The 56,261-nt window shown below is 69.5% G+C and carries 49 protein-coding genes (1 of these 49 running past the window's edge); 25 read left to right on the top strand and 24 right to left on the bottom strand.

The features are described 5' to 3' along the window. Positions 1 to 1,453: the 3' portion of a sigma-54 dependent transcriptional regulator gene (locus FMP39_RS22380; RefSeq protein ID WP_141592306.1), read on the top strand. 44 nt of this gene lie to the left of the window's left edge; 1,453 of the gene's 1,497 nt are visible here — the last part of the coding sequence; its start codon lies off the left edge, out of view; the stop codon is at positions 1,451 to 1,453. Positions 1,454 to 1,599: 146 nt separating this feature from the next. Here FMP39_RS22380 and FMP39_RS22375 read toward each other — a convergent pair whose 3' ends face one another. From FMP39_RS22375 to FMP39_RS22365, 3 genes are all read right to left on the bottom strand, one after another. After that, the gene (locus FMP39_RS22375) at positions 1,600 to 2,442 is read right to left on the bottom strand and encodes a pesticin C-terminus-like muramidase (protein WP_090491697.1); all 843 of its coding nucleotides are present in this window, start codon (positions 2,440 to 2,442) and stop codon (positions 1,600 to 1,602) included. 99 nt (positions 2,443 to 2,541) lie between these two features. Next, complete coding sequence (locus FMP39_RS22370) at positions 2,542 to 2,850, bottom strand: AzlD domain-containing protein (protein WP_141592305.1); 309 nt, start codon at positions 2,848 to 2,850, stop codon at positions 2,542 to 2,544. After that, positions 2,847 to 3,587: an AzlC family ABC transporter permease gene (locus FMP39_RS22365; RefSeq protein WP_228558222.1), complete on the bottom strand. Its 741-nt coding sequence runs from the start codon at positions 3,585 to 3,587 to the stop codon at positions 2,847 to 2,849. The genes FMP39_RS22370 and FMP39_RS22365 overlap by 4 nt, the downstream gene beginning before the upstream one ends. Positions 3,588 to 3,847: 260 nt before the next feature. Here FMP39_RS22365 and FMP39_RS22360 point away from each other — a divergent pair, with 260 nt between their 5' ends. Together FMP39_RS22360 and FMP39_RS22355 are read left to right on the top strand one after the other, a co-directional pair. Beyond that, positions 3,848 to 5,362 (top strand): Hsp70 family protein, encoded by a 1,515-nt coding sequence (locus FMP39_RS22360; protein WP_141592303.1) that lies wholly within the window; start codon positions 3,848 to 3,850, stop codon positions 5,360 to 5,362. Positions 5,363 to 5,420: 58 nt separating this feature from the next. Next, on the top strand, positions 5,421 to 5,810 hold the full coding sequence (locus FMP39_RS22355; protein ID WP_140876523.1) for a DoxX family protein: 390 nt from the start codon (positions 5,421 to 5,423) through the stop codon (positions 5,808 to 5,810). Between the two features lie 10 nt (positions 5,811 to 5,820). Here the strand turns inward: FMP39_RS22355 and FMP39_RS22350 are convergent, their stop codons facing one another. Further along, positions 5,821 to 6,495: an SOS response-associated peptidase gene (locus FMP39_RS22350; protein ID WP_090491701.1), complete on the bottom strand. Its 675-nt coding sequence runs from the start codon at positions 6,493 to 6,495 to the stop codon at positions 5,821 to 5,823. A gap of 96 nt (positions 6,496 to 6,591) precedes the next feature. Here FMP39_RS22350 and FMP39_RS22345 point away from each other — a divergent pair, with 96 nt between their 5' ends. Then, positions 6,592 to 6,774 carry a hypothetical protein gene (locus FMP39_RS22345; RefSeq protein ID WP_090491820.1) on the top strand — a complete coding sequence of 61 codons (183 nt, stop codon included), beginning with the start codon at positions 6,592 to 6,594 and terminating at the stop codon, positions 6,772 to 6,774. 52 nt (positions 6,775 to 6,826) lie between these two features. Beyond that, positions 6,827 to 7,564: a hypothetical protein gene (locus FMP39_RS38100; protein ID WP_228558221.1), complete on the top strand. Its 738-nt coding sequence runs from the start codon at positions 6,827 to 6,829 to the stop codon at positions 7,562 to 7,564. A gap of 15 nt (positions 7,565 to 7,579) precedes the next feature. On the opposite strand, the gene dgt is transcribed toward FMP39_RS38100, so the two are convergent. Next, complete coding sequence (gene dgt, locus FMP39_RS22335; protein ID WP_141592312.1) at positions 7,580 to 8,998, bottom strand: dGTP triphosphohydrolase; 1,419 nt, start codon at positions 8,996 to 8,998, stop codon at positions 7,580 to 7,582. Positions 8,999 to 9,244: 246 nt separating this feature from the next. On the opposite strand from dgt, the gene FMP39_RS22330 reads away from it, so the two are divergent. Then, positions 9,245 to 9,760: an OmpA family protein gene (locus tag FMP39_RS22330; protein ID WP_090491704.1), complete on the top strand. Its 516-nt coding sequence runs from the start codon at positions 9,245 to 9,247 to the stop codon at positions 9,758 to 9,760. Between the two features lie 2 nt (positions 9,761 to 9,762). On the opposite strand, the gene FMP39_RS22325 is transcribed toward FMP39_RS22330, so the two are convergent. Further along, the gene (locus FMP39_RS22325) at positions 9,763 to 11,379 is read right to left on the bottom strand and encodes a GMC family oxidoreductase (RefSeq protein WP_194858520.1); all 1,617 of its coding nucleotides are present in this window, start codon (positions 11,377 to 11,379) and stop codon (positions 9,763 to 9,765) included. A gap of 286 nt (positions 11,380 to 11,665) precedes the next feature. On the opposite strand from FMP39_RS22325, the gene FMP39_RS22320 reads away from it, so the two are divergent. Together FMP39_RS22320 and FMP39_RS22315 are read left to right on the top strand one after the other, a co-directional pair. Next, the gene (locus FMP39_RS22320) at positions 11,666 to 12,886 is read left to right on the top strand and encodes a M20/M25/M40 family metallo-hydrolase (protein WP_141592301.1); all 1,221 of its coding nucleotides are present in this window, start codon (positions 11,666 to 11,668) and stop codon (positions 12,884 to 12,886) included. A 103-nt stretch (positions 12,887 to 12,989) separates the two neighbouring features. Continuing rightward, the gene (locus tag FMP39_RS22315) at positions 12,990 to 14,747 is read left to right on the top strand and encodes an ABC transporter ATP-binding protein (RefSeq protein WP_141592300.1); all 1,758 of its coding nucleotides are present in this window, start codon (positions 12,990 to 12,992) and stop codon (positions 14,745 to 14,747) included. A 4-nt stretch (positions 14,748 to 14,751) separates the two neighbouring features. On the opposite strand, the gene FMP39_RS22310 is transcribed toward FMP39_RS22315, so the two are convergent. After that, positions 14,752 to 17,175 (bottom strand): ABC transporter permease, encoded by a 2,424-nt coding sequence (locus FMP39_RS22310; protein ID WP_141592299.1) that lies wholly within the window; start codon positions 17,173 to 17,175, stop codon positions 14,752 to 14,754. A gap of 275 nt (positions 17,176 to 17,450) precedes the next feature. Between FMP39_RS22310 and FMP39_RS22305 the strand changes: the two genes are divergently transcribed. The 4 genes from FMP39_RS22305 (at position 17,451) to FMP39_RS22290 (ending at position 19,669) form a co-directional block, all read left to right on the top strand. Further along, complete coding sequence (locus FMP39_RS22305) at positions 17,451 to 17,651, top strand: hypothetical protein (protein ID WP_216619703.1); 201 nt, start codon at positions 17,451 to 17,453, stop codon at positions 17,649 to 17,651. Positions 17,652 to 18,026: 375 nt separating this feature from the next. Further along, a complete protein-coding gene (locus FMP39_RS22300) occupies positions 18,027 to 18,218 on the top strand; it encodes a hypothetical protein (protein ID WP_216612286.1) in 192 nt (63 codons plus the stop codon). A gap of 123 nt (positions 18,219 to 18,341) precedes the next feature. Further along, positions 18,342 to 18,617 (top strand): hypothetical protein, encoded by a 276-nt coding sequence (locus FMP39_RS22295; RefSeq protein ID WP_228558219.1) that lies wholly within the window; start codon positions 18,342 to 18,344, stop codon positions 18,615 to 18,617. A 251-nt stretch (positions 18,618 to 18,868) separates the two neighbouring features. Beyond that, the gene (locus FMP39_RS22290) at positions 18,869 to 19,669 is read left to right on the top strand and encodes a glycosyltransferase family 9 protein (RefSeq protein ID WP_228558218.1); all 801 of its coding nucleotides are present in this window, start codon (positions 18,869 to 18,871) and stop codon (positions 19,667 to 19,669) included. Positions 19,670 to 19,700: 31 nt separating this feature from the next. Here FMP39_RS22290 and FMP39_RS22285 read toward each other — a convergent pair whose 3' ends face one another. The 7 genes from FMP39_RS22285 to xth all read right to left on the bottom strand — a co-directional run bounded on the left by FMP39_RS22285 (position 19,701) and on the right by xth (position 30,577). Next, positions 19,701 to 21,206 (bottom strand): radical SAM protein, encoded by a 1,506-nt coding sequence (locus tag FMP39_RS22285; protein ID WP_141592296.1) that lies wholly within the window; start codon positions 21,204 to 21,206, stop codon positions 19,701 to 19,703. Beyond that, positions 21,203 to 22,624, bottom strand: coding sequence for an HEXXH motif-containing putative peptide modification protein (locus FMP39_RS22280; protein WP_141592295.1), 1,422 nt, complete (start codon positions 22,622 to 22,624; stop codon positions 21,203 to 21,205). The genes FMP39_RS22285 and FMP39_RS22280 overlap by 4 nt, the downstream gene beginning before the upstream one ends. After that, positions 22,624 to 24,321 (bottom strand): MBL fold metallo-hydrolase, encoded by a 1,698-nt coding sequence (locus FMP39_RS22275; RefSeq protein WP_141592294.1) that lies wholly within the window; start codon positions 24,319 to 24,321, stop codon positions 22,624 to 22,626. The genes FMP39_RS22280 and FMP39_RS22275 overlap by 1 nt, the downstream gene beginning before the upstream one ends. An 81-nt stretch (positions 24,322 to 24,402) precedes the next feature. Then, positions 24,403 to 26,478 (bottom strand): hypothetical protein, encoded by a 2,076-nt coding sequence (locus FMP39_RS22270; protein WP_228558217.1) that lies wholly within the window; start codon positions 26,476 to 26,478, stop codon positions 24,403 to 24,405. A 403-nt stretch (positions 26,479 to 26,881) separates the two neighbouring features. Beyond that, positions 26,882 to 29,422, bottom strand: coding sequence for a serine/threonine-protein kinase (locus FMP39_RS22265; protein ID WP_141592292.1), 2,541 nt, complete (start codon positions 29,420 to 29,422; stop codon positions 26,882 to 26,884). Positions 29,423 to 29,503: 81 nt separating this feature from the next. Continuing rightward, the gene (locus FMP39_RS22260) at positions 29,504 to 29,704 is read right to left on the bottom strand and encodes a hypothetical protein (protein WP_011555148.1); all 201 of its coding nucleotides are present in this window, start codon (positions 29,702 to 29,704) and stop codon (positions 29,504 to 29,506) included. A gap of 102 nt (positions 29,705 to 29,806) precedes the next feature. Beyond that, on the bottom strand, positions 29,807 to 30,577 hold the full coding sequence (gene xth / locus FMP39_RS22255) for an exodeoxyribonuclease III (RefSeq protein WP_011555149.1): 771 nt from the start codon (positions 30,575 to 30,577) through the stop codon (positions 29,807 to 29,809). 197 nt (positions 30,578 to 30,774) lie between these two features. Between xth and FMP39_RS22250 the strand changes: the two genes are divergently transcribed. The 5 genes from FMP39_RS22250 to FMP39_RS22225 all read left to right on the top strand — a co-directional run bounded on the left by FMP39_RS22250 (position 30,775) and on the right by FMP39_RS22225 (position 38,981). After that, positions 30,775 to 31,875 carry a tetratricopeptide repeat protein gene (locus FMP39_RS22250; protein WP_141592291.1) on the top strand — a complete coding sequence of 367 codons (1,101 nt, stop codon included), beginning with the start codon at positions 30,775 to 30,777 and terminating at the stop codon, positions 31,873 to 31,875. 96 nt (positions 31,876 to 31,971) lie between these two features. Then, the gene (locus tag FMP39_RS22240; protein WP_228558216.1) at positions 31,972 to 34,599 is read left to right on the top strand and encodes a penicillin-binding protein 1A; all 2,628 of its coding nucleotides are present in this window, start codon (positions 31,972 to 31,974) and stop codon (positions 34,597 to 34,599) included. Continuing rightward, positions 34,596 to 35,954 (top strand): VCBS repeat-containing protein, encoded by a 1,359-nt coding sequence (locus FMP39_RS22235; RefSeq protein ID WP_141592289.1) that lies wholly within the window; start codon positions 34,596 to 34,598, stop codon positions 35,952 to 35,954. Before FMP39_RS22240 ends, FMP39_RS22235 begins: the two co-directional genes overlap by 4 nt. Beyond that, a complete protein-coding gene (locus tag FMP39_RS22230; RefSeq protein ID WP_141592288.1) occupies positions 35,951 to 37,321 on the top strand; it encodes a peptide ABC transporter substrate-binding protein in 1,371 nt (456 codons plus the stop codon). Before FMP39_RS22235 ends, FMP39_RS22230 begins: the two co-directional genes overlap by 4 nt. A 10-nt stretch (positions 37,322 to 37,331) precedes the next feature. Further along, positions 37,332 to 38,981: an ATP-binding protein gene (locus FMP39_RS22225; protein ID WP_141592287.1), complete on the top strand. Its 1,650-nt coding sequence runs from the start codon at positions 37,332 to 37,334 to the stop codon at positions 38,979 to 38,981. A 1-nt stretch (position 38,982) separates the two neighbouring features. On the opposite strand, the gene FMP39_RS22220 is transcribed toward FMP39_RS22225, so the two are convergent. The 4 genes from FMP39_RS22220 to raiA all read right to left on the bottom strand — a co-directional run bounded on the left by FMP39_RS22220 (position 38,983) and on the right by raiA (position 42,918). After that, entirely contained in the window at positions 38,983 to 39,807 is an 825-nt protein-coding gene (locus tag FMP39_RS22220; protein WP_141592286.1) for a class I SAM-dependent methyltransferase, read from the bottom strand. 52 nt (positions 39,808 to 39,859) lie between these two features. Beyond that, on the bottom strand, positions 39,860 to 40,192 hold the full coding sequence (locus tag FMP39_RS22215) for an SMR family transporter (protein WP_141592285.1): 333 nt from the start codon (positions 40,190 to 40,192) through the stop codon (positions 39,860 to 39,862). Positions 40,193 to 40,329: 137 nt separating this feature from the next. Then, entirely contained in the window at positions 40,330 to 42,414 is a 2,085-nt protein-coding gene (locus FMP39_RS22210; protein WP_141592284.1) for an MXAN_5187 family protein, read from the bottom strand. 144 nt (positions 42,415 to 42,558) lie between these two features. Beyond that, positions 42,559 to 42,918, bottom strand: coding sequence for a ribosome-associated translation inhibitor RaiA (raiA, locus tag FMP39_RS22205; protein ID WP_090491726.1), 360 nt, complete (start codon positions 42,916 to 42,918; stop codon positions 42,559 to 42,561). 169 nt (positions 42,919 to 43,087) lie between these two features. Here raiA and FMP39_RS22200 point away from each other — a divergent pair, with 169 nt between their 5' ends. Then, positions 43,088 to 43,450 (top strand): response regulator, encoded by a 363-nt coding sequence (locus FMP39_RS22200; protein ID WP_026114334.1) that lies wholly within the window; start codon positions 43,088 to 43,090, stop codon positions 43,448 to 43,450. Positions 43,451 to 43,534: 84 nt separating this feature from the next. Next, on the top strand, positions 43,535 to 44,017 hold the full coding sequence (locus tag FMP39_RS22195) for a DUF2007 domain-containing protein (protein WP_141592283.1): 483 nt from the start codon (positions 43,535 to 43,537) through the stop codon (positions 44,015 to 44,017). Between the two features lie 6 nt (positions 44,018 to 44,023). Here FMP39_RS22195 and FMP39_RS22190 read toward each other — a convergent pair whose 3' ends face one another. Both FMP39_RS22190 and FMP39_RS22185 read right to left on the bottom strand, forming a co-directional pair. Then, positions 44,024 to 44,989 (bottom strand): N-acetylmuramoyl-L-alanine amidase-like domain-containing protein, encoded by a 966-nt coding sequence (locus FMP39_RS22190; RefSeq protein WP_141592282.1) that lies wholly within the window; start codon positions 44,987 to 44,989, stop codon positions 44,024 to 44,026. Beyond that, a complete protein-coding gene (locus FMP39_RS22185; RefSeq protein WP_141592281.1) occupies positions 44,986 to 46,041 on the bottom strand; it encodes a HEAT repeat domain-containing protein in 1,056 nt (351 codons plus the stop codon). Before FMP39_RS22185 ends, FMP39_RS22190 begins: the two co-directional genes overlap by 4 nt. Before the next feature lie 77 nt (positions 46,042 to 46,118). Between FMP39_RS22185 and FMP39_RS22180 the strand changes: the two genes are divergently transcribed. Next, on the top strand, positions 46,119 to 46,436 hold the full coding sequence (locus FMP39_RS22180) for a DUF4398 domain-containing protein (protein WP_141592280.1): 318 nt from the start codon (positions 46,119 to 46,121) through the stop codon (positions 46,434 to 46,436). Continuing rightward, positions 46,433 to 47,863 (top strand): OmpA family protein, encoded by a 1,431-nt coding sequence (locus FMP39_RS22175; RefSeq protein ID WP_141592279.1) that lies wholly within the window; start codon positions 46,433 to 46,435, stop codon positions 47,861 to 47,863. Before FMP39_RS22180 ends, FMP39_RS22175 begins: the two co-directional genes overlap by 4 nt. 92 nt (positions 47,864 to 47,955) lie before the next feature. Here the strand turns inward: FMP39_RS22175 and truD are convergent, their stop codons facing one another. The 3 genes from truD to FMP39_RS22160 are packed head-to-tail and all read right to left on the bottom strand — an operon-like array spanning position 47,956 to position 51,318. Next, positions 47,956 to 48,990 (bottom strand): tRNA pseudouridine(13) synthase TruD, encoded by a 1,035-nt coding sequence (gene truD / locus FMP39_RS22170; protein ID WP_141592278.1) that lies wholly within the window; start codon positions 48,988 to 48,990, stop codon positions 47,956 to 47,958. Next, entirely contained in the window at positions 48,987 to 50,324 is a 1,338-nt protein-coding gene (locus FMP39_RS22165; RefSeq protein ID WP_194858518.1) for a DUF4388 domain-containing protein, read from the bottom strand. Before FMP39_RS22165 ends, truD begins: the two co-directional genes overlap by 4 nt. Positions 50,325 to 50,331: 7 nt before the next feature. Continuing rightward, entirely contained in the window at positions 50,332 to 51,318 is a 987-nt protein-coding gene (locus tag FMP39_RS22160; RefSeq protein WP_141592276.1) for a thioredoxin domain-containing protein, read from the bottom strand. 72 nt (positions 51,319 to 51,390) lie between these two features. On the opposite strand from FMP39_RS22160, the gene FMP39_RS22155 reads away from it, so the two are divergent. Both FMP39_RS22155 and FMP39_RS22150 read left to right on the top strand, forming a co-directional pair. Continuing rightward, a complete protein-coding gene (locus FMP39_RS22155) occupies positions 51,391 to 52,452 on the top strand; it encodes an asparaginase (protein WP_141592275.1) in 1,062 nt (353 codons plus the stop codon). Positions 52,453 to 52,512: 60 nt separating this feature from the next. Next, on the top strand, positions 52,513 to 53,424 hold the full coding sequence (locus FMP39_RS22150; protein WP_026114337.1) for a GGDEF domain-containing protein: 912 nt from the start codon (positions 52,513 to 52,515) through the stop codon (positions 53,422 to 53,424). Between the two features lie 22 nt (positions 53,425 to 53,446). Here FMP39_RS22150 and FMP39_RS22145 read toward each other — a convergent pair whose 3' ends face one another. Further along, positions 53,447 to 55,060, bottom strand: a complete 1,614-nt coding sequence (locus FMP39_RS22145) for a HEAT repeat domain-containing protein (protein WP_141592274.1) — start codon at positions 55,058 to 55,060, stop codon at positions 53,447 to 53,449. A gap of 111 nt (positions 55,061 to 55,171) precedes the next feature. Between FMP39_RS22145 and rpsU the strand changes: the two genes are divergently transcribed. Then, positions 55,172 to 55,366 (top strand): 30S ribosomal protein S21, encoded by a 195-nt coding sequence (gene rpsU / locus FMP39_RS22140; protein ID WP_002614080.1) that lies wholly within the window; start codon positions 55,172 to 55,174, stop codon positions 55,364 to 55,366. A 104-nt stretch (positions 55,367 to 55,470) separates the two neighbouring features. Next, positions 55,471 to 55,929, top strand: a complete 459-nt coding sequence (locus tag FMP39_RS22135) for a GatB/YqeY domain-containing protein (protein WP_194858517.1) — start codon at positions 55,471 to 55,473, stop codon at positions 55,927 to 55,929. Positions 55,930 to 56,261 lie beyond the last annotated feature (332 nt).

The following is a 56,261-nucleotide window of genomic DNA, read 5'->3' as shown; positions in this document are numbered from 1 at the left end:
CCTCACCCTGAGCCAGTCGCTCCAACTGGCGGGGTATCAGACGCACCTGGCCAACAGCGGGCAGGTGGCCCTGGATGTCGTCAGCGCCCGTCCCGTGGACGCGGTGTTGATGGACGTGAAGATGCCGGACATGGACGGCCTCACGGCCCTGGCGAAGCTGACCGAGCTGAAGCCGGAGCTGCCCGTCATCATGATGTCCGGGCACGGCACCATCGACACCGCGGTGAAGGCCACCCAGCTAGGGGCCAGGGATTTCCTGGAAAAGCCAATCGCCCGGGAGCGGCTGCTGGTGGCGCTGCGCAACGTGCTCAAGCACCAGGCCGCCATGGCGGAGCTCCAGGAGCTGCGGGCACAGCTGGGCCGCTACGACATGGTCGGCAGTGGACCGGCCATGCAGCGCATCTTCTCGCTCATCCAGCGCACGGCGCCTTCCGAGGGCCGGGTGCTGATTACAGGTGAGAACGGCACGGGCAAGGAGCTCATCGCGCGGGCGCTGCACCAGCACTCGAAGCGCAAGGGGCAGCCCTTCGTGAAGCTCAACTGCGCCGCGGTGCCGCATGAGCTCATCGAGAGCGAGCTGTTCGGCCACGAGAAGGGCGCCTTCACCGGCGCGGTGAGCGTGCGGCGGGGCAAGTTCGAGCTGGCCCACGAGGGCACGCTCTTCCTGGACGAGATTGGCGACATGCCGCAGGCGATGCAGGCCAAGCTGCTGCGCGTGTTGCAGGAAGGCGAGCTGGAGCGCGTGGGCGGCGCGGAGACGCACAAGGTGGACGTGCGCGTCGTCGCGGCGACGAACAAGAACCTGGAGGCGGAGATTGCCGCCGGGCGCTTCCGCGAGGACCTCTACTACCGCATCAACGTGGTGCAGATTCATTCGCCCCCGCTGCGTGAGCGGCGCGAAGACTTGCCGGACCTCATCAAGACGTTCCTCGACGAGGCCTGCGCCAAGAATGGACGCCGGCCGCTGACGCTGTCCCCCGACGCGCTGGCGGTGATGAGCGCCTACGACTATCCCGGCAACGTGCGCGAGCTGCGCAACCTGGTGGAGCGGCTGGCCATCCTGTGTGAAGGCCCCATCGTCACCCGGACGGATGCGCTGGAGCTGTTGCCCCGGGGCAAGAACGTGCCGCCGCCCGCACCGGTGGAGACACCCGCGAGCCCCCTGCCCCCTCCTTCTCCTGAGGCGGCCGTGGTCCTGGCGTCCAGTACGCCCGCGCCCGCCATCGCCGCCCCGGTGGCGACCGAGCCTCCCGCGCCCGTGGGCTTCCGGCCTCGCGCGGACCGGACGTTCCGCGAGCAGGTGGAAGACGCCGAGCGGGAAATCATCCAGCACGTGCTTTCCCATACACACGACAACGTGACGGAAGCCGCGCGGTTGCTCGACCTGGAACGCGGTCACTTCTACAAGAAGATGAAGGCCTTGGGCTTGCGGCGCGGACAGAGCGAATCCTGACTGCCTGACAGCCATTACCGCCAGGCAATTCCAGACGCGCGAAAGCAATCACGGGCCGCTACAGCCCGGCGGCTCCGGCACTGCGGGCGCAGGCCCGGAGCCTCGGCGTCTCCGCCGCGCTCCGGGCTGTGTTGGCCGCAGCGAGTTCAGCTCAGAGTCGCGATGCCCTCGCCCAGCAGATCCGCCTCGCGGCCACGGCGCGACGGATAGCGGTCACCGAAGTCCTCCAGGTTGGCCTTCGCGTCGTCCCACCGCTGCTCCGTCACCTGCGCGAAGAAGTTGGGCGTGGCCGTCTTCAGCGAGCCGTACTGGAAGCCCACGGAGGCAATCACCGTCTGCATCTCCCGCGGCAGCTCCGCGAACTTCGGCCGGCTGCCACCGTCCGCGGCGTTCAGGCGCTCGACCTCGGTGTTGTACTCATTGACGACGTTGTCCAGCGCCTCGCCCTTCACGGCCCGGTCCAGCTCCTTGACCTCTTCCGCCGTCAGGTTCAGCGGGTTCTCCGCCAGGAAGTCCGCGGCGTCCTGGCCCTTCTTGCCCAGGTAGGGCTCCAGCTTCGTCTTCAGCGCGTCCGACAGCCCCAGCCGGTCCAAATCGTTCATGTCCCGGGCGCCCAGGTCCACGCCCGTGCCCACCGTGACACCGCTCTTGCTCCCCGTGGCGTCCGGGACATAGCCATCCTGTACCGCCCGGCCCTCCTGCTCGGCGATGAAGTCCCAGTCGACGTCCGGCTCCGTCGCGGCGGCAACTCCGCCCTCCGGAGCCACGGCCTGGGCCTCGACCGCCGGTTGCGACTGCTTCGCCGCGTGGGCGGGCCGCGAATCCCAGCCGTCCTTCACCGAATAGCCCTTGGCCTTGTTCTGCTCGGGCTGCCGCGCGTCCTCGCGCCGGTTCGTCTCATTCCGGAGGCCGCGGGCGGAGTCCCCTCCCGACACCCGCGACTCCCGCTGGGAGCTTCTTGAAGACGAAGAGCGATCGATTCCAGTCATGGCAAGTCCTCACTGAGTCCGGGAAGATTCGACTAACAGTGTGGAGCCTGCCACCCACATCACCCTTCATCAAGCCGCAGTGCGCGATTTAGCCAAAATTCAACTCACTCCCGATACTCGTAACAAAGCTGTAACACCCGCCGCCCCCACCACCACGACGACGAAGGGCAGCTTCCGCCACGCCAGCACGGCGCCAGCGAGCACCCCCGCCGGACGTGCCCAGCCCGAGAAGCCCCCGTTCGACGACAGCGTGGCCGTGGCCACCAGCGCGGTGAGCAGCGCAATCGCGGAGAGGGACAGCAGGCCCTGGACCCGTGCGGACACCTGCATGCGCTGGCTCAGCAGCGGGCCCGCGAGCCGGAAGGCATAGGTGCCCGCCGCCAGAACCAGGATGGGGAGCAGCGTCATCGCAGCACCAGCCCGAGCGCCAGCAGCGAGAGCAGCACGGGAACCCCCGTGGGAAGAATCGGCGTGGTGGCGAGCGCGATGAGCGCCGCGCCCCCCGCCACCCAGCGCGCCTGGGCAGCCGCCGCGCGGGCCTCGTGGGCGCGTGCAGTCTCGACCTCACTCTCCGCGGTACCGGGCTCGGCGTTCGGAGGCTTGGCGGGGGCGGTCAGCGACGGCAGCAGCAGCGCCAGCAACCCGGCGGGGAACGCGGCATCGAGCCCCATCGCCTCCGGGCTGCCCAGCGCCGTTCCCGCCAGGGCGCCGACGAGGACGCCCGCGTTCCAGGCCATGAACAGCGCCCCACCGCACAGCCAGTACGCCGCCTTCCGGCGCTCTGGCGTGGGCTGCGCGAGCGCGAACGCCACGGACTCGTCCACCATCAAGTGCGTGCCAATCAGCCGCACGAGCCAGTGCTTTCCCAGCACGTCCGAAATCACCAGACCGAATGGCAGGTGCCTCGCGTTGAGCAGCAGCCCCGCGATGACCGCGGCCACGGGACTGCCACCGCCCGCCACCACCCCCACGGCCATGAACTGCGAACCGCCCGCGAAGACGAGCACGGACATGGCCGACGCGACCCACACCGACAATCCCGACGCCACCGCGATGGCGCCGAACGAAGCCCCGATGACGCCAGAGGCGGCGGCAATCGCCGCGACATCCCGAACCAGACTTCGATCCACATGCCCCATGGCCATGGCGCGCATCCATGAAACGAAGACACGGGCCGGTCAACGACGAACACCGGCACGGACCTCGAGGCCCCAGCCTTCGAGCCGGCAAGCCCCCGCGTACGCGCTGCGCCCACCCAACGGTACATTTCTACTGCCCGTCGCCTCCCACCGCCGCCGCGGAGTGAAGCGAAGCGCAACAGGGCTTCAAGTGACCCACCCACGCTGTACTCGATGACATTTTCAGGGGCTGAACGTGCCCACGGGACGTGGGAGAGTCAGCGGTGATGAGTACGGGCTCCATCCTTGGCATCGACTTCGGGACCACCAACACCGCCGCGGCCTTCTTCGACAAGGCCGGCAAGCTTCGTGTCGTTCCGGTGACGGACAAGAGCATCACGCTGCCCTCCGTCGTCTGGTTCCACGCGGCGGACAAGGCCATCGTTGGCCACGCCGCGCGCCGGCAAATCATTGATGACCCTCGCCACACCGTCTTCGGCGCCAAGCGCTTCCTGGGCCGCCGCTTCCAGTCCGAGTACGTCACCCAGCACAAGGACAAGTACGCCTTCGAGCTCGTCGAGGCCGAGGACGGCTACACGGCCGTGACGATGTACGGGAAGCAGACGTCGCTGACGGAAGTGGCGCACCTCATCATCAAGCAGATTCTCACGTTGGCGAACCACACCGCCGGCACGCCCTTCCGCGAGTGCGTGCTCACCGTGCCCGCGCACGCCAGCAGCCGCCAGCGCGCGGCGGTGCGCCATGCCGCGGAGCAGGCCGGCCTCCAGGTGCGCGCCATCGTCAACGAGCCCACCGCCGCCGCGCTCTACTACGCCAACCTGCGCAACCCCGAGCAGACGGTGATGGTGTTCGACCTGGGCGGCGGCACCTTCGACGCCACCCTGCTCGCGGTGCAGAACAAGGTGGTGAAGGTGCTGGCCACCGGCGGTGATGCCTTCCTGGGGGGCGCCAACTTCGACGAGCGCATCGTGGAGATGCTGGTGGACGACTTCCAGCAGAAGCACGGCATCGACCTGCGCGGGAACAAGGTGGTGATGCAGCGGCTCGTCTTCGCCGCTGAGTCCGCGAAGATGGCGCTGAGCCAGCGCGACGCCACGGTGCTCCGCGTGCCGTGCATCGCCCAGAAGGACGGCGGCTTCATCGACTTCGACTACACGCTCACCCGCAAGCGCCTGGAGGAGATGGCCTTCCAGCTCATCGAGCGCACCGCCTCCGCCTGCGACGACGTGCTGGAGCGCGCGAAGCTGAAGGCAGAGCAGATTGACGAGCTGGTCCTCGTCGGCGGCCAGACGCGCATGCCCGCCATCCGCCAGCGCTTCTCCCACTTCAAGCGCATGTCCTCCGACAAAGAGGTCAATCCGGAGCTCGGCGTCGCGGTGGGCGCGGCCATCCTCGGCCGGAACCTGGCGCGCGGCATCACCGGCCTGGCGGACGTGGTGCCCATGCCCATCAGCATCATGGTCCCCGGCGGCGCGCAGCACGAGGTCATCCCCGCCAACACCCCCGTGCCCGCGACGAAGTCCGTGACGCTGGAGCTGCCGATGATTCCCGGGCCGCTCTCCATCGCCCTCTTCGAGGCGCTGGACACCACCACCGTGGACCGCGAGCTGCTGGGCACCGTCCGCGTCGAGTTGGACTGGCGCACCACCTACAAGGGCCCCACCACGCTGGAGCTCCGCATGGGCCAGGACTTCGTCCTCAGCGCCGCGCTCGTCTCCCCTCAGGGCGCCCGGCATCCGCTGGCCATCAGCGACATGCGTGCGCCCAAGCGCTCCGCGTAACGCTGCGTGACGCACGTCGCCGTGCGAGGATGCGCGGGCAACCTGGGAGGTACACAGCATGGTGGGTAAGTCCGCGGTGGGTTTGACGTTGATCCGCGTGGTGTTCGGTCTCTCGTTGGCGCTGGGGCACGGCCTGCCCAAGCTCACCGGCGACATGAGCAAGTTCGCGGCGGGCGTGGCGCAGCTCGGCTTCCCGTTTCCGACGTTCTTCGCCTGGTGCGCGACGATGGCGGAGTTCCTGGGCGGGCTGCTGGTGGCCGTGGGCCTCTTCACGCGTCCGGCGGCGGCGATGGCGGGCTTCACCATGGCAGTGGCCCTCTACCGGCACCGCGCGGACCCCTTCGGCCGCATGGAAATGGCGCTGCTCTACCTCGCCGTCATGGCCGGAATCGCGCTCATCGGCGCGGGGCCGTGGAGCCTCGACGCGAAGGTCCGCCGTCGCGCCTGAGCCACGCGAATCAGGCGGCCACGCGTTCCACACACTCCGGGGTGTCGTTGGCGGGGGAGTTCACCACGCGCGACACCTCGTAGGCGTCCAGCGACTCCTCGGCGCAGGGCACCAGCAGCGGGAGCAGCACCGAGGACTCCTGCGGCTCCGGACGCAGCCACACCTCCTGGGCCTCCGGCTCGAGGATGACGGGCATCCGGTCATGGATGGGCGCCATCAGCGCGTTGGGCCCGATGGTGATGATGGTGCAGGTGTTGAGCACCTCGCCCGTGTCGGGCGCGGTCCACTCTTCCCACAGCCCCGCGAGCGTCAGGAGCTGCCCGTCCTTGCGGTGGAAGTAGTACGGCGTCTTCGGCTTCGTGGACTGCTTCCACTCGTACCAGCCATCCACCACGACGAGGCAACGGCGCCGCTTGAGCGCGGAGCGGAAGCTGGGCTTCTCCGCCACTGTCTCGCCCCGTGCGTTGATGAGCTTGTTGCCAATGGCGGGGTCCTTCGCCCACGACGGGACGAGCCCCCAGCGGAAGGCATCCAGCATCCGCGCGCCATCATTGGTCACCACGGGCATCAACTGCGTGGGACAGAGATTGAAGCGCGGGCGTTCCACCGCGGTACGGATGCCCGCGAGGCCCAGCCCGGTGACAATCTGCTCAGGAGAGGTTCGGACGGTGACACGGCCACACATGGGCAGGAAGTATCGCCCTGGCAGGCCGAATGCCCAAGAAGACACCTTGCCAGTGCAGCCAAACAGGCGGGTGGCCGCTGCGGTAGCATGGGCGGCATGAGCGACGGCCCCAAGAAGAACCCGAAGGTGTTTGGCGTTCCGGTGAAGATCGACCCGTACACGTCGGTCCGGCCTGAGCACCCCACCGGCGAGTTCGGCATGCCGAGCGCGAAGAAGAAGGATGACAAGCCCTTCGACCCCTTCGCCGTCGTCATCGAGTCACCAAAAGGCGGCGGCTGAGCAGCGGAATCCGGAGCCTGCCGCGTGTCTGCTGGACTACAACGGGCGGGCCATGAACCGGACTACTCTGCTTTCTCTCTGTGTCGCCGCCTCGCTCGTCGCCTGCACCGAGCGAACCTCGAGCCCCGCCGCCGGAGTCGACTCCGGTGTCGCTGCGCCTGTCGCCCCTGCCGCACCGGGCAAGGGACAGACGCCCTCCCCCGCTCCGAGCACGGAGTCCCAGGGCGCGGGCAGCCCGGATGCCGCGGTGCCGGGCTCGGCAACGGCCGAAGCGGCCAACGCCGATTCGGGCGTCGGCGAGTACACGGGAGCGCCGGCCGCGGAGAAGGGCACCTGCTCAGCGGCGAGCTTGTCTCCGCGCGCAGCACCGGCTTCCCCGGCGCTGCCAGCGCCCGTGGAGTCAATGCGTCAGCGCATCATTGCCGCGGCGGTGGCCTGTGATTACACAGCGCTCAACACCCTGGCGGACGAGAACGGCAAGGCCGTGCGGTTCACCTTCGGCGACGGCACCGACGCGGGAGAGTACTGGCGCGCCGCGGAGAAGCTGGGCAACCCGGAGCTGGCCCGCATCGTCCAGGTCCTGAACCTGCCCTACGCGAAGCAGGACAATCTCTACTTCTGGCCAGCCGTCCATGTCACTGGCGCGACGTCCGACAAGGATTGGGCCGCGCTCAAGGGCGTCTACCCGGACGAGGAAATCGCGGGGATGAAGGACCAGGGCAGCTACCTCGGCCTGCGCGTGGGCATCACCCCCGAAGGCGACTGGCAGATTGCCGTCGCCGGGGACTGAGGCACGCCACGCGAATCACGTCGGCAGCTTGATGCCAGACAGCCGCTGGAACAGCTCCACGGCGAAGCCATCCGTCATTCCGGAGATGTAGTCCGTCACGCACAGCAACCGCTGGTACTCGGACAGACGGGCCACCGCCTCGGTGATGGCTTCGTCCCGGGACGCGGGCGCTTCCGCCATGTCCCGGACGTGCTCCGGACGCTGGAAGAGGTCCAGTGGCAGCAATTGCCGCAGCTTCTTCTCCTCGCGGTTCGGCGTGTCGGTGACGACCGCCATCGCGAACATGTCCAGCAATCCGCCCAGCGTCTTGAAACCCGCGCTCTCAATCTGGAGCACGCGCTCGCTTTCATAGCCGTAGCGCCGCGTGAGGTTGCGGATGGCCTTCAGCGGCTTCGCAACGTCGTCCCGCGCGGAGGCCAACGGCGTCTCCCACTTCCCGTCTTCCATCGCCTCCACGTTCTCCAGGAACACCTTCACGGAGGCTTGGATGAGCTCGCCAATGGCCCGCGCTCGCGCCTGCGCCAGCCGCGTCTCCGGATGCGACGGCGGCGGGCGCACAGGCCCTTTCACCGGACGAGGCAGCACCGCGTCCAGCAACTCACACGCATCCTTGATGGGAATCAGCCCCAGCTTCGCCGAGTCCTCCAGGTCGATGACCGCGTAGCAGATGTCATCCGCCGCCTCGACGAGGAACGCCAGCGGGTGCCGGGAGAACACCCCAGCCTCCCGCTCCACTAGGCCCACGGCGCGGTACGCCTCCAGCGCCAGGGCCTCGTCGTCCTGGAAGTAACCAAACTTCTTCTCAGACACGCGCCCCTTGTCCCGCTCACGCCCGCCCGGCAGCACCGACGCGCGCGGGTACTTGCTCATCGCCCCCAACGTCGCCGCGGTGTAGCGCAGGCCGCCCCGCCGCTCCCGAGACTGAAGCCGGTTGAGGATTCGGAAGCCCTGCGCGTTGCCCTCGAAGGCCTCCAGGTCCTGCCACTGCTCCACCGTCTCGAAGGGGCTCTTCCGCCCGTCCACCTCGGCACCGGGCCGCGCCAGCCGCTGTGACACCCAATGCTGGATGGCCGCCTCACCCGAGTGGCCGAAGGGCGGATTGCCAATGTCATGCGCCAGACACGCCGCCGCGACGATGGTGCCCAGGTGCGAGGGATTCACCATGACGTCGCGCGCCCGCAGTCCCCGTCCCGCCAGATTCCCCAGTGAGCGCCCGACACAGGAAGCCTCGATGCTGTGCGTCAGCCGCGTGCGCGTGTAGTCGCTCGTGGACAGCGGAAACACCTGCGTCTTGTCGTGCAGGCAACGGAACTCCGCGGAGAAGACGATGCGGTCATAGTCCCGGTCGTAGTCGGTCCGCTCGTCCTGGAGCAGCGCGTCCATGTCACTCAGGACGGGCGCCGGCTCCTCCACCGGCTTCTTCTCCGAGCCCACCCGGTAACCTGAAAGAAGCCGCCGCCAACGCTCCGTTCGACTGCTGCTGCTCACGCCTGCCTCGCTGTGCGAAGGGACCCGGGGTGACATGCTGCCCCCCTCACGCACCGAGGCAAGTTTTACCAGCCGGGCGGACGGGCCCCTGTCACCCCTCCCAATAGACACCGCGCCGCTGGACGAAGGCGCGGCCCCCGGGCAGCCTTCCGCCCGGCGAACACCGCCCATCCAACGGAGGCGTCCTCACGTATGAAGCTCAAGGCCCTGTGCATCACCGTGTCGCTACTCACCCTTCCCGGCGTGGCCTTCGCGCAGGGCGGGTTCGGCGCCCTCACCAAGGCCGCGGGCGATGCCGGCAAGTCCGCCGTGGAGAAGCGCGTCAACACCAAGCTGATGGACGAGGGCCGGCAGAACCAGTGCAGCTTCAAGACAGGCACCGCCCAGCTCGATGCCGGCTGCGACGCCAAGCTCAAGAAGCTGACCAACGCGCTCGTCGACGCCAAGAAGCAGCTCGTCGCCGCCGGCGTGAAGTCCTACAAGTTCGAGGTCTCCGGCCACACCGACTCCACCGGTGACGCGGCCAAGAACAAGAAGCTCAGCGAGCAGCGCGCGGAGACCATCGTCAAGGAGCTCATCGCGCGCGGCATCCCCCGGGGCGAAATCATCGCCGTGGGCTACGGCTCCGAGAAGCCGCTGGTGAAGCCCGACGACACCGCCGCCAAGAAGGCGAAGAACCGCCGCTACGAGCTCCAGGTCCGCCTGTAGCCTCAGCTCGCGCGGGCGCCCGAGGACACGGGCCCCGCGGGCGCGGCCACCTCGTCCCGCGGCGCCGTCCGGGCCGCGGGAATGAAGGTCATCGCGCGCTCGGCCAGCGCCGTAATCGTGAGCGACGGATTGACGCCCGGGTTGGCGGAGATGGCGGAGCCGTCCACCACATACAACCCCTCATGGCCGAACACGCGGTGCCGCGAGTCGATGACGCCCGTCTCCGCCGAGTCCCCCATGCAGCAGCCCCCCAGGATGTGCGCCGTCGTCGGAATGCCCAGCAGGGTCTCGCTGACGATGGTCATCGGATAGCCATCCAGCTTGTCCGCCACGCGCCGGGCCAGGTCGAACGCCTCCGGCATGTTGGCGCTCGGCGCCGGGCCCTCCTGGAGCGCCGTGCTCAGCCCCAGCCTCCGCGAGCGCTTCATGCGCAGGTGCCCTTCCAGGGTGCGCATGTAGAGCAGAATCATCGTCCGCCGCGCGAAGTCCGGGACGAACCACGCCTTGAGGAAGCGCAGCGGATGCCGGACCAGCAGGCCCACCAGCCGCACGAAGCGCTGGAGCATCGTGGCCCCGGACACCTGCGGCGCCATCAGCAACCGGAAGAAGCCCGAACCCGCCGAGTAGCGCACCGGCTCCAGGTGCGACTGGGCATCGGTGTGCAGGATGGAACCGATGGCGATGCCCCGTGACAAATCCTGCCCCTTGCGGCCGCTCACCACCCCCACGAGCGCCTCGGAGTTGGTGCGCACGCCGTCTCCCAGCCGGTCCGACAGGCGCGGCAGCCCGTCCGGGCTCGCCTTCAACTTGAGCAGCAGGTCCAGGGTGCCCAGCACGCCCCCCGCGAAGACGACGTGCTTCGCGGTGAACCGCACCTTCTTCCGGAAGAAGCGCCGCGCCCCCTGGAGCGCTTCGACCTCGTAGCCCCCGTCTGGCAGCGGTCGCACCCAGGTGACTTCGGTGTCTGCGTGCAGCGTGAGGCCGCGCCGCTCCGCCAGGTGGAGGTAGTTCTTGTCGAGCGTGTTCTTGGCGTCGAAGCGACACCCCAGCATGCATCCGCCACACGCAGTGCAACCGGTCCGGTCCGGTCCCTCACCGTTGAAGTACGGGTCCTTCACGGTGACGCCCGGCTCGCCGAAGTACACGGCCACGGTGGTGGGCTGGAAGTCGGTGCGGCCCAGGTCCGTGCCTACGTCCTGGAGCACCTGGTCTGGCACGGTGCGCAGGGGATTCGGCGTGGCGCCCAGCATCCTCCGCGCGGTGGTGTAGTGCGGCGCCAGCTCCTCCTTCCACGGGGCGAGGTGGCCCCACGAAGGGGCCTGGAAGAAGTCGTCCCGGGGGATGGGGAGCGTGTTGGCGTACACGAGCGAGCCGCCGCCCACGCCCACGCCCGACAGAACGGTGACGTGGCGGAAGAACGTCATCTCGAACAGGCCCCGCCACCCCAGCGTGGGCATCCAGAGCCATCGCTTCAGCGCCCAGTTCGTCTTCGGGAAGTCCGGGGCGCGCAAGCGCCGCCCCTTCTCCAGCACCACGACGCGGTAGCCCTTCTCGGCCAGCCGGAGAGCGCTGACGCTGCCGCCGAACCCCGAGCCGATGATGAGCCAGTCGCAGTCCATGGCCATCCTGCCTCCCGACGGGAACCACGCCACACAGGTCACGCACCAGCGCATGCCGGCGGCGCCACTCTACGACAAAGGGATGCATCAGCCCGGCGCGGAGATTCAGGCGGTGCGGGGAACGAAGCGCCTGCCCGCCCAGCGCGACTTCACTCTGGGCGTGTCCTCTTTTTCACAATCCGACCAGGACTCAGAAAGCCTTTATTTCTCGAAAAGCAGAGGCTCCTCTCCGCAGCACGTCCCCCGTGCTGCGACGCAACGCCGTCTCCCTGGAGGAGCAATGCGGATGAAGACCTGGATGCCGGTCTCGCTGTTGCTGCTGAATGCCCCGCTGGCCTTTGCCGAGCCGATCAAGGCCAAGCCAGCTGACAAGACTGTCTGGATTGCGATTGGCACGGATGCCATCACGCCCATGCAGGAGACCTTCGCGGCCGAAGGCTGGAACGTGCCCACCGCCCTCAAGCAGCAGGAGCACGCGGGCGTGTTCCAACTGAAGGAGTCCCAGCTGTCGCGGCTGGCGCTGATGATGCACGAGAAGTTCGACCGGTGCGCGGGCTTCATCACCTACGAGACGAAGGAGGAAGCACTGGCGTCCCTGACGCCCGTAGCCCCCAGTGCGACCCAGAAGGCCGTCAGCTACACCCTCACCAACGCCGCGACCGTGAACACCCTGATGGGTGAGCTCTCTGCCGCGAACATCCGCACCACCATCGCCGACCTGTCCGCCTTCCCCACGCGCAGCCAGAGCTCGCAAGGGGGCGTGGACGCCGCGGCCATGCTCCTGGCGAAGTGGCAGGGCTACGCCACCGGCGCGGGGCGCACGGACGTCACCGTGACGTACTACCCGCACGCGGGCTGGCGGCAGCCCTCGGTCATCCTCACCATCCCCGGCACCACGCTGTCCAACGAGGTCGTCGTGGTGGGCGGACACCTGGACTCCATCAGCACCACCAGCGCCGCGCCTGGCGCCGATGACGACGCGTCCGGCATCGCGACGTTCACCGAAGTCATCCGCGCCGCCATGGCTCGCAACTACCGCCCCGAGCGGACGGTGAAGTTCATGGCCTACGCCGCGGAGGAGACGGGCCTGCGCGGCTCGCGGGAAATCGCCCTCTCCCACAAGAGCAACAACATCAACGTCGTGGGGGTGATGCAACTCGACATGACGAACTACAAGCACCCCAACGCCACAAGGGATGTGGGCATCGTCATTGACAACACGAACGCCGCCCAGAACCAGTTCATCCGCAACCTGATAACGACGTACGTCGGCGTGCAGTACATCGACACGACCTGCGGCTACGGTTGCTCGGACCACGCCTCCTGGCACAACCAGGGCTACGCGGCCTCCATCCCCTTCGAGGGGACCGTCGCCCAGAAGAATCCCAACATCCACACCCCCAGGGACACCCTGCTGAACTCCGACAGCAGCGCCGCGCACGCGCTCAAGTTCTCCAAGATTGCCGCCGCCTATGTCGCCGAGCTGGCCAAGGGCACCGCGCAGTAGGCCCTGAAGCCCAGGGGCCCCGGCGCGAGACATGTGCCGGCCCCTGCATCACAAGTTTTGTCGGGATTACAACTTTGGCGGCATCTGGACTAGCCTGCGTGAAATGGGCTTGATTCAGAATCCGCCGCTGAGCCACGCATCCCTTCGTCGCGTCCTGGCACTGGCTCGTCCCGAGTGGAGGCTGCTCTTGCTCGGCACGTGCTTCCTCTTCATCGGGAGCGCGGGAGGCCTGCTCTTCCCACAGGCCATCCGGGTCATCCTCGACGAAGCCTTGACCACCGCCACGCTCGACATGGTGAACGACACCACCCTGTGGATGCTGGGGGTGTGTTTCATCCAGTCGGTGGCCATCGGGCTGCGCTTCGCCTTCTTCAACATCGCGGGTGAGCGCATTGTCAGCGACCTGCGGGAGCGGCTGTATCGCAGCTTGCTGGAGCAGGAGATCGCGTTCTTCGACCAGCACCGCACAGGCGGCCTCACCAGCCGGCTGTCCACGGACACCGCCCTCATCCAGGGCGCCGTGAGTACGCACATCGCCATCATGCTCCGCAACGCGACCACGTTGATTGGAGGGCTGGCGCTGCTGCTCTACACCTCGCCCCGGTTGACGCTCGTCATGCTGGCGGTCGTCCCCCCCGTGACGCTGGGGGCGCTGTTCTACGGCCGCAAGGCCCGGCAGCTCGCGCGAGACGCCCAGGCCGCGGTGGCCGAAGCCAATGAAGTCGCCGCCGAGTCCCTCTACGGCATTCAAACCGTCCAGGCCTTCGTCGCCGAAAACGCGGAGCGCCGGAGCTATGGCCGTGCCATCGGCAAGGCCCTGGCGCTGGCGCGCACGAGAATCGTCTCCTCGGGCTTCTTCATGGGAGGAACGGGCTTCACCGGCCTGGCTTCGACCCTGCTCGTCTTCTGGTACGGCACGCACATGGTCGTTTCGGGCGACATCACGGTGGGTGGACTGACCTCCTTCCTGATGTACACGCTGATGGTCGTCATGGCCGTCGGCGCCCTGAGCGAGCTGTGGGCGGAGTTCATGAAGGCCGGAGGCGCCACCGAGCGCGTCTTCGAGCTCATCGACCGTACGCCCGCCATCGCCGTCAGCGGCGGCGAGCGGCCCGCGAACATGGAAGGTCACCTGCGCTTCCGCGACGTCAGCTTCAGCTACCCCACGCGCCGCGACGTGCCCGTCCTCCAAGGCCTGGACCTGGACGTAGCCCCCGGTGAAGTCGTGGCGCTGGTGGGACACTCGGGCGCGGGCAAGTCGACTGTCGCCTCGATGTTGATGCGCTTCTACGATCCGGAGCGGGGGACCATCCTCGTCGATGGGACGGACCTGCGAACGCTCGACGTCCGCTGGCTCCGTCAGAACATCGGCATCGTGTCGCAGGAGCCCACGCTCTTCTCGGGCAGCATCGCCGACAACATCCGCTACGGACGCACCGACGCCACCGATGCGGAAGTGGAAGCCGCGGCCCGCGTCGCCAATGCCCACGACTTCGTGAGCCGGTTTCCAGAAGGCTACCGCACGCGCGTCGGCGAGCGGGGCATCCAGCTCTCCGGAGGGCAGAAGCAGCGCGTCGCCATTGCCCGCGCGGTCCTCAAGGATCCGCGGCTGCTCATCCTGGACGAAGCCACCAGCGCGCTGGACTCCGAAAGCGAGCACCTGGTCAAGGAGGCGCTGGACCGTCTCATGGTGGGACGCACCACCCTCATCATCGCCCACCGCCTGTCCACCGTGGCGGGCGTCGACCGCATCTTCGTGCTGGACCAGGGCCGCGTCGTCCAGCACGGAAACCACGAGGCGCTCATCACCCAGGATGGCCTCTACAAGCGCCTCGTGGAACGGCAGTTCATCGCCGCCTGAGCCCTCACTCCTCGCGCATGGCCATGCTGGGCGGGACGCGCGCGGCGCGCCAGGCGGGCACGTAGCCCGCCACCAGCGCCACGAAGAGCAGCACGCAAGCCGTCCCGAGGAAGACGAGCGGGTCCGCGGGGCTGACCTCGAAGAGCAACTTCGACAGGCCCCGCGCCAGGACCAGCGCCAGCACGGAGCCGATGATGACCCCCAGCCCTGCGAGCCGCAGCGCCTGGCTCAATATCAACCAGAAGATGCTCCCCTCCCGCGCGCCCAGCGCCATGCGCACGCCAATCTCCGTCCGCCGCTGGGTGACGGAGTAGGCCATGATGCCGTAGACGCCCCCGGCGGCCAGCAGCAGCGCCACGCACGCGAAGAACCCCAGCAGCGCGGCCAGCAGGTGCCTGGAGCCGAACGACTCCGCGATGAGCTCCTCCAAAGGCCGCGGCGACGGCGGTGGCTGCTCGGGGTCCAACGACGCCATTCCCTCACGCAAGGACAGCGCCAGCGACGACGCAGCCGCTCCCGTCCCTCCCACGGTCACCATCATCACCATCGCGTCACGTGGGGCCTGCGCCAGCGGCAGGTAGAACTCCGGCACGGATGAACGCACCTGCCCGCGCCACAGCGTCCGGACGTCCCCCACCACGCCAATGACCTCCCACGGCTCGGTGCCGCCCGTGAAGAAGCGCTTGCCCAGCGGCGACTCCCCGGGCCAGAAGCGCCGCGCCAGGGCCGAGTTGATCATCGCGACCCGGGGCGAATCCTCAATGTCCAACGCGTTGAAATCGCGCCCCTCGTGCAAGGGGATGCCCATGGTCCGGAAATAGCCCGGGGAGATGACGCGCTGACTGGCCTCGGGCAGCTGCCCGGGCAGCGGCTTCGGCTGCCCATCCGGATAGATGTTCGAGCTCTGACTGCGACGGCTGATGGGCGGCAGGCTCGCCGCCGAGACGGCCTGGGCTCCCGGCATGGAGGACAACCGCTCCTGCAGCGCATGGAAGAAGCGCACCCGCTCGGCGTCCGTCGGATACTTGGTCTCCGGCAGCGTGACGTCGAAGTAGAACACGCGTTCGGCGGCGAAGCCGGGTGAGGTCCCCTGGAGCTGGTAGAGGCTTCGAAGCATCAGGCTCGCGCCGACGACCAGCATCAAGGCCAGGGCCACCTCCGCCGTCACCAGGGCCGAGCGGATGCGCTTTCGCCCCGCTGTGGCGCCCGCTCCCTCCCGCATCGCCTCCAACGGGTTCTGCCGCGACATCTGGAACGCGGGCGCCAGACCAAACAGCACCCCGGTGATGGCGGACAGCCCGACACAGAACAGCAGCGCCCCTCCATCCACCTGGATGGATTGCCACCCTGGCAGGCGCTCCGCCAACCCGGGCGGCAGCATGGTGGCAATCATGTGCGTGCCCCACAGCGCGCCCAGGATTCCCAATCCCCCGCCCAGGAGCGACAGCAAGACGCTCTCGGTCAGGGCCTGGACCATCAGGCGCGTGGGGCTCGCCCCCAGCGCCCCACGAATGGCCAGCTCCCGCCGCCGGGCCGCCGCGCGCGCCAGCAGCAGGCTCGCGACGTTCGCGCACCCGATGAGCAACACGAAGCCCACCGCGCCCGCCAGGGTGATGAGCAGCGGCCTCAAGGGCCCCAGGTAGGCCTCGCGCACGGACGTCAGCCGCACGGTGCGCTCCGAATCCGTGTCGGGGTACCGCTCCGCCAGTTGCCCCGCGAGGACCCGCAGGGCGTCCTCCGCCATCGACACGGAGAAGCCAGGCTTGAGGCGGCCCACCACCCGCACCTTCCGGTCCCCGCGCGCATCCAGCTCCGCCTGCGTCGGCGCGAGCGGCACCCAGGCTTCGGCGCCAGGCGGGAAGTCGAAGCTCTTCGGCATCACGCCCACGACGGTGTAGGGCTCACCATCCAGCGTGACGGACTCACCCAGCACGGAGGGCGCGCCACCAAACCGGCGCCGCCACAACGCGTCCGACAGCACCACCACCGCCTCGCCACCCACGCGGTCTTCTTCCGCGGAGAACGCCCTGCCCAGCGAGGGCCTCGCCTCCAGCGCGGGGAACAGCGCGGCGCCCACCCGAAACGCCTGGAGCCGCTCCGGCTCCAGCGCGCCGCCCATGTTCAAGCTTCGCGGAACAATCCCCGCCACGTGCTCGAAGACCCCCGCCTGCGCGGTCCAGTCCTCCAGCGTCGCCAGGGATGTCTCGCTCCGCTCGACACCCGCCTTGGGAAGCGAGTCCCACACCATCACCAGACGCTCCTCATGCGGGAAACGCATGGGCTGCAGCCAGATGGAGTTGACCACGCTGAATATCGCCGTGCTCGCGCCAATCCCCAGCGCCAGCGTCATCATCGCGACCAGGGTGAACGTCGGACTCTTGAGCAACAACCTGGCGCCAAACCGGATGTCCTGACGAATTGTATCCATGACCCTCTCGCGCAAGAGCATGCCATGCGGCGTGCACCTCGGCGATGCGCATCACCACAAAGGCCCAGGCCCGGCGCCCGAGAACACCCAAGTCCGCGAATTTTCAAAGCTGGCAGACATTTCATCAAAAACATGTCTAAGCCTGGACATTCGCTCGGGGTTCACCGTACTCTTCGAGATCCGAGCTGAATGCATCAACTGGCGTCAGGCTCGGCACGTTCGGCGACAAGTTCGTGCCGCGCGTGTGGTTTGATTCACCTCCCCAGGAGTTCCTCATGGTTGAGAGCAACATCGTTCTGAAGCCCGAGGTGGTGACGTTCAAGCAGCTGGATCCCGCGAAGGTGGACGCGCTCCGCGGCCAGCTGAGCATGATCCTCGGTCGTGGCGAGTTCCCCACGCTCTCCGCTCGCGCGGGCGCCGTCGTCGTCAAGGAGCCGCAGGATCACACCAGCCACACGTCTGACGGCTGGTTCTAGCAGGTCTCTGCTCCCCGGCGCTCATCCCTGGGCACCGGGGAGCAGGTTGTCTTGACGCAAGGATTGCCCCCTTCCCGCCGCAGGAGCATCACTCGCTCCGAGCCCCGGTGGTGTTCCACCTGGATGGGATTGGAGACCGGCTCCTCGCCCTTCCCAACCCGCGAGCCCTGAGTCAGCCGTACCCGGGTCAAACGCGCCGAATCTCCCGTGTAGCATTTATTTCATCGAAAACACGTCTACGCCTGGACATTCGTTCGAGGTACGCCATACCCTTGGGGATCCGAGCTGCGAGCATCCACTGGCGTCAGACTCGGCACGTTCGGCGACAAGTTCGTGCCGCGCGTGTGTTTTGATTCACCTCCCCAGGAGTTCCTCATGGTTGAGAGCAACATCGTTCTGAAGCCCGAGGTGGTGACGTTCAAGCAGCTGGATCCCGCGAAGGTGGACGCGCTCCGCGGCCAGCTGAGCATGATCCTCGGTCGTGGCGAGTTCCCCATGATGTCCGCGCGTGCGGTCGTCAAGGAGCCGCAGGATCACACCAGCCACACGTCTGACGGCTGGTTCTAGCAGGTCTCTGCTCCCCGGCGCCCATCCCTGGGCACCGGGGAGCAGGTTGCCTTGACGCAAGGATTGCCCTCTCCCCGCCGCAGGAGCATCACTCGCTCCAAGCCCCGGTGGTGTTCCACCTGGATGGGATTGGAGACCGGCGCCTCCCGCGACAAGCTCGTGCTGCGCGTGTGGTTTGATTCACCTCCCCAGGAGTCCCTCATGGTTGAGAGCAACGTCGATCTGAAGCCCGAGGTGGTGACGTACAAGCAGCTGGATCCCGCGAAGGTGGACGCGCTCCGCAGCCAGCTGAGCATCATCCTGGGTCGCGGTGACTTCGCCCAGATCTCCGCGCGCGCGGTCGCCCCCGTCGATTATCCGTGGGAGCACTCCAACCACACGTCTGACGGCTGGTTCTAGCAGGTCCCTGCGCCCCGGTGACCCCACCCGGCACGCCGGGAGCAGGATGTCTTGACGCAAGGATTGCCCCCTCCATGCAGCAGAAACTTCGTTCTGCCCAAGCCCCCGTCGTATTTCACCTGAATGGGATTGGGGACCGGCTCCTCGCCCTGCCCGCCCTGCGAGCCCTGAGTCAGCTGTACCCGGGTCGAATCAGACTGGTGGGTGCGCCAGGTGATTCAAGCCTGTTCTTCTATCAAGAGCTCGGGCTCATGAAGATTCACGAGGTCCGCGCGACCACGCAAGGCACGGAGCGGAGCATCGACGCCGAGATGCTCCGGCAGGCGGTGGGGGCCTGCGACTTGTTTGTCTGTTTCAACACCTGGCACGCGACGGGTGTCTCCGAGCTGCTCGAGGGGTTTCCGGCGGCCACCGAGACGGTCGGCCTGTATCGCCGTTACAAGCAGTGGGTCCGGGGTGAAGAAACCCAGCATTCCGCGGACCGGCTCTTCTCGCTGGCCCAGCAGGTGGATCCCACCCTGCGGCTGGAGGATTTCGCCCAGGCCCCCGTGCTGACGGCCGAGGCCACCGAGGCCGCCAGGCGCTTTCGTGACAGCGTCCCCGATGGGGCCAAGGTGCTCGCGCTCCATACGGAGACCGGCTCCCGGAAACAGTGGCCCGTCGCCCGCTACCGCGCCGTGCTGGATGGCTTCCTGGCAGCCCACCCCGAATGGCTCGTGCTCAACGTGGACTACAACGCCACGGAACTGGCGCCCATGGTCCATGAAGGCCGCGTGCTGTCCGTCGCAGGCGCCCCACTCGATGTCGCCATGGCGCTGCTCGGCGCCTGTGATGGCTTCCTCGGCATCGACTCCTGCATGCTGCACGCGGCGGACTTCTTCCGGCTCCCCTCAGTGGGCCTGTTCGGAACGACCTCCCCCCAGCAATGGGGCTTCCGTTTCACGCCGGCCTTCCGCGAGCCCACCGGGAACGGGAGCATGGACGACATCACCGAGGAAGAAGTCCTCGGCGCGCTCACGGACCTCGCCGCCGGGCGGCTGCGCCCCGCCTGAGCGGCGGCGAGGGCGCCAGCCCCGGCTGGCCTCAGCCGCTCTGCACGCTCAGCATCGGCGGCATGGCCTGCGAGGAAGACTCTGTCGGCAGACCGTTGGCCATCTCCACCAGGGCGGCGTCCATTCCAGGCATCATCCGCAGCAGGGGGATGGGGTCCTCCACGAGCTTGCGCAGGACCCACTCCACGACCGCCAACGTCTGCAGGCATTCCTCGGACGCATGGGGGCGCGGCGTCGCGTCCCCGGTCCGGGCATAGTCGAGCACCGGCAGCACGCCACAGTAGGGATTGAAGGCGCACTCGCGGCACTGCGGGTCACGATCCCGCAGCGACAGGTTCATGGACCGGAACGTGGCCTTGTTGCGGATGAGCGCGTCATAGGTCGTCCCCTTCACGTTGCCCAAGCCGAACTCGGAGCGCATCGAACGGGCTTCGTCCGACGGCAGGATTTCGCCGTCATGGTCATAGGTGATGGCCGAACCGAAGTCCCCGACCGGGTTGCGCCAGTCCACGAAGCCCGTATCCGTCGACTGGAGAATCTTGGCCAGGACGACCCGGACCACGCGCTCGGAGTAGTTCTCGTTCTCCTGGCGGTTCTTCTCGTAGATGTAGTCGAGCGCGTCCAGGTAGTAGTGGAGGAAGTCCTTGATGTCGAAGGGCAGCTTCTCCTTGCGGGCGTTGCCCAGGGCCTTGAGCTTCAGGATGGCGAGGTCCTTGAAGCCCTCCGCATGATAGAAGTCGATGGTGCGCTTCAGCTCCTTGGCGTTGGAGGCCCCCACCACGCACAGGGGCGACGCGCTGAGCACCCCGGGGTATCGGTCGCGGAAGTGGGTCAGCCGCTCCATGACCTTGCGGAAGCTGCCCGCCCCGCTCCGCGTGACTCGGAATGAGTCGTGAATGTCCTCGGGACCGTTCAACGAATACGACACGTTGATGCGGTTCTCCTTGCAGTACGCGATGTGCTCGTCGGTGGCGACCATGAGGTTGCTCACCACGGAGAAGCGGAGCCGCTTGCCCACGGCTTCGTTCTGCCTGCGGGCCTCCTCGACGAAGTACTTCATGCCCTCGAAGTTCAAGAAGGGCTCGCCGCCCTGGAACTCGAAGCCCAGGAAGGGGGCCGGAGACCCGAGCGCGAAGCGGATGATGGCATCCGCGACGTCGGGCTGCATGTCGAAGCGCTTGGAGTCCGCGGAGATGTTCTCCGGGTTCATGTGGCAGTAGGTGCAGTTGAGGTTGCACCGCTTCGACAGCACGACGATATGGAGCCCCGGCCCCGCGTAGGTCCGGTCATGCCAGCGCTTGAGGTCCTCCAGCACGCGCGACGAGTTCTGCGCGGTGATGAGGTGGCTGGTCTGCTCGAGCCGCTCGAACAGGGCCTCATCCATGGAGATTTCGTCGAGCTGGGCATTCTCCGCGCCGGACAGCAACTGCATGGCGCCCGTCCGGGACAGCCGCACGAAGTGGTCCGGGCCCACCTGCTTCGCGGGGAAGAAGTTGGGAAGCCACTCGTCGCGATAACGCAACCCTGGGACCCTCATGCGGCACCTCCGGCGTGCTGGGAATAGCGGGCCGCGAGCACTGCCGCCTCGCGCCAGTCCATGTATGTCTCGGCGTCATTCACCACGGGGCCGCTGGCGGCCACCCGCGAGAAGTGCTGCTTCATCCAGGCGTCGAAGGCCTGGTCCATGTCCGCGTCCGCGACACGCTCGATGAGCGGATGCTGCTCACTCAGGGCCTGGGCCATCTGCGCGAGGAGCACGCGCCCTTCGGGCGTGGGACGCTCGAAGTCCAGGAGGGTCCGGAAGGAGAGCAGGTTGCAGCGGTGTGACTTGAGCAGTTGGAAGCGCCACTCCCGCTGCTTGAACTCGGGCCTGTCCAGCGCCAGCAGCCGGAGCCGGTTCACCGCCAGGAAGGAGTGCAGGCCCAGATGCACGCCTCGGATGGGGCGAGGGTCGGTGCGGTAGGCGGAGACGAACTCGGGACGTGAGTCGTCCCACCGTCCGAATGCGCGCGAGTCGAGCAGCAGATACATGCGCTCGTGTTGCAGCTCGTGGACCAGGTCCTCCGCATGCTCCAGGCCGTTGGCCACGCGCGTGAGGAAGACAGGCGTGCCAGCCCCATACGAGGACGAGCAACGCACGCTCCGGTTCTCCGGGCCGCCCATGTCGACGAGCGCGGGGAGCAACACGCGAGCCCAGTCGAGCACTTCGGGCCACAGCTCTCCCAGAATGTGGAAGGCCTCCTCCGTGCTTTGCAGCAGGGGCATGGGCCGCCAGGAGCCCGTGCTCCCATCGTCCGGGATGCCCGCCTGGTCGCGCCGGCCGGTGATGCCGAGCATCTCGCTGTCGTCCAGCACCGGAACGTTCCAGGTCTTGGACCAGGGCAACGGCTGGATGCTCACGGCCGCATCGCCCGTGAGCGGCAGCGGGATGCGCACCCCGGAGCCGGCGTGCCCCTCCGCGGAGAGCAGGCACTCCGCGCCAGAGAAGTGCCAAACGACGCGCCCCTCGCCCGGGCCGCGCACGTCGAGCCGCTCCCCCCGAGGCAGGCAGTAGAGGGTCCGCGGCGTCACGAAGAAGGCTTCGCCGTGGGTGACCTCTCCCCGCAGCCGCTGAACGATGAGCAGGGACGCGAGGTTGCCCATCAGGCATTGAATCAAGCCAGGCCCGACGGCGGCGGGCCCCAGCAAGCGGCCGAGCAGCACCGTCGTGCTCCAGTGCTCCAGGAACTCACGCGCCAGCGCCGGCGCGCGCTCGACGAGCTCGAACGCCTCGGAGAGAAGGGACTGGAGCTCCGCGGCACATCCCCCCAACTTCCCGAGCCGCTCCGGCTGCTGGACCCAGCCCATGAGCAGATCGAGCTGCCCCATCTGCTGCGCACGCAACAGCTCACGCGCCGAGGCTTCCGTCTCGGGGGACAACGGCGTCGGGAACGTGAATGCATCTTGGAATTGCATCAGTGACTCCAGTCGAGCACCAACGGCGACTCGTGCGACAGATGGGACAGGAACGTGAAGATGGCTGACCGGACGTCATCGTGAGGCAGGGAGAGGGCCGCGCTCACGTCGCCGACCATCTCGGCGACCGTGCGTCCGTCACACTGGTCCAGCAGGAGTGCCTCGAGCGTCGACAGCGGCTGATAGCGGATGCCCGCCGGGCTCGCGTAACACAGGACCTCGGACGTCTCCGGCGACAGCGGGCGCGCGTCCAGCAGCCGCGCCAAGTCTCGCGTGACTCGCAGGTGGTAGGGCCCCAACACCGGGCGGCGCTGGAGGAGGCTGTCACGCAGGACCGACACGTGGCTCGCGCGAAGCGCCTCGGTGCGCTCGTCACGGCGGGCCAGCTCCTTCATCCGGCGTGACATGCACTGAATGTGGAACAGGCCCCGGTCCATCCACAGGCAGGCCGCCAGGTCCACCCGCTGCGGCTCCTCGAGCGCCGGCTCAGACAGGAGCGCGGCCTCGACAGCGGCGAAGTAGCCAGCATCCATGTCCGTGGGCTCCGAGACCTTCGACGGGAGGAGCGAGACCAGCCTCGCCGCGAGCTCGAAGGCCTTGCCTTCCACGAGGTAGCGGAGCGTCCGGGGCGCCAGGACCGCCGCGGGGGTCTTGTTGACGGACATCTGGCACCGCTCCAGCCAGTAGCGCAGGTCGCGGGTGGATGCGCGCACCACTTCCCGGATGGCCTCGAACGGCTCCAGCCAACGCACGAGGTCGTTGTTGTCTCCCCATCCCCAACGCTGAATGGGTTTGCTCGGGTGATATCCCGTGAAGAAGGTCGTCAGCAGGGCCTGAGGACGCCGCTGCCCCCGCGCCGGTTCGAAACGACGGCCGGGCTGCAGCAGCGCACAGCGCTCCAGGACGTGCTCGCCATAGACGAGCCGATACGGAGGCTTCCAGGGCAGGAGCGCCGAGTCATGAGCGCGCGACACCGCAGCGGCCATCCAATGCGCCCGGTCGACCGGGTAGCGCTCCAGGCGGTCTTCCCGCGGCCGCCCCGCCATGGACAGCGTGCCCCCACAGGTCGCGATACGCGCTGGCTTCAACCAGTCACAGAACGCGAGCGCTCCCACGGAGTCCATCTGATTCCAAAAGCCCTGCCACTGGACCGAGGCCCCCGTGGGAACGAACGCGACATCAACCCGGCCCCGGAAGGACTCCAGCGCTTCGCGCGTCCGGGGTGAATCCGTCACGTCCACCGCGTCCAGCGCCAGCACATCCGGCGTCTCCACCAGCAGGGCACATTGCTCCTCGCCCTCCCCCGAAGACTGCGCGGGCAGGATGTGGATGCGCAGGTCCTGGGCCAGCTCGACGACGTCCCCCTCCAGGAAGGGATGGAGATTGCGAAAGCCCAGCGCCGTGAGAATCGCGCGAGCGCTCGACTCGGGCGCCGCGCCCGGCTTCGGCCTGTCGAGGAAGTAGAGGGCGACGTCTTCGCGAAGCCCCAACAGGCTGGGTGGATGGAGATGGTCGTCGTGCGCGTGGGAGAAGAAAACCGCGTCCACCGACGACAGGTCATCGAAGAACCACGCGGGACACGCAGGCTGCCGAAACTCCAGCTCCCGCAGCACCAGCACCGGGTCGATGAGAACCCTCAGAGGACCGCGCTGAATGACAAAAGAAGTGTGGCCCAGGTGCTCGATGAAAGTCTGCACAGCCTGCCCATTATGAATATTCAGAATTCAACGTATCAATTCGTATCCCCGAGCGTCAATCCAGGCCCCGGAGATGACGACTCAGCGCGGCCGGAGCAGCTCAGACGTGCGATGTGTGGCCAGATAGGCCTTGGCCTCAATCACCGGGGCCCCCGTCAAGCCCAGCTTGACGTGCGCGAGCCGCTTATCGAAGACACTCTCTCGCGTGGCCGAGCCAGCGGGCAGGTTGACCTGCGTGCGCCCCGGCCACGCCAGCAGCGCGTCACGCCGTGAGGGTGCGCAGAGCCCCCGCGTCACGAGTTCGTCGAGCAGGCGTTGCCACCGGGGTTCCTCGGCGGGCTGCGCACGTCCCTGGAACGAGCACTCGAGCCCCAGCGTCTGCAACAGTTGCGGCGCCAGGTCCAGGTTGAGCATGAAGCGATTGACGCCGAGCGGGAGGACCCACGCGAGGGTGTCCCGCAGCTGCTGGATGTCTCCAGGCCACGCCACGGCTTCCAGGTACGACACCATGCTCTCGGGAGGCACGTTCTTGAGCGTGAAGCGGAGGTTCTTGCTGCGCCGCGACATCATCACGCAGGCCGCATAGAGGTGTGCACCGGGAGGCAGCGCCTCGATGCAGACATCCATTCCCCGTTGAAGCTCTGGCGTGAGCGGCGCCTCATCCCCACGCAAGAGCGGAAGCCCCGCGTGGAGCGTCGCGCGGTAGGTATCCGACTTCCGCCGGTGGAGCTCTTCGTTGACGGCGACAGGCTGGTCCCGTGTGCAGAGGAACACGATGGGCAGCGGAGGCGAGGCCACTGGCGCATCCAGGTCGAACTCCAGCCAGAACGCGTCGACTTCCCGGTCGAGCAGCCCACCCGGCTCAGCCCATCCTCGCGCGAAGTCGCGAATGCGCCGCCACTCGGGAGCGGCGAACAAGGGCGCTGGGAGTTCTGAGTGAGGATGCCTGCCAGCAAGCAGCGCCTGACCGTCGTGTTTGATTCCCAGGATGAAGTCCACCCGAGGCGTCCCCTCCAGCAGCCGGACCTCGAAGCCTCCATCGCCCTCCAGCGCCGCGGGCAGCCATTCGCCCAGCGCGAGCAGGCGGGCTCGCGACTCGGGAGAAAACAGCGCGGGCGGATAATCATTGTCGAAGGCCGCCAACGTCTCCTTCCAGGTGCCCGACCGAGGCGGGAGCGCCCCCGGGAGGAAGTTGTCGGTCCGGTCCGCCGCGATGCGCGCGATTCGGACGTACCGGACGAGCGCTTCGACACACAGCGCCGCCGATGCCTCGAGCGAGCCGTAGACGACGTCCTCGGCCTCGTACAGCGGCGCCACGGGCCAGAGTCCCTCCCCGCTCTGCCCGCTCAGCAGCAGGGACGCCATGGAATCCAACGTCCGCTCGAAGAGGTTGACGTCCGTGGGGCGCCCCAGGTTCATCAGGGCGCTCATCGCGAGGGCGACATTGACCGCGCCGCGCACCTCCCCCTTCTCCCAGAGCGAAATGAGTTCTGCCCGAAGGGGGACCGCGAGCTGCCAGTGGTCACCCACGTGACGAACCCAGCGCGTCAGCAGGTAGCCCAGCAGGAAAGGCGAAACCGCGGGCTCGCCGCGTGCGCAGCCCAGAAGCCCCTGCGTGCGAACCTTCTCGGAAACAAGCGCGGCGCGGCCCGGTAGCGACCGCCCTTCGTGCGCCGCCAGGAGCAGTAGGTCCGCGGTCGTGGCGACATCCGCTTCAGGAGGAACGCCCTCGCTGGCCGCCGCCCCTGACTCGGACGATGTCTGCGCTGCGTCGCGCGACAGGAGCGCAGCGAGCGCCGGGGGTGGGTCCAGCGGCATGTTCCATTGCCTCAACGCCACCAGCGCACGGGCCGACTCCCCCGCTTCCGACCGTGCCGAATCCGGGGAGAAACGCCAGAGGCCGGTCGACGCGCGACTGGAGAGCAGCCGCCGCACGCAAGACATCCCATGCGCATTCGCAGCCCCCTCGCTCTCGGCCAGCGCGAGGAGAACCAGCGTTGCCGCCGCCGGCGAGTCCACCGAATGAACGCCCGCTCCCGTGGAAGCCAGCATCTCCGCGACGGGAAGCTGCTCCAGTGCGGCAACCGCCGCGCCAATCGCGCCATCCAGCGTTTCTGCCGTGGGCCGGATTGGCTCTCCTGGACTCTGAACAGACACGGGCTTCCTCCGAGCAACGCTGGCGAATGGACGCAAAGCGTGCCCGAGCGCGAAGCTCAGGGTCAATCACCTCTCCATGTAAATTGCTGAAATCAATTTAGACCCCTACTCCATGTAAATTTGGCGAACTGATACTCTCGCGGCGCCACATCCTCCCCCGGCGCGAGACACGCATCGGGGCCCCTGGCGGGACGACGTGTCCGCCAGCGTGAAGCCGATGCGGGTGTTACGCGCGGGGGCTTCCGGCTGCTGTTGCACGAATGGTCCGAGGAGTCGCTCCACCGGTTCCTGGTGGAGTGCAAGCACGGCCGCATGCCTCGGCTGGCGTAGCGGGTGTCCCCCCGCGCGCTACGTCCGGCTCCCCGCCGTCACGGAGATCCGCGGACAGGCGCCGAGGAGCGCGTCATGCGGACCAGATGGCTTCCACGCGAGAGCGCACCTTGCGCCGCGCCTCCGCGAAGCCGGGCTGCGCGCGCAGGGGCGTCAGCGCCGGGCAGCGGTCCATCCACTCCAGGTCGATGAGCGCGAGGTTCGCCGCCTGCTGGAGATAACGCAGCGCCTCGGCGGGCGCGCCCCGGATGCACATCAGCTCCGCCGCGAGCTGACACACCATCGACGTGAAGCGCGAGTTCACCTGCTGCCGGGTGAGCATGCCGTCCAGGGTGGCCATCGCGGCCTCCACCGACACCTCGCCCAGCGCCGCCGAGCAGTAGGTGGCCACGTAGGAGGCCATGTGGTTCGGGTCTTCGTTCAACGCGTCCCGGCACTGGCGGACATCGTCCATGTCGCCCCTCCAAGCCGCGACCCGCATGCGGAGGATGAGGACCGCCATGCCCAGCAGGGGCTGACTGTTCAGACGCGCCATGCACCACTGGTAGGTCGCGTCGTCGCCTCGCAGCGCACTGCACCGCGCCACCTCGACCAGGCAGATGGCCATGCCCGGCTCCAGTGCGTAGGCCAGCTTCAAGCGCGGCAGTCCTTCGTCCACGCGTCCCGCCTCGCATTGGAGGTTGCCGAGGAGTTGGAGCGCGGGCGCGAACGTGGGGGCCGTGTCGAGCGCCGTGCGCAGGGCCACCACCGCATCCCGCCACCGGCCTTCGCGGGTGGCCAGGATGGCCTGGGCCAGCTTCGTCTCCACGAGTTCCGGCGCCACCTGGCGGGCCCGTTCCAGGCTGGTCCGCGCCAAGGCATCCCAGTCGACCTCGTCCGCCAAGGAGCTGATGAAGCCCGCCCGAAGCGTCGCCACCGCGTGCTGCGCCGCCGCGTGCGGGAAGCCAGGCACCGAGTCGTGAAGCTGTTCGAGCGGCGTGATGACCTCGTCCTTCAACTCCCCCGTCATCGAGTGCGCGAGCATCCGGGAGAGCGCCTGCCGGTAGAGGGCAAGGGCCTCCGCTGGCACGGTGGAGCGGTAGGCCAGGAGGGTCAGCTCGCCGCGCAGGGCTTCCGCCAGACGCTGCCCCAGCCGGTCCTGGAGCTGGAATGGGTCGTCATCCGCATCGTCGAAACGACCGCTCCACAACTGCGTGCCCGACGCGCCCTCCACCACCCGGAGCGTCACGCGCACCGTCTTGCCCGCGGCCTGGAGCGTCCCATCCACCAGCAACTCCACTCCCAGCTCGCGCGCCGCGACGCGAGGGTCCCGCTCCTGCCGGAAACGCTCCGTGGCCCCGCTGCTCTGCACCCGGAGCCCCCGCGTCTTCGACAGCACGTCGATGAGCGCCTCGGTCACGCCGTCGCCCAGAAACGCCTGGTCCGAAGCGCCCAGGAAGCGCAGCGGCAGCACCGCCAGCGACTGCTCATCCGGGCGCAACGGCGTGCGAGCGACCAGCCCGCCCGAGGACATCGAGTCATGACCGAAACCGCTGGGCCGTGGCGTGGACGCGCCATGGGTAGCAGCCGAAACCTGGGAAGCGCCGCTGGACCTTGGCGTGGACGAGCCGTGACTTCCCACCACGGAGGACACGCTATCGCCCCCCATCGCGTTTCCTCTCGTCCCGAGGTGCACGCCATGGGCATGTTCGGCCTCAATGGCCTCGCCGACAGAGCCAAGCCACTGCCTCAGCGCATCCGCCACACAGGCCGCGTCCTGCGGCCGGCCGGAGGGCTCACGCGACAAGCACGCGAGCACCAACTCCGCCAGCGCATCCGGCACCGCCGCCAGCAGGCGTGGATCGGGCGGCGGCTGCCTCAGACGGGCCATGGCCACGACCATGGGCGAATCACCGGCGAACGGAGGCGTTCCGGTGAGCAACTGGTAGAGCACCAGGCCCGTGGCGTAGAGGTCGGCGCGGGCATCCACCTCGCCACTCTCCAGTTGCTCGGGCGCCATGTACATGGGCGTGCCCACCAGTCCCTGCGTGCGCGAAGCCCCCTCGCCCGCCAATGCCCGGGCAATGCCGAAGTCGGTGAGCACCACGCGGCCACGGGCCTCCACCAGGACGTTGGCCGGCTTCAAGTCCCGGTGCACGACGCCCGCGGCATGCGCCGCCGCCAGGCCCTCACAGAGCGCCAGGACCAGCCGCGCCGCCCGCGCGGGAGGCACCGTGTGCTCGCGTTCCATCAACGTTTGAAGGCTCTCTCCCTCCACGTACTCCATGGTCAGGTAGAGGCGGCCCGAGTGCTCGCCCAGGTCGAAGGTCCGCGCCACGTGCCGATGGGTGATGCGCCGGGCCAGACGGACCTCGCGGCGGAAGCGCTCCAGCCACTCCGGCGCGGGCGAAGCGCCCAGCTCCAGCAGCTTCAACGCCACCACGTCACCCACCAGCGTGTCCCGCGCCCGGTACACCGCGCCCATTCCACCGCGCCCGGCCAACTCCTCGAGGACATAGCGCCCGGCGAACAGCGCGCCCTCCGTCACGTCGGTGATGGCGGGACGCGGGTGCGGCGATAGCAACGTCGCATCGGTCCCCTCGGGTGGCGCACTCCGGTTTTTCTCCTCGGACACGGCGCGGAATCTACCCTGCCGGAAGTCGGGGCGCCCGGCATTCAGGATGGGCCCAGGATTCCTGGAATATCGAGACCCGCCTCAGCGAGACACCGGGGGTGTCTCCGGCGGCTTCGGCTTGAAGAGCGCGCACGCGCGGACCGGCTGCGGCGGGTACTTCTGAGGCAGCAGCGGGCAGAGGATGAAGGTCGTGGTCCTCGACTGGACGTAGCGAGGTGGCGCGGCGCAGCGGTGGCAAAGGCTGTCGGGAAACGGCAGCGATTCGGGCGGGGGCGTCGTCATGGCCTTCGGTCCTGGAGCATCGCACGAATCCCACCGCGTGCCCGGTGCTCCTCGTGGAGAGCGGCCATGCCAGCGATGACATGGCCGCTCGCGAATACCACTTCAGTCGCGCAGCTCGAGCCACACGGGAGCGTGGTCCGAGGGCTGCTTGCCCTTGCGCTCCTCGCGGTCCACGTCCACGACCGTCAGTCGCTCGGCCACGGGCGCCGTCACGTAGAGGTGGTCGATGCGCAGGCCCAGGTTCTTCGGGAAGCCGAGCATGCGGTAATCCCACCAGGTGAACTTCTGAACGCCAGGGTGCAGCCTGCGGAAGGCATCCGAAAGGCCGAAGGCGCCCAGGCGTTGGAGGGCATCCCGCTCCTTCAGCGTGAAGAGCGTCTGGCCTTCCCACAACTTCGGGTCATAGGTGTCGATGTCCTCTGGCGCCACGTTCCAGTCCCCGCCCAGCACCAGGGGCTCGTCGGGCTTGTGCCGTGTGTCCAGGTAGCGCCGCAGCCGGCCGTACCACTCCAGCTTGTACTGGTACTGCGGCGAGTCCACCGACTGGCCATTGGGCGCGTACGCGCTCACCACGCGGATGCCGCCCACGGTCGCCGCGATGAGGCGCGCATGCGAATCATCCACGCCGTCGGACAGGCCCTTCACGACGTCCTTCGGCTCCTCCTTCGCAAGGATGGCGACGCCGTTGTACGTCTTCTGCCCGTGGACGGCGGCGTGGTAGCCCAACTCCCGCACGGCCTCCATGGGGAAGTCGTCGTCCACGCACTTGAGCTCCTGCAGGCAGAGGACATCCGGCTGGGCCTTCTTCAACCAGGCGAGCAGCCGTTCCTGACGGGCCCGCACCGAGTTCACGTTCCAGGTGGCGATCTTCATCGCGCGGACCGTCGCATGCCGCCCGCGCCCCCCGCCATGCTTTTCCCCGGCCCTGTGGCCACAGGGCCACACAGCCCCCTCCGTCCCTCTGGGAGCATGCGTGGCACGCCAGTCGCAATGACGCCGGGTGGGAGGCCGGCACACGGCGCCCCGGAGCCCCCGTCCCGGGAGCTCCGCCAGCAGTCGAGGCCGCCGCCATGCGCCGCAACCCCACGAAGCCCACGTCCCACCCCCGCTTCCGCCCGCCGGCCTCCGTGCGGCGCGTGCTGGTGCTGGCAAGCCTCGTGGTGCTCGGACTGGTCCTGGCGTGGGCGGATGCGCCGCTGCCCCGGGCGCTGCGCGCGTGGCTGGCCGCGGAGGAGCAGTCCCCGTCCAACGCGGACGCCGCGGCACCGGATGCAGCCAGTCCGCGGGGTGACGCCGCCGCGTTCCCGCCGGATTTCGAGCAGCGCGCGCCGCGTCGAGACATCGGCGTCGCGCACCTCGGCGCCGCGTCCGGAGCCGCGTCGGAAGGTTCGAACATCGCGCCGGACGCCGAGCTCGCGTTGCCACACAGACATGGGCGGCGCGTGGACCACTTGAGCCGGGCCCACCTGTTGCGCGACTGGGACGACCTCGCTGGCGCGCTCACCGAGTGCCGCCGTGCGATTCATGACGCCCCCGACGACGTGGCCGCCTTGGCGCTGGCGGCGGAGCTCGCCGGGCTCACGGGCCGGACGGACCTGGCCGTGCGTGCCCATGCCCAGCTCGGCCGCCTGCTTCCCCTGGATGCCCGCCCCTTGGTGCGTCAGGCGAGGTTGCTGGTGTCCCTGGGCCGCCATGACGAAGCGGTGTCCGTGGGCGAGGAAGCCGTGCTGCGCAATCCCGAGTACGTGGAGGCCTATCAGGTGCTCGGGCGCGCGCACCTGGCGCAGGGGGCGCTGGCGAAAGCGATGCTGCGCTTCGAGCAGGCCGTCCACCTCCACCCCGAGCACGGCTACGCCCTCAACAACCTGGGCCTCACCTACCTGCGTGCCGGAGAAGCCCAGAAGGCCGCGGACGTGCTCGTCCGGGCGGCGGAGCTGCTCCCGCACGTGGCCTATGTGCACAACAACCTGGGCGTGGCCTACGAGCGGCTCGGACAGGTGGACGAGGCCCGGGCGGCCTATGCCGCCGCCATGCACCTGTCACCGCGCTACGTCCAGGCCCGCGTCAACGCGGACCGGATGCGCCGCACGGCCCACGCGGACATGGCCGGCGCCCGGACGGTGCGTGAGCAGCCGCGACCCACCCAGGGAGAGGCGCCTGCTTCCCGGTAGCGCCTTCCTGCCTGGAGGCCCTGCGCCGGGCGAGCCTCCAGAGCGGTTCCCGTTCGGTGTCCCCCGGTCTAACCTGCGGACTTTCTTTCCAGCGCAATGACCACGGCTCCCCAGATGCCCTCTTCGCCCGATTCCTCCACACCCACTCCCCCCGCGCCGCCTTCGCGACCGGGGTTCGGTGCCCGGCTGTGGCGCTGGACGAAGCGGCTGCTCATCACCGGCCTCGTGTGCCTGGTGCTCGGCGCCATCACCATAGCGGGCGGCTACGCGTACTACAGCCGGGACCTGCCCTCCGTGGACGCGCTGCGCAACTACCAGCCGCCGCAGGTGACGAAGGTGACGTGCGGTGACGGCACGCTCTGCGCCGAGTTCGCGCACGAGCGGCGCACGTTGATTCGCGTGGAGGACCTGCCGCCCCACGTCCGCAACGCCTTCCTGGCCGCCGAGGACGCTGACTTCTACAAGCACGAGGGCCTCGACTTCTTCGGCATCACCCGCGCGGCCATCAAGAACCTCATCCCCAACAGCCGCAAGTCCGGCGCGTCCACCATCACCCAGCAGGTGGTGAAGAACCTGCTGCTGTCCCCTGAGCGCAGCTTCACCCGCAAGGCGCGCGAGTGGATTCTCACGCCGCGCGTGGAGGAAGCGCTCACCAAGGACCAGATCCTCTCGCTCTACATCAACCAGTCCTACTACGGGCAGCGCCGCTACGGCATGGAGGAGGCGGCGCTCTTCTACTTCGGCAAGCACGCCAAGGACTTGAACGTGGGCGAGGCCGCCGTGCTCGCGGGCACGGTGCAGCTCCCGCACCGCATCAACCCGGTGACGAACATCACGCGGGCGAAGTCGCGTCAGCGCTACGTGCTGGACCAGATGGCGCGCAACGGCTTCGTGTCCGCGGACGTGGCGGAGGCGGAGAAGGAGAAACCCATCGTCCTGGCTCCCCGGCGGGGCAAGGCGGTGGGGCCGTATTACACGGAGGAGATTCGCCGCACGCTCATCGCGCGCTACGGCGAGCAGGCGGTGATGGAGGGCGGGCTGCGCGTGGACATCGCCATGGTGCCCAAGCTCCAGCTCGCGGCGGAGCAGGCGGTGCGTGACGGCCTGGAGGCGGTGGACCGGCGCCAGGGCTACCGCGGTCCCCGTGGCGCGCTGGAGAAGGGCCAGTGGGAGCGATACCGGGCCCTCATCGCCACGCGCATCGAGGAGGCGGGCCGCCGGCAGAAGGACCAGGGCTACGTCGCGGACCTGTCCTCGCTGGCGAAGGTGGAGAAGGAAGCGCCGAAGACGCCCGAGACCGCGGGTGCGCCCCTGGACCCGCTGGAAGAGGAAGGCACCGAGGAGCAGCGGCCGGACCTGTCGCCCGAAGACGAGGCGCCCCTCTCCGCGGACCAGCTCCTGGCGCAGTCCGTGCGCCTCAAGCCCATGGAGGAAGGCCTGCGCCTCACGGGCTACGTCATGCAGGTGGACGACAAGCGCAACGTGGCGCGCGTGGACCTGGTGGGCCGCACCGCCGAGGTGGCCTTCACGGCCGTCTCCTGGGCGCGGCAGAAGGGCAAGAGCGCGCCGAAGAAGATTTCCGACGTCTTCACGGAGGGGCAGCTCGTCTTCGTGCGCGTGCTCAAGGCACCGCCCGCGCCAGCCTTCGTGGAAGCGACGCTGGACCAGGTGCCCGAGGTGCAGGGCGGGCTGGTGGTCATCCGTCCGGAGAACCGGCACGTGGTGGCGCTGGTGGGCGGCTACGACGCGGAGCGCTCCTCCTTCAACCGCGCCACGCAGGCGAAGCGGCAGCCTGGCTCGTCCTTCAAGCCGTTCCTCTACGCCGCCGCCATGGGCAGTGGCCGCTACACGCCGCTGTCCAAGGTCAATGACGCCCCCGAAGCCGTCCGCGACCCGTACACGGGCAAGACGTGGAAGCCGCAGAACTACGACCGTCAGTTCCACGGGCCGATGACGCTGCGCGAGGCGCTCACCAAGTCGAAGAACACGGTGTCCGTGCGCCTCATCGAGGCGCTCACCCCGGCCACCACCATCGACTTCGCGCGCCGGGCTGGCATCCACTCCCCGCTGCCGGAGAACCTCACGCTGGCCCTGGGCACCGGTGAAGTCACGATGCTGGAGGCCGCCAACGCCTACGCCACGCTCCAGGCCAATGGCCGCTATGCGGAGCCCTTGATGCTGCTGCGCGTGCGCGACGCGCGCGGCAAGGTGCTGGAGGAGCATCAGCCGGCCTTCGAGGAGACGCTGCCGCCCGCGGTGGCCTACCTCACCACGTCGCTGATGCGCAGCGTGGTGGAGGACGGTTCGGGCCGGGCCGTGCTCGCGCTGGAGCGCCCCGCCGCTGGCAAGACGGGCACCACGCAGCAGTCCCGCGACACGTGGTTCTCCGGCTACACGGCGGACTGGGTGGCCAGCGCGTGGGTGGGCTTCGACAACAACGCGCCGCTGGGCGGCAGTGAGACGGGTGGCCGCGCCGCGCTGCCCATCTGGCTCCAGTTCATGCGCGTGGCCCACGAAGGACTGCCCACGCGGGAGTTCGAGGTGCCCCCCGGCGTCGTGCAAGTGCGCATCGACCCCATCAGCGGACTGCTGGCGGGCAACTCCGTCCCGGGCCGGCTGGAGCCCTTCCTCGAAGGCACGCAGCCCACCGCGGAGGCACCGCCGCCGGGGCAGGTGACCACCGACCAGTTCTTCCTCGACGAAGGCAACAGGCGGGGACTGTGAGCCCTACCCGAGCCCTGCTGCTCGCCCCCGTGCTGGCCACGCTCGTGGCGCGGGCGGCGCCTGCGTCCGACACCACCGCCGCCCTTCCCCGGCTCGCCCGGCAGGTGACGGGGGCCGTGCGCGCGCAGCGTGGCGTGGAGTCGCCGGTGGCGGTGAATGTCACGGGCGGCTCGGCCGAGCTCCGCCGCGCGGTGAGCACGATGCTCGCCTCGCAGCTCTCCTCCGCGGGCCTGTCGCCCGTGGTGCTGGAGGCGCCCACGGCCGATGCCGCCGAGACGCTGGCGCGCGCGCAAGGTGCCCGGACGCTGGTGCGACTCTCGCTGAACGTCGAAGGCGGCGAACTGCGCGCCCGAGGTGATGTGATTGGCACCTGGGTGAACTTCTGGTCCGGCCGCACGCCCACGCGGCCGCCCAAGCCCGCCGCCACGCTGGTGGAGACGGTGCCCGCGGACCCGACCGTGTTGGCGCTCGCGTTGGAGGGCGGAGGCACTTCGCCCACGTCGCCCCCGGAAACGGGCCCCCAAGGAATCCGTCTGCTGGGCGCGGCGCTGGCGCGACTGGAGCATCCCCTGGCGGCGCTCGCCGCCGGGGACCTGGACGGGGATGGCCGGGATGAAGTGGTGGCCCTGACGGAGCATGACGTCTCCGTCTTCGACGCGGAGGGACGGCTCGTCGCGCGCAAGGAGCTGGACTCCCTGCCCGCTGGAAGCGCCACCACCCGGGAGCCCTTTGGCGCGTTGGCGTTCCTGCCGGGGCCCCCCCGGTTGGCCGCGTGGAGCACCCGCCATGCGCACGGCGAGCTGCTGGCGCTGGACAAGGCCCGCGCTACCCTGCGCGCCGTGGGGACGCTGGACACGGCGCCGCTGGGCGCCACCGAGCGAGGCACTTTCGTTCCGGGACAGACAGCCTTCGCGCCCACCCTGAAGCTGGCGGAGGGCCGCGCGCTGACAGTGCCTGCGCCCTTCACCACCGCGAGCATGGATGCCCAGCGGATGCTGTTCGTCCACCCCGATGGCACCGCGGCCTTCTACGCGCACGCAGGCGCGGCACCAGTGCGCTGGACGAACCTGGGCGCCGGCAGCGCGCTGGGAGACCTCGATGGGGACGGCGTGCCGGAGCTCATCACCACCTCGACTCAGCTCACCCCCGCCCCCGATGTGCTGCGCGTGCACGGCACCTCCGGGGACGACCCCGGCACGCACGAACCGCTGTGGCAGGGCGCCCTGCCCACGGGCCGCGCGCTGTACGTGGTGACGGCTCGCCTTGATGGCGACAAGCGCCGCGAAGTCATCGTGGGCCTCTGGAAGCCGGACGGCACCAGCGAGCTGTTCCTCCTGCGCCAGGGGGCGCCATGAGACTCCGCTCCACCCTTGCCTGCCTCGCGTTGCTCGCGTCCGCGTCCGCGCAGGCGGCCGGCCGCCCTCGTTACGGGGGTGAGCTGCGCGTCGCCCATGGCGGCCCGCCGGAAGTGGCCGAGCCCGCGCTGGCCGACACACCTCTGGAAGCAACGCTGCTGGGGCTGCTTTCCCCGCCGGTATGCCGCGCCATCCGGGACGGCGGCTTCGAGCCCGCGCTCGCACGGGAGCTGTCACGCCCCACGCCCCAGTCCCTGCGCATCACCCTGCCCGGCCCCGCGTCCGCCACCGCGCTCGCGCGTGCATGGATGCGGCTGGCGAGCAACGACGGCGCATCACCGTACCGGGCCCTCTTCCATCCGCTGCGCGGAGAGGCGCGGCAGGTGACTCCCCAGGGCGCCACGCTGGAGCTGACGCTGGCCTACCCCTGGCCGGACCTCGAGCGCGCGCTGTGCCATCCGGCGCTGGCGCCGCCCGCCTCCCCCAACGCGCTGGGCCCCTTCACCGCCGCGGGACGCGGGGCCCTGGAAGCGCAGACGGCCTGGCCCCAGGGACGGCCGTACCTGGACCGGTTGCTGCTCACCGCCACGGACCAGCGCGGCCTCTCCCGGCTGTGGTCGTCCCGGCAGGTCCAGGTGGAGCTGGGCGTCGCGTCGGAGACGGACACTACGGCTGGCGCGCCGCTCTACGCCACCTTCCTGGCGTTCTCCCCACGGCGGCTGCCCCCGGACTTCCGGCAGGCCGTGGAGAGCGCCATCGACCGCGAGGACCTGACCCGACTCTTCGTCCAGGCGCCCGCGCAGCCCATGCCGCACCTGCTCCCACCGGTGATGCTGGACGCGCCCGCGCGCCCCCGGCCGTCCGCGCCGTCGGCGCGCCCCTCGCGGACGGTGACGCTGCGCTACGACGCATCGGTGGAGGACCAGCGCGCGGTGGCGGAGCGCATCCAGGTGAAGCTGCACGAGCGCGGCTACACCGTGGCGCTGGAGGCACTCCCGCGCGCGGCCCTGCGCGCCCGCTGGGCCCAGGGCGACTTCGAGCTGATGCTGCACGCGCTGCTGCTGCCCCCCATCCCCGGGCCCGCGCTGGCGGTGGTGCTGGATGCCGGTGGGCGCAAGGACTTGCTGGGCGTGGAGCTGCCCGCCATCGGCGTGCTTCCGTCCTCCGCGGCGCGGGACGCACGGGCGCGTGAGAGGGCCCTGGCCCTGGCCGCGTCCGTGCCCCTGGTCCCCCTGTACGTGCAGGGGCTGGGAATGCGCTTCGCTCCGGACGTGGGCGGGGTGATGATGGATGCACAAGGCCTCCCCTCGCTGGACGGACTGCACGTGCTTCCACCGGAGGGGACGGCGATGGGAGGACGTCCTTGAGGAGAACGGCATGCGCTTGAGGACGCGGCTGGCGCTCGCCTTCGCCCTGCTGGCCCTGGTTCCGCTCGCGGTCGTCGTGCCCCCCACCCTCACCCGCTTGCGCGACACGTTGTCGCGCGAGCTGGACGCGCGCATGGAGGCCGCCACCGCCTCCGCGCAGGAGTCCCTGGAGCGCTCCAGCGCCACGGCCCGCCGCGCGGTGGAGGAGCTGGTGGACAGCACCAGCATGGAGGACCTGGCCCGCGAGGCCCGCGACCGCCCCACCCGCGCCATCCAGGCCGGCACCGCCGAGGCCCTGATGAAGAGCCGCGGCCTGAGCGTGCTGGCCCTCTTCGACCGCGAAGGAAGGGTGCTCTCCTCCGGCCACCTGCCTGCGCGCCGGGGAGACCCGGACCCGGCCCTCTTCGCCGTCACGAAGCAGAAGTCACCCCGGCCCGTGCCAGTGCGCGTCGACGTGCGCACGGCCTCCGGACTCCGTCAGCTTCCGGCGCTCGTCACCGCGCGCCCGGTGGACTTCGGGGACCTGCGGCTGTGGGCCGTGGGCGGCGTGCTGCTCGATGAGAGCCTGGCGCAGCACCTGGCCCGCCTCACTCAGACGCAGGTGACGCTGCTGGCGGGTGACACGCCCCTGGCCAGCGCGGGCACGGCCGAACCGCCGACGGTGACGAAGGCGCTGCCGCTGGGAGAGGCGGCCACGGTGCGGCTCGTCTTCAGCCGCGCCGCCGCGCGTGAAGCGGAACAGGGCGTCATGCGCGCCTTCCTCCTGCTGGCGGCGCTGGGCGGCACTTTCGCGGTGCTGCTGGGCCTGCTGGTGTCCCGGTGGATGACGCGGCCAGTGGAGGCCCTCACCGAGGGCGCCCGGCGCGTGGCCGAAGGCGCGCTGGAGTCCCAGGTGACGGTAGAGGCCAGCGGCGAGGTGGGCGAGCTGGTGCGGACGTTCAACCGCATGACGTCCGAGCTGAAGGCCACCACCGAGCGGCTGATGGCCAGCGAGCGCATCGCCGCGTGGCAGGAAGTGGCGCGGCGACTGGCCCACGAAATCAAGAACCCGCTGACGCCCATCCGCATGTCGCTGGAGACGCTCCAGGCCGCGCAGGAAGCGAAGCACCCGCGCTTCCCCGACATGTTCAAGGAGAGCGCGGGCGTGGTGCTGGAGGAAGTGGACCGGCTGCGCCGCATCGTCGACGAGTTCAGCCACTTCGCGCGGATGCCCAAGCCGCAGCTGGCGCCCGTGGACCTGGGCGAGCTGGCGCAGAGCGTGCTGGCGCTTTACGCCACGCCGCCGGCCGGCATCCAGATTCTGCCCACGCTCCAGACGGGCGTGGTGGCGCGTGCGGACCGCGACCAGCTCACCCAGGTGCTGGTGAACCTGGTGAAGAACGCCGAGGAGGCCATGGCGTCCACGGGCGGCACCCTGCGCGTGCGCGTACGCTCCACCGAAGCCGACGCCATCGTCGAGGTGGAGGACAGCGGCCCCGGCATTCCCCTGGAGCACCGCGCCCGGATCTTCGAGCCCTACTTCACCACCAAGGACGGCGGCACCGGCCTCGGGTTGGCCATCGCCTCGCGCATCCTCCAGGAGCACGGCGGCAAGCTGGAGCTTGGCGGAGAGCCCGGCCACGGCGCGCGCTTCAGCCTCGTGCTGCCGCGCGCGGCCTGACTCAGACGCTGCGCTCCGCGAAGCGGACATGGACCAGCGCGGGCAACCGCTCCTTCACCCAGGGCAGCCTGTTGAGACCGTTGTAACCGTACCGGAAGAAGCCCCGCGGGAAGGTGTAGGGCTTCAATTCCACCTGGCGGATTCGCGGCACCCACCGCCGCAGCGTCGCCTCCAGCGCGTCGCGGTTGATGCCCCAGGGCATGGGTGGCAGCTGGTACGCGAGGGTGCGGCGCAGCCCCTTGAGCGTGCGCCGTGAGAACCAGCGGGGAATCGTGTCGAAGAGGAGCTCGGCGCCCGGGAAGCGCTCGGCGATGTCCACGATGAGCCGACGGACGTCGTCTTCCTCGAAGTACATGAAGAGGCCCTGCGCGACGATGAACACGCCCTTGCTGGCGTCCACGCGGTCCATCCATGCGCGGTCCAGGGCGCTCACCGGGCAGTGCATCAACCGCTCGTTCGGCGTGAGGAAGCGCTCCCGGATGGCCACGGCTTCCGGAAGGTCCACGCTCAGCCAGCGCAGCTGCCCGTTGTCCAGCCGATGCGCTTGCGTCTCCAGTCCTTCTCCCAGCGACACCACGAAGCCGTCAGGGTGCGTGGCCAGCCACGCGCGAATGCTCCGGTCCATCTCCACCGCGCGAATCGCGAGGGACGGCTCCGCGCGGCCAAAGGACTTCTCGAAGTCGTAGTCGATGGCGCCGTAGATGCGCAGCGCCTCCGCGTCCTTCAGGACTCCGTCCGGCCGCTTCGCCTCCCCTGCCCGGGAGTGCAGCGTCCAGAGCATCGTCTCCGGAATCCCCGTGAGGTTCGGCACGTACCGCGTCTGCATCGTCCCCCTCCTGATATCGACGCCATCTCCCGGGCGAGCTCCGCCAGGCGCCTCAGTGCGCCGCCGACCTGGAGAAGATGTTGATGACGATGACGCCCGCCAGGATGAGCCCGATGCCCACGAGCGCGGGGACGTCCAACCGCTGGCCGTGAAGGAGCCACGCCACACCGGAGATGAGGACGATGCCCGCCCCGGACCAGATGGCGTAGGCGATGCCCGTGGGGATGGTCCTCAGCGCGAAGGACAGGCAGAAGAAGGCCACGCCATAGCCCAGCACCACGAGGATGGACGGCCCCAGCCGCGTGAAGCCGTTGGAGCTCTTGAGCGCCGAGGTCGCCACCACCTCGGCCACGATGGCAATCCCCAGATAGACCGCGTTGTGCATGAACCGCCTCCGCGGGCCTCTATAACCACTGGCTCCGAAGGCGGCCCGCGCGAACGTCCGAAACGAGAAGGCCCGCGGCCTCTCGAGGAGACCACGGGCCTTCGACGCTTCAGCAGCGGCCAGGGCCGCGCTCGGGCTCAGTCCTTGACGGGCGTGGCCTTGAGGGCCGCCTTGCCTTCCTTCACGTAGACCTGGAAGCGCACCGTCTTGCACGCGTACTTCTGGACGAGCTGCTCCTTGTTCTTGCGGAGCTTCTGCACGAACTTGTCGTACGTCAGGCCGTCGGCCGCCTCGCCACACCGCTCACGGGTGGTGAGGAACTCGCGGAAGACCTCCTGGAAGTGCTGCTCGTCGGTGAGCGCCACCGCGGAGTTGCCCAGGCCCGGCAGCGGAATCGCGGCGGGCTGAGGGGCGGAGCGCGGCGGCGGCATGGGGATGGCGTCCGACGTCGGAGGCCGCGCGCTGGCTTGGAGCAGCTCGCGCGGAATCGCCGCCACGCGCGTCGTCTCCGGGCTGTCCGGTGCGGCCTGGGATGCCGCCAGGGCGAAGGGGTCCGCCGCCTGTTGCAGCGAGTACGCCGCCGTGGGCTGGTCCTCGAAGGCGAACGCACCCCGGCGAGGCGACGCGGGCGACAGCGGCTCGGGCCCACCGAAGGACTCGGGTGAGGACTCGAACGGCATCGCCCCCGCGTGCGCGGGCTGCTGCGGCGGCGCGGGGAACGGGAACGCCTCGGCCGAGCCGAAGGGGTCCGCCGCGGGCGGGGGCGCCGGAGGGGCAAAGGCAAACGGGTCCGCCGCGGGGGCCGGAGGGGCGAACGCGAATGGATCGCCCACGGGCGCCTGCGCCGGGCGCGACATCGCGAACGGGTCTCCCGTCGGCGGCGGAGCCTGCAGCGCGAACGGGTCGGCGGCGGGCGCAGGGGCCGGAGGAGCAAAAGCGAACGGGTCCGCGGCGGGCGCGGGAGCCGCGGGCGGCGGCGCGAAGGCGAACGGGTCCGCGGCAGGTGCCGGAGCGGCGGGCGGCGGCGCGAAGGCGAACGGGTCCGCGGCGGGTGCCGGAGCGGCGGGCGGCGGCGCGAAAGCGAACGGGTCCGCGGCGGGCACAGGGGCCGGCGGCGGCGTGACGGCGGCCGGCGCGGGCGCCGAGGCCATGGCGGCCGACAGGCTCAGCGTGTCGGAGCTGCCACTGGACGCCTCCGCGTCAGCCGCCTTGCGGCCAGAGCCCATCATCAGCGTCCACAGGAGGCTCAGGCCCAGCAGGCCCGCCAGGGCGAACAGCGCGTTCTGCTGATACGCGGCCAGCATGCCCAGCACCGGCTGCGTGCTGGCGATGGCGAGCACCTCCAGCGGCGTGCTGGCCAGCGCGCGGCGCGAGCCCACCATCAACGGCGCGTTCCCCCCCAGGGGGTCATTCTGGGTGAAGACAGGCAGCGCCACCGGGCCCAGCTCCAGGAACTTGCCGGTGCTCAGCACCACGCCCGAGGCATCCGCGGCGACCTTCGTCAACGAACCTTCCGCCAGCAGCTTCTGCGGACCGGCGACGCCCGCCAGCGCGTCGCCCTTCACCAGCGCCAGCGCGGCCGCGCCCGACGCCTGGACGGCGGCCTCCAGCCCGCCCTCGTCCAGCAGCGGCGCGCCCAGCACCAGCGTCACCGCCGGCGCCCCGGCATTCCACGACAGCGGCACCGCCGCGAAGGCATGCGGCGCACCGAAGGCATCCACCACGCTGGCGCCGGACTTGACGAGGCTCACCACGTCCAGCTTCGCCGCGTCCGAGGACGGCTCGGCCCCGGCCACCGCGTGGAACTGCGTGTCCTGGGCGACCACAGCCACCACCGCGCCCTTGAGTTCCTGGGGAATCAAGGCTTCAACGGCGCTACGCACCGCGGCGAAGCGCTCGGCGGTGAAGGCGCGGGCGGCAGAGGCATCCACCTCGACGCGCTCACGCTCACGCTCACGCTGGTTGCGCGGCGCGGGCTGCTCCGGAAGCGGCGGCGCGGCGGCGGACACCACCTCCGGCATGGCCGCGAGCTTCAGCGCCAGCGACTGCACTTCGGCACGACGAGAATCCACACGGCGCGCCACCTCGGCGGCGCCCGCGGAAGCCTGGGCCGATGCACCGGCGACGGCGCGCTCGCGCAGCGGTCCCGACAGCATCGGCAGATGAGCAACGCCCAGTCCGATGACCAGGAATGCGAAGACGAGGAACTTGAGGCGGACCATCGCCGTCCTTTTAGCCCGAGGTTGAAGGGTTCCGCTTATAGCGTTCACCGTTCGGCCCCAGCAAGATTCGGGCACTGGACACGACGAGCCCGGCCGCCAGGTGTACGACCTGGGGGGCCGGGCTCTTGCCGCCGCCAACCGCGATTAGTAGGTGGGAACGTCGGCCGCCACGTCCTCGGGCAGGCCGTTGGTATGAACGTCGCGCCGTTTCCCCAGCATGCGCTTGAGGCTCGTCTCCAACCGGTCACGCGATGCGTCGATGGCGGGGAACAACGAGTCCGCCGTCTCCGTCACATGCACCGAGGAGAGCCCGGGCAGTCGCACCGTGACCCGGCATTCCTTGTCCATGCCGCCCTTGGGCCCGTTGGTGTCCACCAGCGAGATGTCGATTTCCGCTGCCTCGTCATCCGCGAACCGTTCGATATGGCGCACCAGGTGTTCGTCGACATACGACTTGAGAGCATCCGACAGGTTCAGGTGCACTCCACGCAGCAACACCTTCATGGCATTTCCTCCGAGCCCAAAGATGGGCAGCCTGACGCCCGGTGGTGAGCCACCCCCTGCCCATTAATGGAGCCCGCCTGACGCTCCCCTGCTCCCCGGCCGGGTGGGCAGCGAAGCGCTCGCATCCGGGATGGACGAATCCCCACCGCCGCGCGGGTTTCTCAAGGGCATGGGCGCCGAACGAATCAAGGTCTTGCTGGTCGAGGACGACGGGGACAGCCGGGAGCTGCTGGCGGAGCTGCTGGAGTCGGAGTTCGACGTGAAGACGGCCACGGATGGCCTGGCCGGCCTCGAGATGTTCGAGGCCGAGCACCCGGACGTGGTGGTAACGGACGAATCCCTCCCAGGCATGTGCGGCACCGAGCTGGCGCAGAAGGTCAAGGAGCGCGAACCCCGGGCCCGCGTCATCCTCGTGTCCGGTTACACACAGGTGCAGGGCTCCGAACACTGTGACGTGGTGCTGCGCAAGCCCATCGACGTGGAGCGCCTCAGCGCCGCGGTGTGCAGGCTGGGCGACGAAGCACGACACTGAACGAAGTGACGAGCCCCGGGTGCCGTCCACGGCCCCCCAGACCTACTATTTCCCTCCAGACACCCACGGGCTGGAGGGACGGCGATGAAATACTGTGCCAGGTGCGGCTCCGAGTATCAGGACAGCGTCAACGCGTGTGCTGACTGTCCAGGCAACCCGCTCCTCGTGAGCGCGGAGGAGATGCGCAGCAGGGGGCTGCCGCTCCCGCATGAGCTGGATACCCGTGTCTTCGTCCGGGCCGGCTCCGCAGAGGACCCCTTCACCGCCGAGGTCTACACGCAGCTCCTCCAGGACGCGAACATCCCCGTCCTTGTGCGCGCTGGCCGCTCGGGTGTCGTGGACAAGCTGACCACCGGCAACGTGCTGCCCTGGTGGGAAATCCACGTCCCCGCCGACCAGCAGGTCCGGGCCACGACGCTGATTGAGCAGGAGCGCCTGCGGGAGCTGGCCACCAACGACGAGGCCGCGGCCGCCGCCGAGGCCGAGGAGCGGGAGACCGAATCCCCCGCCGCCGAGTCCGAGGAGCGGGAGACCGAATCCCCCGCCGCGCCACCACCGGCCTACTGAACGCGCTCAGGGCACCGGGCGCGCCACCGAGCCGCCGCTCGCCGTATCGGGGCGGCGCGGCTCGAAGAGGCTGACACCCGTCACCTTCCACTTCGAGTAGCGGCCGTTGCGGGCCAGGAACGTCTCCAGGTCCTCGTCCACCACGCGATTGTAGCCGCCGCGTGAGGCGTGGCGCAGGTACGTGCGCTTCTTGCGCTGCACCACGAAGCCCAGGTGGGTGATGCGGGTGGCCTTCAGCGGCAGGTCTTCGCGCATCACCACCAGGATGGTGCCCGAGGGGATGTCGCGCGCGTGCGCCATCACCCGCTCCAGGGGCAGCATGTTCAGCGGGTACGTGCCCACCACCTGCTGCGCCTTGGGCAGGCCCAGCGCCTGCGACGAGCGCGACTGCCAGGTGACCTTCGTCAGCGACTTCGTCACCGTGACGGCGTCATCCCCCGCGTAGCGCCGCGTCACATCCTTCAGGAAGCCCTTGCGGATGTTGTTGGGCAGCCACTGCGCCTCCATGAGGTGGTTGCGGTCCTCATAGGTGGGCGAGCTCGCGTAGCGGATGCGCTCGAGCAGCGGCGCCACCTCGTCCTCGCTGCCCGCGAGGCTCAGCGCCATCGACTGCTCCACGAAGGTGAGGCAGTCCACCGCGTCCAGCCTGAAGGTGGGGTCGGGGTCCACGCCCTGGCCCTCGCCCAGCGGCGACAGGACATAGGGGGTGTTGATGAAGCGCTCGCTCATCCGCAGCAGCCGCCCGGCCAGCGGCGCGTCCGCGTCCTCCGACACGAGCTCGGCGCGCGCCTCCGCGCTGAGCCCCACCCAGCCATTGGGCTTCACCGGACGGGCCGTGGCGAGCTGCTTGGACGCCGAGGGTGACTCCAGGAGCACTTCGGCACCGGGCCGGGTGTCCACGTCCTCCGGGGGCGTGGGGGCCGCGGGCGCCTGCGACAGCAGGGCCGCGGCCAGGACCGCGACGACCTTCATTGCGCGACACCCGCCTTGCGGAGGATGGCCTTGCGCCGGTCGTCACGCAGCTGGAGCGTCTCCAGCTCCCGCTCGTACGCGAGCTTCTCGTCGGACTTCGCGTTCCACGACGCCAGCACCAACCACTCCAACATCGACGCGTCCCCGCCCTCGTGGAGGATGCGGGCGGCGCTGGCGGCCAGCGCGCGGTCCTTGTCCTCCAGCAGCGGCTTGAGCGCGGGCGAGGCCTTCTTCGCGCTGACACCTTCGTAGAGCTCCAGGCCCTGCCGGCGCACGAAGCGGTCGTCCGAGCCGAGCAGCTTGCCCGCGAAGGCGAAGCCCTCCGGCGAGCCCAGCCGGCACAGGCCGCGCGCCGCCGCGAAGCGGGTGCTCTCCGAATCGCTGGCGAGGAACTCCTTGAGGGCCGACGCCTGCTTGGCGTCCCCGGCCTCCCCCGCGGCGGCGAGCAGGGCCGCGCGCACCTCCACCTCCGGCTCCTTCCGGGCGGTCTTCACCAACAGGGCGCCCATCTTCGGATTGCGTGAGGCGCCCAGGGCCCGCGCCGCCTCGCGGCGGACCCCGCTGCTCTTGTCCTCCAGCAGCGGCACCAGCACCTGGGTGTACCGGCTGTTGAGCTTCGCCAGGCCCTGCGCGGCATACATCCGCACCGCGCTGTCCTCATCCGACGCCAGGCCCGCAAGGGTGGGCTCGGCGGCGCGCGTTCCCAGCCCCGCAAGCACCGCGGTGAGGTTGCGGCGCAGGCGCTCCTCGTGGACGGTGCGCAGCGTGGTGGCGATTTCCCGGGCCGCGTAGGCCTCCTCGCGCAGGAAACGCAGGCGGGAGACGGCCGCGGGGACGGCGCCCCCCTGCACCACGGTCTGGATGACCGCGTCCGTGTCCGCGCGCCGGGAGCTGCGTTTGGCGGCGGACGCGGGTCCGGACAGGGCGGTCCAGGGGAGGAGCAGCGAGAGCAGGAGGACGAGTCGGACGGACGGAGGCACGGGCCCCCGACGATGGCAAGGGCGGCGGCGGCCGTCAAAGTCCCACCACATGCCCGGTTCCCCGGCCGGCACGTCTGCCCGATTCTTGACCCTCCAGGGGGCGATTGATACGACCGCCAGGTTTCACCTCTCTCTCAAGGCGCCACCCTATGAAGAAGCTGATGGCGTTGGTGGCGGTGTCGGGGACGCTCACCGCGTGCGGCCCCGTGAAGTCCACCGCGAACATCCTCGACGCTGAAGTGCAGATTCAGGCCGCGCGCACCGCCGGGGCGGAGAAGCTCGCTCCCTACGAGTGGACCGCCGCCAACCTGTACATCGGCAAGGCCCGCGAGGAGGTGGGGTACTCCGACTATCAAGCCGGCGTCGACTTCGCCGTGAAGGCCTCCCGCTACGCCAACGAGGCCCGCGAGAAGGCCATGGCCGTGGCCGGAAGCACCGAGGCCGGCGGCCGGACTCCGAACCCGTGATGACCGAGCGCTTCCCGATGACGCGTCCTTCCCTGGTCACGCTGCTTCCCCTCCTCTTCTCCCTCTCCTGTGTCAGCGGCAGCAAGATTCGCGCGGACACGGAGGTGCTCGCGGCCAACGTGGAGCGCGCCCGCCGTAGCGGCGCCCTGCGCTGCGCGCCCGTGGAGCTGGCCACCGCCGAGGCCCACCTCGACTTCGCCCGTGGCGAGTTGAGCCAGGGCAACAGCGGCCGCGCCGACACCCACGCGCGCACCGCCGACGCCGCGGTGAACCGCGCGCTGGAGCTCTCCAAGAACTGTGGCCCGCGCCAGGTGCTGGTCCGCGACCGGCCGGAGGCCTCGCAGCCGCAACAGCCCCAGCAGCCCCAGCAGCCGCAAGTGGTGGTCCGCATCGAGGAGACGGACAGCGACGGCGACGGCATCCTGGACAAGGACGACCCCTGCCCCGACCAGGCCGAGGACATGGACGGGTTCCAGGACGAGGACGGCTGCCCCGACCCGGACAACGACAACGACGGCGTGCTGGACGGCAACGACAAGTGCCCGCTCACCCCCGGCGTGCCGGAGAACCAGGGCTGCCCGGCCGAGGCGCCCAAGGACCGCGACGGCGACGGCATCATCGACTCCGAGGACAAGTGCCCGGACCAGGCCGAGGACAAGGACGGCTTCCAGGACGAGGACGGCTGCCCTGAGCTGGACAATGACGGCGACGGCATCGTCGACACGGCCGACAAGTGCCCCAACGAGGCCGGCCCCATGCAGAACCTGGGCTGCCCCATCGTCGACAAGGACGGTGACGGCGTCCTCGACGTGGACGACAAGTGCCCGGACGAGCCCGAGGACAAGGACGGCTTCCAGGACGAGGACGGCTGCCCCGACCTGGACAATGACGCCGACGGTACGCCGGACGTCCAGGACAAGTGCCCGAACGAGGCCGGCCCGACGGAGAACGGCGGCTGCCCGGACAAGGACACCGACGGTGACGGCATCGTGGACCGGCTGGATGCGTGCCCCGAGGAGCCGGGCGTCCAGGAGGAGCGCGGCTGCGCCAAGCAGTACAAGATGGTCGTCATCAAGCGCGACCGGATTGAAATCAAGAAGCAGATCCTCTTCAGCTCCGGCTCGCACAAGATCTACGGCAAGCAGAGCACCGCGGTGCTCGACGACGTGGCGCAGGCCCTGCGCGACGCGCCGTGGATCAAGCGCATCCGCATCGAGGGCCACACCGACTCGATGGGCAACGACGCGTCCAACCTGCGGCTGTCCCAGCGCCGCGCGGACGCCGTCATGGCGCAGCTCCTCCGCCGCGGCATCGACCCGGGCCGCATCCAGGCCGTGGGCTTTGGCGAGACGCAGCCCATTGCCCCCAACAGCACCAAGACGGGCCGCGCGATGAACCGCCGGACCGAGTTCAAGGTGGCGGAGTAGCAACCGCCCTGCCCCGGCCGCACCTGGCCGGGGCACGACGCACCAGACGCCTCCGGGGCCTCGCGCCCGCGGAGGCGTCGTCGTTTCGGGGCTCAGCCGTCCTTGAGCAGCTCGTGGAGGACCTCGGTGGCATACGCGCCCCGAGGCAGCTCGAAGGTGAGCCAGAGGTCCTCGCCGTCCGCCGTCTTCTCCGCGGTCAACTCGGGCGAGCCCAGGCGGACGCGGTAGGGGCGGCGGCTGCCTTCCGTCTCACCACCGCCGCGCTTGAAGTCCTCCGGCGTGACGCCCGCTTCCGTCAGCAGCCGCGCCTCGAGCTCGGCCACGGCTCCGGCGGAGGCCGTCATCTTCGGCCCGAAGAGCGGGCCTGCCGGGCTCACCTCGAAGGCGGCCACGCGGGGGCCGTCCACCTCGGGTGACTCGCACACGAAGAGGCCGCCCGTCTCCTCCTTGCGCAGCACGTCGCCGGCGAGCGCGGTGGCCAGCGTCCCCGCGTGCAGCCGCGCCGCCAGCGCCTGGTTGAAGAGGCGCGACTGGAAGGCGGACAGGTACAGCTTGCGCTGGAAACGATCCGGCCGCTTCGGCAGGCGCTGCCCCAGCACCAGCAGCCGGCCCAGGTCGGCGTTGTCGCCTGCCCGGCCGAAGCGCTGCTCGCCGAAGTAGTTGGGCACGCCCTGCGCCACCAACCGGGAGAACGTCTCCCGCGCCGCGCCGGAATCCTTCACGTCGCGCAGGCGCAGGCGGAAGCGGTTGCCCCGCAGGTGCCCGGTGCGGAGCTTGTTGCCGTGGCGCTTCGTCCACAGCACCTGGACGCCGTCCAAGGCGAACTCCGGCACCTTCGGCTCGGCGCGCGCGGGCACGGACACCCACTGCCGGGTGATGGCGTGCCGGTCCTTCATCCCCGCCACGCCGATGTCGTCCTCGGACACGCCCAGCGACGCGGCCAACGCGCGCACCAGCTCACGCGTGTCACGGCCCCGCTTCTCCACCCAGAGGTAGAGGTGCTCGCCCTCGCCGGAAGGCAGGTAGGCGGGAACCTCCTCGACCTCGAAGTCCTCGGGAACCAGCTTGAAGGCGCCCCCACAGCCGGGCACCTCCGCCGTCAAGCGCGGCCAACCCAAATCCGTCACGATGCCTCGAGCGTGGACAGCAGTTCCTTCACGCGGCGGGCCAGGTCCTCGTCCGCGCGAGACTCCAGCAACTCACCGGCCTGGAAGAGCAGGAAGAACATCATGTCGCTGAGCGCCTGCCTGAAGGTCGCCAGGGGCTCACTGCCCAACTGCGCGCGGTGGCGCTCGAAGCTCTCGATGAGCTTGTTCTCCGGGAGGCTGCCATCCGGAGCGAAGGCCAGCCCTTCCAGCACCGGCGACGACGACAGGCCCTGACCGGAGAGGGCCGCGTTGGCCGCGGCGATGAACTCGCGATCCATGCCCTGCTTGGCCACTTCGTCGCGAATCTCCCGGAAGATGAAGTTGAAGACGCGGGCCACCGGGCGCGGATCCACCGTCACCACCGGGCGCGCGGGGGCGCGGGCCGGAGCCTGCGCCGTGCGCTCGGACGGCTGGGGAATCGGCGTCGGGACGCCCGGGCCAGGAACCATCAGCGGCTTGTCCGTCACCGAGGCGAAGCCGCCCTCCAGCAGGCGGAAGACCACCTTGGTGACGTCGAACTCCGACAGGCGCGCTGCGTGCCCCAGCTCCAGAATCGTGCGCCGGCCGTCGAGCAGGCCCAGCACCCGGTCCTCGTCCTCCTCCAGCTTGCCGTCCGAGGCGCGCTTGCGCGTCACGTACAGCCGGCCGTGGGGGATGCGCTTCCGGAAGTGCGCCATCTCGTCAATCTTCCGGATGCTGTCCATCAGCAGGCTCTGCGTGGACAGCTGGATGATGTGACCGGACTTGTCCTCCACCGGCTGGTCGATGAGGAAGAAGGTCCCCTCCCGGCACAGGACGATGGCGTGGAAGATTTCGCTCACCTGGTGGGTGACGCACTTGAAGAGGTCGTGCGACTTGAGCAGCCCCTTCTCCACCAGCGAGCGCCCCACCTTGGAGGGCGGTTGCTCACGCAGCGCCGCCTCCACCTGGGCGCGCTCCACGTAGCCCATCCGCACCAGCACCTCGCCCAGCCGGTCGGCCGGGTCGTCGGAGGAGGCGCCGCGCACCTCGCCCTCGCGCAGGGTGACGGAGCGCTCTCCGCCCGGCGAGTGGACGCGCACCACGCCGCTCCAGCGCGACTGGCTGAGGAAGGCGATGAGGTCCGACAGCGGGAAGCCGCCCGCGTCCCCCGCCAGCACCACGCGCGGCACCGGGATGGAGCCGCCCTCCGCGGGCGTGCGGGAGAACACCAGCAGGTCGGGCGCCGTCGCCATCAGCGCGTACGTTCCCGACCGCCCCGCCAGCGGTGAAGGCACATGCCGGTCCTCGGGGACGAGCTGCGCCGACGCGTCGATGCGGAAGCGGGGTGTCATGGCGGCGTCAGTCAGCCGCCCAGGCGTTCTTGTTGGCGGACCACTCCAGCTCGTCTTCCAGGCTGTGCGACAGCATCTCCGCCTCCACGAAGGACAGGTCCAGCGCACGTCCGTTGAAGTACACGGAGGGCGTGCCGCTGATGCCCGCCGCGCGGCCCTGGCTGCGGTAGCCGTCCAGTTCTTCCTTATACGCGTCCGTCTTCAGCAGCGCCGCCAGCTTCGCGCCATCCAGGCCCAGCGACGTCGCCAGGGCGGCAATCGCATCGGGCTTGAGGTTGGACTGGTGCTCGAAGAGGGCGTCGTGCATCTGCCAGAACTTGCCCTGGTCCCTCGCCCACAGCGCCGCCTGGGCGGCCTGCTTCGCGTTGGCGTGCATGGACAGGGGGAACGGCAGGTAGCAGAAGCGCACCTGCTGCGCGTGCTTCTTCGCGAAGGCCTCCAGCACCGGGCGGGCCTTGGCGCAATACGGGCACTCGAAGTCGGAGAACTCCACCACCGTCACCGGCGCGCCGGCCGGGCCCATGCACATCCGGTCATCCACCTTGAACTGCGCCCGCGGGTCGCGGAAGGCGGAGTAGTACGTCGACAGGGAGAGGATGACCTCGGTGGCCGGGCTGCCCTCGGACACCCTGCGCGCGGCCAGCTGCGCCATGCGCCGGGCGTGCTTGCAGGGAGTGTGCGACTTCAGACAGGCGCCCAGCGTGTGGGGGCAGCCGCAGTAGCAGAACTCGTCATTGAAGACCGTGCCCAACTCCCGCTTCGCCGTGGGCGACAGCGCGGAGAAGTCCATGCCCGGGATGCCCGACACGGCCTCGGCCGGATCCACGGGCGAGGCGGCGGGCTCGGCCGGGGCCGGAGCGGCGGAAGCCTGCGGGGCGGGCGACGCCGACTGCCCACCCGTCGGGGCCGCGCTCTCGGGGTTCTTGCACCCCGGGGCCGTCAGGACCGCGACGGCCAGCAGGGGAACGACACGCTTCCAGCAGAAAAGGAGCACGCGGCGGGTCTTAGCGACGCGCGCGGGGCTTGTAAAGCAACGCCAGCCTTGGCAGGGAAGCGCCTGTTCATCATGCCCAGAGTCCTGCTGCTGCATACCGGGGGTACGCTCGGAATGGCCGGGGGGCGCCCGTCCGCCCTGAAGCCCGCGGCCTTCTTCAAGACACTCAAGGCCCGCGTGCCGGAGCTGTTCGAGCTGGCCGACATCGAGCTGGAGCTGTTCAGCAACCTGGACAGCTCGGAGATGCAGCCGGAGCTCTGGAGCCGGATGGCCGCGCACCTCCACGCGCGCCTGCCCCACTTCGACGGGGCCGTGGTGACCCATGGCACGGACACGCTCGCCTACACCGCAAGCGCCCTCTCCTTCATGTTGCGCAACCCGCCCTGCCCCGTGGTGTTGACGGGTTCGCAGCGGCCGTTGGGCAAGATTCGCTCGGACGCGCGGCTCAACCTCATCGACGCGGTGCTGTCCGCGCTGCACGGGCCCCGCGAGGTCACCATCTGCTTCGACTCGCGCCTGTACCGGGGCAACCGGGCCCGCAAGGTGAAGGTGTCCGAGTACGACGCTTTCGACAGCCCCAACTTCCCCGTGCTGGGCACGCTGGGCGTGGACACCACCTTCGAGCCGGGCCTCAAGCCCCGCGGGGCCTTCCGCCTCTATGAGCGGTTGGACGCCAAGGTCTTCCTCCTCAAGGTGTACCCGGGGCTGGACCCTGCGCTGCCGCTCCAGCTGCTACCGCACGTCCGGGGACTGGTGCTGGAGGCTTACGGGGCAGGTAACTTCCCCATCGCCCCGGAGCTGGGGCGCTCGCTGACGCCCCTCTTCCTCCAGGCGCGCGAGCGGGGCGTCCCCGTGGTGGTGGTGAGCCAGGCGCACCGGAATGGCGTGGACCTCTCCTTGTATGAGTCCGGGGCGGCGGCCCTGGAGGCCGGGGCGATGGGCGGCGCGGACATGACGCCGTCGGCGGCCCTGGTGAAGCTGATGCAGGGGCTGGCCTACCACTCCGGCACGTCCGGGGCCCTGGCGCGCTACATCCAGAGCCCGGTGGCCGGAGAATTGACCGTCGGAAGGCCGACAGTCGCCCCGGAGGCCCCCGCCGGCCCCCCCGCCACTCGGCGGCCCCGAGGAGAGTAGTGGAGAGTCGGGCAGTATGCTTGCCGCCGCGAAAAGGCGGCCCGTAAGATGGGTGCCGCGATGTCCGAGGAGAAAACTTCCGTCCATTCGATTTCGGACCTGCTGGGCAGTGCCCAGCAGCAGAGCGCGTATCTGATCGTCATCAGCGCCAAGTCCGCGGCGGGCATCGGGCGGATGTTCAAGCTGGACCGCTCCGAGGTCGTCCTGGGGCGCAGCTCCGAGGCGCAGTTCCAGGTCGAGGATGACGGCATCTCCCGCAAGCACGCCAAGGTGGTGGCGCTGGGAGACGGCCGTTTCCAACTGGTGGACCTGGCGAGCACGAACGGGACGTACCTCAACGGCCTGAAGGTCAACGCCGCCCCGCTCTACGACGGCGACAAGATCCAGATCGGCTCCAACACCGTCCTCAAGTTCTCCATCCAGGACGCGCTGGAGGAGCAGTACCAGCGCAGCATCTATGAGTCCGCCACGCGTGACGGCCTCACCCGCGTCTACAACAAGAAGTACTTCCTGGAGACGGTGCGCAAGGAGTTCAGCTACTGCCTGCGCCACCGGGTGCCGCTGTCGCTGGTCCTCTTCGACGTGGACCACTTCAAGAAGATCAACGACGCGTATGGCCACCCGGCCGGTGACTACGTGCTGACGCGCATCGCCCAGCGGGTGAGCGACACGGTGCGCACCGAGGACCTGCTCGCGCGCTACGGCGGCGAGGAGTTCGCGCTGATGCTGCGCGAGTCCGCCGAGGACCAGGCCCTGGCGTGCGCGGAGCGCTGCCGGTACGCCGTGGACAAGGCCGACTTCGTCTTCAGTGGCACGCCCATCAAGGTGACCATCAGCCTGGGCGTGGCCACGCTGCTGGACTCGGACTTCTCCCAGCCCGAGGACCTCATCGCCGCGGCGGACAAGTACCTGTACCGGGCCAAGCGCGCGGGCCGGAACCGCGTGGACGCGAAGGCCATCAGCGGGCTCTGAGTTTCGGGCGCGGCCCCCGCGCCTATTGGCCGAAGCCCAGTCGCCGCAGCGCCTCGCGCGATACGTGCTTCACATGGGAATCCGGGTCGCGCGCGGCTGCGTCCGATAGCGCGGCCGCCGCCTGCGCTCCGCCAATCCGGCCCAGGGCCGTTGCCGCGGCCACCCGCACAGCGGCCTCCGTGTCCTCCCGCAGACACCCGGCCAGCGCCTTCACATGGGACGCGCGGCCAATCTGCTCCAGTGCCTCGGCGGCGGCGGTGCGCACCACCACATGTTCCGACTCCAGCAGCATCGCGGCCTCATCGCCTCGGGACGTCTGCCGTTGAAGCGCCAGCAACTCCAGTGCGGCGCTCACCACCTCGGGAGCCCCGTCCCTCAGCGCACGCGAGGTGGCCTCCGACACTCCTGGCTGCCGCGTCGTCAAACCGCTCAAGGCCCGCACGGCCCCTGCCCGCAGCAACGGCTGCGCATCTGTCAGGAACGGCTCCACCGAGGACACCCGGTCCCGAGCCCCCTCGCTACAGTCCGCCAGTTGTGCCAGCGCGGCCCCTCGGACGGATGCGGCCAGCGCCTTGTCCCGGGCCGTGCCCAGGAAGAACGCCGCACACCCCTTCTCCCTCGCCATGGCCTCCAGCCACGGCCGAGCCTGCATCGCGTCACTCGACTCGATGCGCCGCTCCGCCGCCGTGCGCAGCGGGACGCCTTCCGCCTCGGCCAGCGCCCGCGCCGCATCCCGGCGCACCCATCGGTCCGAATCGCCGAGCGCCCGCTCCAGCTCCCGCATCGCCAGCGGCCCATACACGCGCAACGACTCCACCGCGCGTCGGCGCTGAAGTGGATCCGCCACGGTCAGCTCCGGCTGCATGCCCTCCAGCTCCTTCGAATACACAGCGAAGAGCCGGTTGATGCGCGCCTCTTCCGCGGGCTTCGCCTCATCCAGCAGCATCCGTCCCACCGACAACCGGCTGCGCCCGGCCACCACCTTGAGCGCGCTGGCGCTGACCGCATCCACGCTCTCCGGCCGCGTCGCCATGGCGTCCAGCAGGACGCGGGCGGGCTTGCGGCTCAGGAACGCGGCCAGGTGGGCCAGCGCCGAGCCCCGAACCGCCAGGTCCTCCGCGTACAGCTCCAGCTCCAGCGCCTCGCGAATGGCCTCCCGTCGCCCCCACACGCGGGCCGCGGCGTTGGCGCCGCGAGGTCCGGCCTCTCGCAGGAACTTCGCGGAGGAAGCCCCGGCCTCCGCCGCGGCGCGAGCCGCCGTCAGACACGCCGTCAGGTTGGACGATACCGGCTCCGCCATGACCCAATCCGCCAGGGCCCGGCGATCCGTGACGCCCTGACGCCTGGCATCCGCGCGCACCGCCGCCCACCTCACCCGCCAGTCCGGGTCCTTCATGGCGGAGACGAGCGGCGCCCGGGGAATGGGCCGCTGCCCCGCCAGACCCTGCACCCAGGAATCCACGCGGCCGCCCGGCAGGCAGCTGCCGCAGGTCCGAGCGCGCAGGGCCGGATCCGTCACGTGCCGCTGACAGGACATCCAGCATTCTCGGGTTGGGGTCCCACCCTGCTGCTGGCCGGTCGTCAGGAGTACCACCAGGAGGAGGGCTGGGCTCACGAGGCGGACAGTGTAGTCCATCCGACTTAGCCTTTTCGTCCAGCGTCCTTGCGTTTTCCCTCTCAGTGGGTCATACCCGCTGCCCCTTTTGATCTACACCCACATCTACGTACGGCGGAAGGAGGTGACTGCATGCCCGGTATCCGAGTGAAGGAAGGAGAGTCCATCGAGAGCGCCCTCAAGCGCTTCAAGAAGGCCACCGAGAAGGCTGGAATCCTTTCCGAGATCCGTAAGCGCGAGCACTACGAGAAGCCTTCCGTGAAGCGGAAGAAGAAGGCCCTCGCCGCCAAGAAGCGCGCTGTGAAGAAGGCCCGCAAGTCGTTCTAGGCGCGTGCCTCGCGCGTGGAGCCGGGGCGCCACCGATGTCAGGTGCCCTGGCTCCCGCCGTCGAAGTCCCCCTGAACAACGTCTTACCCTCCGGAGCTGCGACCATGGCCACCCTGAAGGAGCGGATCGACGCGGACCTGAAGGACGCGATGCGGTCCAAGAACGAGCTGACGCTCAGCGTGCTGCGGATGCTCAAGAGCGCGGTGAAGTACAAGGAAGTGGAGCCCGGCGCGTCCGCACTGGATGACGCGGGAGTCCTCACCATCATCGCCGGCCTCATCAAGCAGCGCCGTGATTCCGTGGAGCAGTTCAAGACGGGTGGCCGCCCGGAGCTGGCGGAGAAGGAAGAGGCTGAAATCAGCATCCTTCAGAACTACCTGCCCAAGCAGCTGACCGCCGACGAGCTGGCCGCCGAGGTCCGAGCCGCCATCGCCGAGACGAGCGCCAAGGGGCCCAAGGACATGGGCGCGGTGATGAAGAACCTGAACGCCAAGATTCACGGCAAGGCGGAAGGCCGAGCCATCTCCGAGGCCGTGAAGTCGGAGCTCGCGAAGCTCTCTTGAGCATTCCACCGTTCTGAGGTCAGCGCTGGCGCTGTCGGGAAACCGGCGGCGCCTTTGCATTGAAGGGCTGGACAGGGATGCGGAAACTTGCTCCCTCGGCCCCTCGTCATTAAGTGCCTGGGTCAGTCCCGCCGTGCCTCCGCTCCCCCCAGCGGAAGTCGCGTGCAGGGGCCTCAGGAGTCCACCCCATGCCGCAACCACTCCCTGCCCTCGCGAGCGCTCCGGCTTCAGCCCCCAGGGGGATGATCCGCCAAGTCGGCCGGTGGGCAGGCGACGTCAGCCCTGCCAGGCAGGATGCAGGGGCTGGGCCCGCCCAGGGGTGGGCCAGGGGG

This window comes from Myxococcus sp. AB056 (assembly GCF_006547365.1).
Lineage (GTDB): Bacteria > Myxococcota > Myxococcia > Myxococcales > Myxococcaceae > Myxococcus > Myxococcus virescens.
Note: the sequence above shows the minus strand (reverse complement) of the source record. Positions and strands in the feature narration are given on the sequence as shown.

What these genes read in the sequence shown, in the direction of transcription:
- FMP39_RS22375 (WP_090491697.1), bottom strand. Translation starts at nt 2,442, where the DNA reads ATGACTGGAATCGATCGCTCTTCGTCTTCAAGAAGCTCCCAGCGGGAG.
- FMP39_RS22370 (WP_141592305.1), bottom strand. Translation starts at nt 2,850, where the DNA reads ATGACGCTGCTCCCCATCCTGGTTCTGGCGGCGGGCACCTATGCCTTC.
- FMP39_RS22365 (WP_228558222.1), bottom strand. Translation starts at nt 3,587, where the DNA reads ATGGCCATGGGGCATGTGGATCGAAGTCTGGTTCGGGATGTCGCGGCG.
- FMP39_RS22360 (WP_141592303.1), top strand. Translation starts at nt 3,848, where the DNA reads ATGAGTACGGGCTCCATCCTTGGCATCGACTTCGGGACCACCAACACC.
- FMP39_RS22355 (WP_140876523.1), top strand. Translation starts at nt 5,421, where the DNA reads ATGGTGGGTAAGTCCGCGGTGGGTTTGACGTTGATCCGCGTGGTGTTC.
- FMP39_RS22350 (WP_090491701.1), bottom strand. Translation starts at nt 6,495, where the DNA reads ATGTGTGGCCGTGTCACCGTCCGAACCTCTCCTGAGCAGATTGTCACC.
- FMP39_RS22345 (WP_090491820.1), top strand. Translation starts at nt 6,592, where the DNA reads ATGAGCGACGGCCCCAAGAAGAACCCGAAGGTGTTTGGCGTTCCGGTG.
- FMP39_RS38100 (WP_228558221.1), top strand. Translation starts at nt 6,827, where the DNA reads ATGAACCGGACTACTCTGCTTTCTCTCTGTGTCGCCGCCTCGCTCGTC.
- FMP39_RS22330 (WP_090491704.1), top strand. Translation starts at nt 9,245, where the DNA reads ATGAAGCTCAAGGCCCTGTGCATCACCGTGTCGCTACTCACCCTTCCC.
- FMP39_RS22325 (WP_194858520.1), bottom strand. Translation starts at nt 11,379, where the DNA reads ATGGACTGCGACTGGCTCATCATCGGCTCGGGGTTCGGCGGCAGCGTC.
- FMP39_RS22320 (WP_141592301.1), top strand. Translation starts at nt 11,666, where the DNA reads ATGAAGACCTGGATGCCGGTCTCGCTGTTGCTGCTGAATGCCCCGCTG.
- FMP39_RS22315 (WP_141592300.1), top strand. Translation starts at nt 12,990, where the DNA reads ATGGGCTTGATTCAGAATCCGCCGCTGAGCCACGCATCCCTTCGTCGC.
- FMP39_RS22310 (WP_141592299.1), bottom strand. Translation starts at nt 17,175, where the DNA reads ATGGATACAATTCGTCAGGACATCCGGTTTGGCGCCAGGTTGTTGCTC.
- FMP39_RS22305 (WP_216619703.1), top strand. Translation starts at nt 17,451, where the DNA reads ATGGTTGAGAGCAACATCGTTCTGAAGCCCGAGGTGGTGACGTTCAAG.
- FMP39_RS22300 (WP_216612286.1), top strand. Translation starts at nt 18,027, where the DNA reads ATGGTTGAGAGCAACATCGTTCTGAAGCCCGAGGTGGTGACGTTCAAG.
- FMP39_RS22295 (WP_228558219.1), top strand. Translation starts at nt 18,342, where the DNA reads ATGGGATTGGAGACCGGCGCCTCCCGCGACAAGCTCGTGCTGCGCGTG.
- FMP39_RS22290 (WP_228558218.1), top strand. Translation starts at nt 18,869, where the DNA reads ATGAAGATTCACGAGGTCCGCGCGACCACGCAAGGCACGGAGCGGAGC.
- FMP39_RS22285 (WP_141592296.1), bottom strand. Translation starts at nt 21,206, where the DNA reads ATGAGGGTCCCAGGGTTGCGTTATCGCGACGAGTGGCTTCCCAACTTC.
- FMP39_RS22280 (WP_141592295.1), bottom strand. Translation starts at nt 22,624, where the DNA reads ATGCAATTCCAAGATGCATTCACGTTCCCGACGCCGTTGTCCCCCGAG.
- FMP39_RS22260 (WP_011555148.1), bottom strand. Translation starts at nt 29,704, where the DNA reads ATGACGACGCCCCCGCCCGAATCGCTGCCGTTTCCCGACAGCCTTTGC.
- xth (WP_011555149.1), bottom strand. Translation starts at nt 30,577, where the DNA reads ATGAAGATCGCCACCTGGAACGTGAACTCGGTGCGGGCCCGTCAGGAA.
- FMP39_RS22250 (WP_141592291.1), top strand. Translation starts at nt 30,775, where the DNA reads ATGCGCCGCAACCCCACGAAGCCCACGTCCCACCCCCGCTTCCGCCCG.
- FMP39_RS22240 (WP_228558216.1), top strand. Translation starts at nt 31,972, where the DNA reads ATGACCACGGCTCCCCAGATGCCCTCTTCGCCCGATTCCTCCACACCC.
- FMP39_RS22230 (WP_141592288.1), top strand. Translation starts at nt 35,951, where the DNA reads ATGAGACTCCGCTCCACCCTTGCCTGCCTCGCGTTGCTCGCGTCCGCG.
- FMP39_RS22225 (WP_141592287.1), top strand. Translation starts at nt 37,332, where the DNA reads ATGCGCTTGAGGACGCGGCTGGCGCTCGCCTTCGCCCTGCTGGCCCTG.
- FMP39_RS22220 (WP_141592286.1), bottom strand. Translation starts at nt 39,807, where the DNA reads ATGCAGACGCGGTACGTGCCGAACCTCACGGGGATTCCGGAGACGATG.
- FMP39_RS22215 (WP_141592285.1), bottom strand. Translation starts at nt 40,192, where the DNA reads ATGCACAACGCGGTCTATCTGGGGATTGCCATCGTGGCCGAGGTGGTG.
- FMP39_RS22210 (WP_141592284.1), bottom strand. Translation starts at nt 42,414, where the DNA reads ATGGTCCGCCTCAAGTTCCTCGTCTTCGCATTCCTGGTCATCGGACTG.
- raiA (WP_090491726.1), bottom strand. Translation starts at nt 42,918, where the DNA reads ATGAAGGTGTTGCTGCGTGGAGTGCACCTGAACCTGTCGGATGCTCTC.
- FMP39_RS22200 (WP_026114334.1), top strand. Translation starts at nt 43,088, where the DNA reads ATGGGCGCCGAACGAATCAAGGTCTTGCTGGTCGAGGACGACGGGGAC.
- FMP39_RS22195 (WP_141592283.1), top strand. Translation starts at nt 43,535, where the DNA reads ATGAAATACTGTGCCAGGTGCGGCTCCGAGTATCAGGACAGCGTCAAC.
- FMP39_RS22190 (WP_141592282.1), bottom strand. Translation starts at nt 44,989, where the DNA reads ATGAAGGTCGTCGCGGTCCTGGCCGCGGCCCTGCTGTCGCAGGCGCCC.
- FMP39_RS22180 (WP_141592280.1), top strand. Translation starts at nt 46,119, where the DNA reads ATGAAGAAGCTGATGGCGTTGGTGGCGGTGTCGGGGACGCTCACCGCG.
- FMP39_RS22165 (WP_194858518.1), bottom strand. Translation starts at nt 50,324, where the DNA reads ATGACACCCCGCTTCCGCATCGACGCGTCGGCGCAGCTCGTCCCCGAG.
- FMP39_RS22155 (WP_141592275.1), top strand. Translation starts at nt 51,391, where the DNA reads ATGCCCAGAGTCCTGCTGCTGCATACCGGGGGTACGCTCGGAATGGCC.
- FMP39_RS22150 (WP_026114337.1), top strand. Translation starts at nt 52,513, where the DNA reads ATGTCCGAGGAGAAAACTTCCGTCCATTCGATTTCGGACCTGCTGGGC.
- FMP39_RS22145 (WP_141592274.1), bottom strand. Translation starts at nt 55,060, where the DNA reads ATGGACTACACTGTCCGCCTCGTGAGCCCAGCCCTCCTCCTGGTGGTA.
- rpsU (WP_002614080.1), top strand. Translation starts at nt 55,172, where the DNA reads ATGCCCGGTATCCGAGTGAAGGAAGGAGAGTCCATCGAGAGCGCCCTC.
- FMP39_RS22135 (WP_194858517.1), top strand. Translation starts at nt 55,471, where the DNA reads ATGGCCACCCTGAAGGAGCGGATCGACGCGGACCTGAAGGACGCGATG.